Annotated in this window: 49 protein-coding genes and 3 pseudogenes (1 of these 52 running past the window's edge); 26 read left to right on the forward strand and 26 right to left on the reverse strand. The window is 58.9% G+C overall.

What is annotated here, in order from left to right; genetic code table 11:
- A pseudogene (locus tag ACVWY9_RS04965) lies at positions 1-227 on the forward strand (hypothetical protein); the annotation flags it as partial.
- A gap of 69 nt (positions 228-296) precedes the next feature.
- Complete coding sequence (ribH, locus tag ACVWY9_RS04970; protein WP_011432636.1) at positions 297-881, forward strand: 6,7-dimethyl-8-ribityllumazine synthase; 585 nt, start codon at positions 297-299, stop codon at positions 879-881.
- On the opposite strand, the gene htpG is transcribed toward ribH, so the two are convergent.
- Both htpG and ACVWY9_RS04980 read right to left on the reverse strand, forming a co-directional pair.
- A complete protein-coding gene (gene htpG, locus ACVWY9_RS04975) occupies positions 875-2,734 on the reverse strand; it encodes a molecular chaperone HtpG (protein WP_457387673.1) in 1,860 nt (619 codons plus the stop codon). The genes ribH and htpG overlap by 7 nt on opposite strands.
- 107 nt (positions 2,735-2,841) lie before the next feature.
- A complete protein-coding gene (locus ACVWY9_RS04980; RefSeq protein WP_457387674.1) occupies positions 2,842-4,311 on the reverse strand; it encodes an LCP family protein in 1,470 nt (489 codons plus the stop codon).
- Between ACVWY9_RS04980 and ACVWY9_RS04985 the strand changes: the two genes are divergently transcribed.
- The 4 genes from ACVWY9_RS04985 to ACVWY9_RS05000 all read left to right on the forward strand — a co-directional run bounded on the left by ACVWY9_RS04985 (position 4,310) and on the right by ACVWY9_RS05000 (position 9,658).
- Positions 4,310-5,047 (forward strand): 4'-phosphopantetheinyl transferase family protein, encoded by a 738-nt coding sequence (locus ACVWY9_RS04985; RefSeq protein ID WP_457387675.1) that lies wholly within the window; start codon positions 4,310-4,312, stop codon positions 5,045-5,047. The genes ACVWY9_RS04980 and ACVWY9_RS04985 overlap by 2 nt on opposite strands.
- Positions 5,048-5,282: 235 nt before the next feature.
- Complete coding sequence (locus ACVWY9_RS04990; protein WP_457387746.1) at positions 5,283-5,678, forward strand: plastocyanin/azurin family copper-binding protein; 396 nt, start codon at positions 5,283-5,285, stop codon at positions 5,676-5,678.
- 66 nt (positions 5,679-5,744) lie between these two features.
- The gene (locus tag ACVWY9_RS04995) at positions 5,745-8,237 is read left to right on the forward strand and encodes an HD family phosphohydrolase (protein WP_457387676.1); all 2,493 of its coding nucleotides are present in this window, start codon (positions 5,745-5,747) and stop codon (positions 8,235-8,237) included.
- A gap of 197 nt (positions 8,238-8,434) precedes the next feature.
- Positions 8,435-9,658 carry a glycosyltransferase gene (locus ACVWY9_RS05000; RefSeq protein WP_457387677.1) on the forward strand — a complete coding sequence of 408 codons (1,224 nt, stop codon included), beginning with the start codon at positions 8,435-8,437 and terminating at the stop codon, positions 9,656-9,658.
- 111 nt (positions 9,659-9,769) lie between these two features.
- Here the strand turns inward: ACVWY9_RS05000 and ACVWY9_RS05005 are convergent, their stop codons facing one another.
- A complete protein-coding gene (locus ACVWY9_RS05005; protein ID WP_457387678.1) occupies positions 9,770-11,515 on the reverse strand; it encodes a peptidoglycan D,D-transpeptidase FtsI family protein in 1,746 nt (581 codons plus the stop codon).
- Positions 11,464-11,610 carry a hypothetical protein gene (locus ACVWY9_RS05010; RefSeq protein WP_414356597.1) on the reverse strand — a complete coding sequence of 49 codons (147 nt, stop codon included), beginning with the start codon at positions 11,608-11,610 and terminating at the stop codon, positions 11,464-11,466. Before ACVWY9_RS05010 ends, ACVWY9_RS05005 begins: the two co-directional genes overlap by 52 nt.
- 354 nt (positions 11,611-11,964) lie before the next feature.
- Between ACVWY9_RS05010 and ACVWY9_RS05015 the strand changes: the two genes are divergently transcribed.
- On the forward strand, positions 11,965-12,834 hold the full coding sequence (locus tag ACVWY9_RS05015; RefSeq protein ID WP_457387679.1) for a hypothetical protein: 870 nt from the start codon (positions 11,965-11,967) through the stop codon (positions 12,832-12,834).
- Positions 12,835-12,903: 69 nt separating this feature from the next.
- Positions 12,904-14,490, forward strand: coding sequence for an ArnT family glycosyltransferase (locus tag ACVWY9_RS05020; RefSeq protein WP_457387680.1), 1,587 nt, complete (start codon positions 12,904-12,906; stop codon positions 14,488-14,490).
- 24 nt (positions 14,491-14,514) lie between these two features.
- On the opposite strand, the gene ACVWY9_RS05025 is transcribed toward ACVWY9_RS05020, so the two are convergent.
- The 5 genes from ACVWY9_RS05025 to ACVWY9_RS05045 form a co-directional block, all read right to left on the reverse strand.
- Positions 14,515-15,879 (reverse strand): gluconeogenesis factor YvcK family protein, encoded by a 1,365-nt coding sequence (locus ACVWY9_RS05025; RefSeq protein WP_457387681.1) that lies wholly within the window; start codon positions 15,877-15,879, stop codon positions 14,515-14,517.
- On the reverse strand, positions 15,872-16,855 hold the full coding sequence (gene rapZ, locus ACVWY9_RS05030; protein ID WP_457387682.1) for an RNase adapter RapZ: 984 nt from the start codon (positions 16,853-16,855) through the stop codon (positions 15,872-15,874). Before rapZ ends, ACVWY9_RS05025 begins: the two co-directional genes overlap by 8 nt.
- Positions 16,856-16,957: 102 nt before the next feature.
- Positions 16,958-17,662, reverse strand: a complete 705-nt coding sequence (gene nth / locus ACVWY9_RS05035) for an endonuclease III (protein ID WP_457387683.1) — start codon at positions 17,660-17,662, stop codon at positions 16,958-16,960.
- Between the two features lie 6 nt (positions 17,663-17,668).
- Positions 17,669-18,766: an RIP metalloprotease RseP gene (gene rseP, locus ACVWY9_RS05040; protein ID WP_457387684.1), complete on the reverse strand. Its 1,098-nt coding sequence runs from the start codon at positions 18,764-18,766 to the stop codon at positions 17,669-17,671.
- A gap of 132 nt (positions 18,767-18,898) precedes the next feature.
- Positions 18,899-19,141, reverse strand: a complete 243-nt coding sequence (locus tag ACVWY9_RS05045; RefSeq protein ID WP_011432622.1) for a NifU family protein — start codon at positions 19,139-19,141, stop codon at positions 18,899-18,901.
- Between the two features lie 513 nt (positions 19,142-19,654).
- Between ACVWY9_RS05045 and ACVWY9_RS05050 the strand changes: the two genes are divergently transcribed.
- The 5 genes from ACVWY9_RS05050 to sppA all read left to right on the forward strand — a co-directional run bounded on the left by ACVWY9_RS05050 (position 19,655) and on the right by sppA (position 25,193).
- Positions 19,655-20,788 carry a PIN domain-containing protein gene (locus ACVWY9_RS05050; RefSeq protein WP_457387685.1) on the forward strand — a complete coding sequence of 378 codons (1,134 nt, stop codon included), beginning with the start codon at positions 19,655-19,657 and terminating at the stop codon, positions 20,786-20,788.
- 68 nt (positions 20,789-20,856) lie between these two features.
- Positions 20,857-22,578, forward strand: a complete 1,722-nt coding sequence (locus ACVWY9_RS05055) for a sensor histidine kinase (protein ID WP_457387686.1) — start codon at positions 20,857-20,859, stop codon at positions 22,576-22,578.
- Positions 22,579-22,653: 75 nt separating this feature from the next.
- Entirely contained in the window at positions 22,654-23,502 is an 849-nt protein-coding gene (gene rsmA, locus ACVWY9_RS05060; RefSeq protein WP_457387687.1) for a 16S rRNA (adenine(1518)-N(6)/adenine(1519)-N(6))-dimethyltransferase RsmA, read from the forward strand.
- Positions 23,503-23,607: 105 nt separating this feature from the next.
- Positions 23,608-24,312, forward strand: coding sequence for a 3-oxoacyl-ACP reductase FabG (gene fabG, locus ACVWY9_RS05065; RefSeq protein ID WP_414373529.1), 705 nt, complete (start codon positions 23,608-23,610; stop codon positions 24,310-24,312).
- Between the two features lie 74 nt (positions 24,313-24,386).
- Complete coding sequence (gene sppA / locus ACVWY9_RS05070; RefSeq protein WP_457387688.1) at positions 24,387-25,193, forward strand: signal peptide peptidase SppA; 807 nt, start codon at positions 24,387-24,389, stop codon at positions 25,191-25,193.
- Positions 25,194-25,282: 89 nt separating this feature from the next.
- Here sppA and coaBC read toward each other — a convergent pair whose 3' ends face one another.
- Positions 25,283-26,521: a bifunctional phosphopantothenoylcysteine decarboxylase/phosphopantothenate--cysteine ligase CoaBC gene (coaBC, locus tag ACVWY9_RS05075; RefSeq protein WP_457387747.1), complete on the reverse strand. Its 1,239-nt coding sequence runs from the start codon at positions 26,519-26,521 to the stop codon at positions 25,283-25,285.
- Positions 26,522-26,860: 339 nt separating this feature from the next.
- On the opposite strand from coaBC, the gene ACVWY9_RS05080 reads away from it, so the two are divergent.
- Both ACVWY9_RS05080 and ACVWY9_RS05085 read left to right on the forward strand, forming a co-directional pair.
- A complete protein-coding gene (locus ACVWY9_RS05080; RefSeq protein WP_011432615.1) occupies positions 26,861-27,229 on the forward strand; it encodes an AbrB family transcriptional regulator in 369 nt (122 codons plus the stop codon).
- A 255-nt stretch (positions 27,230-27,484) separates the two neighbouring features.
- Positions 27,485-27,895 (forward strand): annotated as a pseudogene (locus ACVWY9_RS05085) (Ig-like domain-containing protein); the annotation flags it as partial.
- A 232-nt stretch (positions 27,896-28,127) separates the two neighbouring features.
- On the opposite strand, the gene ACVWY9_RS05090 reads toward ACVWY9_RS05085, so the two are convergent.
- Positions 28,128-29,351 (reverse strand): RNA-guided endonuclease InsQ/TnpB family protein, encoded by a 1,224-nt coding sequence (locus tag ACVWY9_RS05090; protein ID WP_457387689.1) that lies wholly within the window; start codon positions 29,349-29,351, stop codon positions 28,128-28,130.
- A gap of 317 nt (positions 29,352-29,668) precedes the next feature.
- On the opposite strand from ACVWY9_RS05090, the gene ACVWY9_RS05095 reads away from it, so the two are divergent.
- Positions 29,669-31,396 (forward strand): helicase HerA domain-containing protein, encoded by a 1,728-nt coding sequence (locus ACVWY9_RS05095; protein WP_457387690.1) that lies wholly within the window; start codon positions 29,669-29,671, stop codon positions 31,394-31,396.
- Here the strand turns inward: ACVWY9_RS05095 and ACVWY9_RS05100 are convergent.
- Together ACVWY9_RS05100 and ACVWY9_RS05105 are read right to left on the reverse strand one after the other, a co-directional pair.
- A complete protein-coding gene (locus ACVWY9_RS05100; protein WP_457387691.1) occupies positions 31,303-32,337 on the reverse strand; it encodes a methyltransferase domain-containing protein in 1,035 nt (344 codons plus the stop codon). The two genes, ACVWY9_RS05095 and ACVWY9_RS05100, sit on opposite strands and share 94 nt — an antisense overlap.
- A gap of 262 nt (positions 32,338-32,599) precedes the next feature.
- Positions 32,600-33,643, reverse strand: coding sequence for a glucokinase (locus tag ACVWY9_RS05105; RefSeq protein WP_414344654.1), 1,044 nt, complete (start codon positions 33,641-33,643; stop codon positions 32,600-32,602).
- 152 nt (positions 33,644-33,795) lie between these two features.
- On the opposite strand from ACVWY9_RS05105, the gene ACVWY9_RS05110 reads away from it, so the two are divergent.
- On the forward strand, positions 33,796-34,542 hold the full coding sequence (locus ACVWY9_RS05110; protein ID WP_414329009.1) for a DUF3120 domain-containing protein: 747 nt from the start codon (positions 33,796-33,798) through the stop codon (positions 34,540-34,542).
- Positions 34,543-34,567: 25 nt separating this feature from the next.
- On the opposite strand, the gene ACVWY9_RS05115 is transcribed toward ACVWY9_RS05110, so the two are convergent.
- From ACVWY9_RS05115 to ACVWY9_RS05130, 4 genes are all read right to left on the reverse strand, one after another.
- Positions 34,568-35,170: a hypothetical protein gene (locus ACVWY9_RS05115; RefSeq protein WP_457387692.1), complete on the reverse strand. Its 603-nt coding sequence runs from the start codon at positions 35,168-35,170 to the stop codon at positions 34,568-34,570.
- Between the two features lie 53 nt (positions 35,171-35,223).
- Positions 35,224-35,748 (reverse strand): acetolactate synthase small subunit, encoded by a 525-nt coding sequence (gene ilvN / locus ACVWY9_RS05120; protein WP_011432604.1) that lies wholly within the window; start codon positions 35,746-35,748, stop codon positions 35,224-35,226.
- A 164-nt stretch (positions 35,749-35,912) separates the two neighbouring features.
- Positions 35,913-38,426: a peptidase U32 family protein gene (locus ACVWY9_RS05125; protein WP_457387693.1), complete on the reverse strand. Its 2,514-nt coding sequence runs from the start codon at positions 38,424-38,426 to the stop codon at positions 35,913-35,915.
- Positions 38,427-38,571: 145 nt separating this feature from the next.
- Entirely contained in the window at positions 38,572-38,763 is a 192-nt protein-coding gene (locus ACVWY9_RS05130) for a hypothetical protein (RefSeq protein WP_457387694.1), read from the reverse strand.
- A 497-nt stretch (positions 38,764-39,260) separates the two neighbouring features.
- Between ACVWY9_RS05130 and ACVWY9_RS05135 the strand changes: the two genes are divergently transcribed.
- The 3 genes from ACVWY9_RS05135 to ACVWY9_RS05145 all read left to right on the forward strand — a co-directional run bounded on the left by ACVWY9_RS05135 (position 39,261) and on the right by ACVWY9_RS05145 (position 41,918).
- Entirely contained in the window at positions 39,261-40,115 is an 855-nt protein-coding gene (locus ACVWY9_RS05135) for a Tic22 family protein (RefSeq protein WP_414329355.1), read from the forward strand.
- A 12-nt stretch (positions 40,116-40,127) separates the two neighbouring features.
- Complete coding sequence (gene prmC, locus ACVWY9_RS05140) at positions 40,128-41,015, forward strand: peptide chain release factor N(5)-glutamine methyltransferase (protein ID WP_457387695.1); 888 nt, start codon at positions 40,128-40,130, stop codon at positions 41,013-41,015.
- 87 nt (positions 41,016-41,102) lie between these two features.
- Positions 41,103-41,918 (forward strand): sensor histidine kinase, encoded by an 816-nt coding sequence (locus tag ACVWY9_RS05145; protein ID WP_457387696.1) that lies wholly within the window; start codon positions 41,103-41,105, stop codon positions 41,916-41,918.
- A 24-nt stretch (positions 41,919-41,942) separates the two neighbouring features.
- On the opposite strand, the gene ACVWY9_RS05150 is transcribed toward ACVWY9_RS05145, so the two are convergent.
- Positions 41,943-42,446, reverse strand: a complete 504-nt coding sequence (locus tag ACVWY9_RS05150; protein WP_457387697.1) for a YHS domain-containing (seleno)protein — start codon at positions 42,444-42,446, stop codon at positions 41,943-41,945.
- 185 nt (positions 42,447-42,631) lie between these two features.
- Positions 42,632-43,033 (reverse strand): photosystem II protein Psb27, encoded by a 402-nt coding sequence (psb27, locus tag ACVWY9_RS05155; RefSeq protein ID WP_414329352.1) that lies wholly within the window; start codon positions 43,031-43,033, stop codon positions 42,632-42,634.
- Between the two features lie 65 nt (positions 43,034-43,098).
- Between psb27 and ACVWY9_RS05160 the strand changes: the two genes are divergently transcribed.
- Entirely contained in the window at positions 43,099-43,839 is a 741-nt protein-coding gene (locus ACVWY9_RS05160; protein ID WP_457387698.1) for an NnrU family protein, read from the forward strand.
- A 34-nt stretch (positions 43,840-43,873) separates the two neighbouring features.
- Complete coding sequence (locus ACVWY9_RS05165) at positions 43,874-44,266, forward strand: thioredoxin family protein (RefSeq protein WP_041437173.1); 393 nt, start codon at positions 43,874-43,876, stop codon at positions 44,264-44,266.
- On the opposite strand, the gene ACVWY9_RS05170 is transcribed toward ACVWY9_RS05165, so the two are convergent.
- The 5 genes from ACVWY9_RS05170 to ACVWY9_RS05190 form a co-directional block, all read right to left on the reverse strand.
- A complete protein-coding gene (locus ACVWY9_RS05170; protein ID WP_457387699.1) occupies positions 44,203-45,798 on the reverse strand; it encodes a hydantoinase B/oxoprolinase family protein in 1,596 nt (531 codons plus the stop codon). The genes ACVWY9_RS05165 and ACVWY9_RS05170 overlap by 64 nt on opposite strands.
- Positions 45,799-45,803: 5 nt before the next feature.
- The gene (locus ACVWY9_RS05175; RefSeq protein WP_414329349.1) at positions 45,804-46,112 is read right to left on the reverse strand and encodes a hypothetical protein; all 309 of its coding nucleotides are present in this window, start codon (positions 46,110-46,112) and stop codon (positions 45,804-45,806) included.
- A gap of 31 nt (positions 46,113-46,143) precedes the next feature.
- Positions 46,144-46,683: a PDZ domain-containing protein gene (locus ACVWY9_RS05180; protein ID WP_238376905.1), complete on the reverse strand. Its 540-nt coding sequence runs from the start codon at positions 46,681-46,683 to the stop codon at positions 46,144-46,146.
- A gap of 240 nt (positions 46,684-46,923) precedes the next feature.
- Positions 46,924-47,874, reverse strand: coding sequence for a prolyl aminopeptidase (gene pip / locus ACVWY9_RS05185; RefSeq protein ID WP_414424630.1), 951 nt, complete (start codon positions 47,872-47,874; stop codon positions 46,924-46,926).
- A gap of 27 nt (positions 47,875-47,901) precedes the next feature.
- Positions 47,902-50,109, reverse strand: a complete 2,208-nt coding sequence (locus tag ACVWY9_RS05190) for a glycoside hydrolase (RefSeq protein ID WP_457387700.1) — start codon at positions 50,107-50,109, stop codon at positions 47,902-47,904.
- Between the two features lie 167 nt (positions 50,110-50,276).
- Here ACVWY9_RS05190 and ACVWY9_RS05195 point away from each other — a divergent pair, with 167 nt between their 5' ends.
- The 4 genes and pseudogenes from ACVWY9_RS05195 (at position 50,277) to ACVWY9_RS05210 (ending at position 53,975) form a co-directional block, all read left to right on the forward strand.
- Positions 50,277-50,795, forward strand: a complete 519-nt coding sequence (locus ACVWY9_RS05195) for an HNH endonuclease (protein ID WP_414350223.1) — start codon at positions 50,277-50,279, stop codon at positions 50,793-50,795.
- A 1,138-nt stretch (positions 50,796-51,933) separates the two neighbouring features.
- Positions 51,934-52,152: a hypothetical protein gene (locus tag ACVWY9_RS05200; protein WP_457387701.1), complete on the forward strand. Its 219-nt coding sequence runs from the start codon at positions 51,934-51,936 to the stop codon at positions 52,150-52,152.
- A 43-nt stretch (positions 52,153-52,195) separates the two neighbouring features.
- Entirely contained in the window at positions 52,196-53,476 is a 1,281-nt protein-coding gene (locus ACVWY9_RS05205; protein WP_457387702.1) for an MDR family MFS transporter, read from the forward strand.
- Positions 53,477-53,607: 131 nt separating this feature from the next.
- Positions 53,608-53,975, forward strand: a pseudogene (locus ACVWY9_RS05210) (YccF domain-containing protein).
- 147 nt (positions 53,976-54,122) lie between these two features.
- Here the strand turns inward: ACVWY9_RS05210 and ACVWY9_RS05215 are convergent.
- Positions 54,123-56,477, reverse strand: coding sequence for a transglycosylase domain-containing protein (locus ACVWY9_RS05215; protein WP_457387703.1), 2,355 nt, complete (start codon positions 56,475-56,477; stop codon positions 54,123-54,125).
- 3 nt (positions 56,478-56,480) lie between these two features.
- Positions 56,481-57,065 carry the final stretch of a serine/threonine-protein kinase gene (locus ACVWY9_RS05220; protein ID WP_457387704.1) on the reverse strand. Its footprint extends 1,335 nt past the window's final position, so the window shows 585 of its 1,920 coding nt (coding positions 1,336-1,920); the start codon falls outside the window, past its right edge; it ends in the stop codon at positions 56,481-56,483.

Consider the following 57,065-nt stretch of genomic DNA (forward strand, 5'->3'; position numbering starts at 1 on the left):
TTAAGTGTGGACACTGTGGATGGGAAGGGGATGCGGATTTGAATGGTGCGAATGTGATTGCGCTTTTGGGGGCTGCTGTAAACCAGCCTAGAGGTCAAGCCTACGGCTCGCTTCGCGAACGTGGTTGGCTTGCCAACTGCAGGGCTACCGTTCGCGCCAGCGGGCCGGAGGCCTTAAGCCCGCCCTGTACTGCGAAGCAGTCAGGGTCGGGTAGTTTACTGAATTAGGATGGGAAAGCGTGGTTTTGCCGTGTCGGCCCGCTTGTTCTTCTCTTGGGTAGATCTGGAGCAGCGTAGATGGCAGTTTACGAGGGCAATTTTGTTCAGACGGAGGATCTGCGTCTAGCCATCGTCATCGGTCGGTTTAACGACCTAATCACCGGCAAATTGTTGGAAGGGTGCCAGGACGCGCTGAAGCGGCATGGTGTGGATGTCGGCCCGGAGAGCAAGCAAGTGGACTACTACTGGGTGCCCGGCAGTTTTGAGGTGCCTTTGCTGGCTCACCAACTGGCCCAATCTCGCCGTTATGATGCCATCATCTGTCTGGGGGCAGTGATTCGCGGGCAAACTCCCCACTTCGACTATGTGGCAGCGGAGGTCTCCAAGGGCATTGCGGCGGCAGGATTTCGTACCGGCGTGCCGGTCATTTTCGGGATCCTCACCGCCGATACCCTGCAGCAGGCTCTGGAGCGGGCCGGGGTCAAGAGCAACAAAGGTTGGGAATACGCCATGAGTGCCCTGGAGATGGCGACGCTGATGCGCCAAGTTGCCCCCGTGCTCCAAGGCAGCTACGGCCACAGCGGCAACGGGGCCGGATCCCGTCCGTCTCTGCCCGGTGGAGCGGAAGCCCTGCAGTCTACCCTGGACAGCGCTGCCTATTGAGGGCGGGTGAGCCGAGTCAGCACTTCGTTGGAGCGCTGCACAAAGGCCCGCACGGCTGCCGGGTCAAAGCTTTTCTGGGTGATCAAAGCCAAATCGTAGATGTGATTGCAGATGAGGTGAACCAAGTCGGGATCCCGCCCCCGATCGGCAAGAGACTGCAGGTTTTGGATGAGGGGATGGGCCGTGTTCAGAACCAGCGTGTGCTCTTCCAGAAACTCCAGCGGCTTCTGCTGGATGACGGCGTTGAGCTCCTGTAGGCGCCGCAGCGTCTCCGGCAGCAAGATCATGGCCGGAACCGACTCTGATTTAAGAGCTTCTGCTTTGATCTGCAACTTGTCTTTGCCCAGGGCTTGTCGGAAGAGATCGATCAACTTTTGGCTGCGGGTTTTTTGCGTTACCGGGTCAACAATTTCGGCGGCTTTGTCTTTATCCACCAGCGTTTCATCCAGCTCAGAATCTACCCGCTTAAATTGGATCCCTTCTTCTTTGTATTCCCGCTCCAAAAAGCTGCTGAAGTGGCTGTCGATCCAGCTATCCAGCATGATCACTTCCAGTCCTTGAGAGCGGTGGAGATCGATGTAGGCACTCTGGGCAGCCTCATCGGTGGCGTAGTAAACTCGCTTGTTTTGCTTGTCGCGGGTGCGCTCCAGGTACGCTTTCAGGGTCACATATTCGGGTTTGTCAGCACGGGATCCGGCCACTCGGAAAATGAGAATATCCTTAATCTGGGCAAAGAACTTGTCGTTGTTCATCGCCCCAAACTTCATAAAGAGGCTGATGTCGGGCCAGACCTTGACGTATTTTTCGTAATCTTCCCTGTACAGTTCATTGAGACGATCCGCCACCTTTTTGGCAACGTGATCCCCAATGCGTCTTACGGTGCGGTCATTTTGCAAGAAGCTGCGGGAGACGTTGAGAGGAATATCCGGGCTGTCGATGGCCCCCCGCAGAGGCAGGAGAAACTTGGGGATGACTTCCTCACAGTTATCTTGGACAAAGACTTGATTGCAGAACAGCTTGACTTGACCCTTGGTGGGATCAATATCTGGGCGCAACTTGGGAAAATAGAGGATCCCTTGCACGATGAAGGGATAGTCGGTGTTGATGTGCACCCAGAAATGGGGATCCTCTTGAAAGGGATAGAGGTAGCGATAAAACTCTAGGTAATCCTCATCTTTGAGTTCGGAAGGTGAGGTTCTCCACAGGGGCTTTTGCTTGTTGATCACTTCCCCGTTTAACTTGATGGGAACGGGGATGAAATCGCAGTATTTACGAACCAATTCCCGAATGCGGCTTGGCTCCAGGTATTCTTCGTTTTCGGGGGTGATGTAAAGGGTAACGGTGGTGCCGATGCTGGAGCGCTCAGAATCGGAGAGGGTAAAAGTAGTGGTGCCGTCACAAGCCCACTTTACCGGCGTGCTGCCGGGCCGATAGGAGAGGGTGTCGATCTCCACCCGCTGCGACACCATAAAAGAGGAGTAGAATCCTAGACCAAAGTGGCCAATGATTGCTTGCTCTGCGTCTTTGCCCTTGTACTTTTGAATGAACTCTTCAGCGCTGGAAAAAGCCACCTGGTTGATGTATTTTTTCACTTCCTCGGCAGTCATGCCAATGCCGTTATCGGCCACCGCTAAGGTCTTGGCCTCCTTGTTGAGGGCAATCGTAATCTCCGGCTCTGGGAGATCTGCCACTTCGCCGGCAAGGCTGGCCATCTTCAGCTTGGTGATGGCATCAGCAGCATTGGAGATCAGCTCCCGCAAGAAGATCTCTCGATCCGAGTAGAGAGACTGCTTGATGATGGGAAAGATGTTCTCGGTGTGGATGGTGATGGATCCCTGTTCCAGCACGGTCATAGGTGGCTCAGCACTCAAACAAGCTCAGTGCTAATCTACAGAGACCGAAAAGTCCCCGACAAGCAGGCTCTTTTTCGGAAATCCGCACTCGCAACCGAACCGGCTCTCTAGAGCTGAGCTGCTCCGGGCGGAGCTTGGGTTTGGCCGTTGGCGTCAGCGGCGCGGAGTGCTTCATCCAAAGCCAACTGTTGAGCCCAATCTTGGCCGACTCGAATGGTGACATCGGAGTTGAGAACGCCAGTAGATTCTACCCGCACTTCTCCCAGGCCAATGGCGGCGCGGATCTGTTTAGCCCCCTCCCGATCCCCGCTCTGGGCGAGGATCTCCGTTTGCTGCAGCACCTGGGTGCTGTCTTCCACGGCAAAAGCATGGACGTATCCTTGTCTCACCAATTCTTGCACCATACGGCGGGCCATCCCCGGCTCTCCGGTTGCGTTTTGCACGGCTATGCGCAGGCGGTGTGGAGGAATGCGGGTTACCTCTGCCTCCAGGCCAAAGTGGGAGACGGCCACCCGCCGAATCCCGGCGGGATCCGGCAGCCAGTAGCTGGTGGAGAATTCTCCCGGCTGACTGAAGCGGCCCGGCAGCAGCACCAGGTCGATGCGATCGCCCCCAGAGGTGAGGACAAACTTGGCCAAGCTCAGAACCTCTTCCCAGGTGAGGTTGGTATCGAGGTTGGTGCGGATAACCTGCAAAATCTTTGGGATCCGCGGCCAGACAGCAGGGGAGAGCAGTTCCCGGCTCAGGGCCCGCAGCAATTCCTGTTGCCGTTGCACCCGACCGATATCCCCTAATCCCAGGTGATCGCGGCGAAAGCGGGCAAAGTGGTGGGCTTGTTCTCCATTGAGGCGTTGCCAGCCGGGTTCCAGGTGGATAAACAACTGCTGGGTGTGATCCACGTATTGCATCGGTTCCGGCACGTAGATTTCCACGCCGCCCACCGCGTCGATCAGCTCTTCCAGAGCGTCGGTATTGAGGCGAATGTAGCGGTCAATCGGGATCCCACCCATCAAGTGGCTGACCACCTGGGCCGCCAGCGCCGGGCCCCCTGCCAAGTTGGCAGCATTGATCTTGGCCACACCAAAGCCAGGCAAGCGCACACGAGTGTCGCGGGGGATGGACAAAACGGTAATCCGCCGCGCGTGGGGATCAAAGCGGGCCAAGAGAATGGTGTCGCTGCGGGTGTGGAAGCGATCTCGCTCTGTGGGCAAGGGCAGGGTGGGATCCGGGTTGTCTGTGCCGAGAATGAGGATATGCAACGAGCGATCCAGAGCCGCAGCCCGTAAGGCATCGGGACGGAAGGCTTCTTGTTCTGCAGGTGTGAGGGAAGTTGGGATCACCTGACGGGGCAACATCACGGCCAAGAGGGCACCGGCAGAACCCGCCAACACAGCCGTGAACCCCAACAACAGCCAGAGGATCCCCTGACGAATAGGCTGCTGACGAGCTGCGCGGACACGGTCAGGACGGGGGGGATAGTGGAAGGAGGGCATCAGGTCAGACCAGGTCTCGCGAGCGCGTACAGGAAAGGGTGTACTGTCTGGGTGGTGTTGCCAACTCCACCAATTCAAGGCCATGTTACCCTATCCTCAGTTTTCAGAGTTGTCTGGATCCAACTTCAGCGAGGTAGCAGTCGCCACAGGGGGATCCCTGCAGCCGTTGTCGGGAAAGTCAGAGGTGCATCTTTGGCTGCAGACAGTCCCCCCGTTGGAGAAGTTGCTCCCCCAGCTCGGCCTTCTTTCCCCTGAAGAATGTCGGCGGGCAGAGCGTTTACAACTGCCGGCAGATCGGCGCCGCTTTCTGGCCGGTCGTCTTGGGTTGCGGAGCTTGCTTAGCCGCTACAGCGGCATTCCGCCCCAGGGGATCCCCCTCGACCACAGTTCTACCGGCAAACCCTACTGGCGGGATCCACCCCTGCCGCTGCAGTTTAACCTCAGCCACTCCCACGAGCGCGTCCTGATCGGCCTGAGATGGCAATACCGCATTGGAGTGGATCTGGAATGGGTTCGACCTGTGCTCCGCTGGCAGCGCATCGCCCAACGCTATTTTTCGGCTGCTGAGCAGGGCCGTTTGGCCAGGTGTCCAGCTCCAGAGCGGGATGCCCTTTTCTTTCAAATGTGGACACAAAAGGAGGCGCTCCTGAAGGGAACAGGCAGGGGTCTGGCCGGCTCTGCAGCTTTGGGCGAGGACTCCCGCTGGGTGACCTTACCGCTTCAGGTTGCCGGTGGCTACGCCGCTGCGGTAGCGCTTGAAATAAGGAAAGACGGAGAGGAAGCCCCAGCCGTGCGGCTCTACGAGGATGTGGATGGCTAGACAGGGCAGAAGGGAATCAAAACCTCTCCGCCTAGAGATGCTATCTTGAGTTTCCAGGCTACTCGCAGAGGAGTGAGAAGGGAGGAGTGAGAAGTGAGAAGGAGAAATCTCTTCTCTTTGCTCTTTTCTCTCTCCTCGTTGCTCTTTTCTCTTTGCTCTTTCCTCTCTCCTCGTTGTTGCAATGTTAAACAGGTTCTGTCATTTCCTGGTGCTGGGAATCTGGCTATCGGCCCTCATGATTGGGATCCCGCATCCGGTATGGGCGCGGGATCTCTCCAGACAAACGCCGCAGGAGAAGGTGGTTGAGTTGGGCACTGCCGACAATCAGTTGGTGTTTGCGCCCAAGGAACTGTCTTTTCGCAACGGCAGCCTCTACCGTCTTCGCCTGAGCAACCCCAGCCAATTGAAACATTATTTCAGCGCCAAAGATTTTGCCGATGCCGTTTGGACCCGTAAGTTGGACGTGGCCGGCGTGGAAATTAAGGGCCAGATCCGAGAATTGGAACTGAAGCCAGGCGCTTCGGTGGAGTGGCAATTTATTCCCCTGAAATCTGGGGTCTACGCTTTGGTTTGCACCATTCCCGGCCATGCAGAAGCAGGTATGGTGGGGCAGATTACCATCGGCGATTGAGATCCTCTTCCTGGGCTACCCGGCCAAAAGGGGATAGAAAAGAGAAAGACGCTGCCAGGCCAATCCATGAAAAACCCGCTCACGCCCAAAGCCCTTCGCGCTGCCGACGCGAACGCGGAACACTGGACTCGGCGACGCCAGGCAGCTTCCCCTCGAAAGAGCAGGCCCCCCCTTTCGGAACGGGTTGCCGGCTATGCCCTCGCGCTTCTCTCCCTCACTGCCGTCCACGGGATCCGCTACTACAACGAACCACAACTGACCGTCGGCAGCCGTTCTCCGCAGACGTTTCTTGCCCCTGCTGCGGCGGAGATTGAAGATGTGGAGGCTACCCAGGCCCGACAAGCTGAGGCGCGACGGCGGGTGGCGCAGGCCCTCAAAATCAACAGCACCGCCAACGACAGCATGCGGCAAAACCTGGAGGGTCTCCTGGCTGAGGTGGAGGCCATCCGCCAAGAGGCAGGGCCTCTGCCCTATGTTTCTGTCCAGTTGCTGTCTCTGCCAACGCAGATCTACCTGCGCCAGCTTTCCCCGGAGGAGTGGGAACCCTTCCAGGCTCGCGCCCGACAAGAGGCCATCCGCGGAGCCACCCCATCTCCTTCAGAAGAGCCCTCTTCTGGGCGACCGGAGCAGCTTCCTCCGGAGCAGCGGGCCAAGCAAGAGCTTGTCGAGGTTTGGCAGCGGGTCTGGTTGGACGGATCGGCCACCCAGATGGCGGCGACGGATCCCTATACTCAGCTAATTGCCCAGGTGGAAGCGGCGCAACGGCGCTATCAAGCGGCTTTGCCGGCTCTGGAGCAGCTCACCCCCCCTGTCCCGGCCACAGTTCTCAATTTGGCAGATGCGGATTGGCAGCATTTGCAAACCTTGAGTCGGCGGGTCTTGGAGCGTCTGCAGAAGATAGGGATCGTGGATGGCCTGCCCCGCGAAGTTCGCGCCGAAGGGATCCAAGCCCAACTGGACGATTTGATGTTTCCGGGCAATGCTGCCCAACGACAGGAGTTGCAAGGGCTGGTCTATCAGTGGCTGCAGCAGGTGCTCATTCCCAATGTGGAGGTGGATCCCCAGCGCACCGAGCAGCGCATCCGCGCCGAGCTGGAAAAAGTCGAGCCGGTTCTGATCTCGGTTGCCGAGAACCAGGTGATCGTGCGAGCAGATCAGGTCATCACTCCCGAAATTTTTCTCATCTTGGATCACTTTGGGCTTACCCAGCGCGGGATCAACGTCTGGGGCTTGGTGGGAGTGGCCGGAGTGATGGGTATGGGCCTGGCTGTCTTTGTGCCTCTGCAACAACGCTTGAGGCCGGGATTGCGCCGCCGGGATCGAGTGTTGATCCTCATGGTTTCCCTAACCGCTCCCCTGTTGGCGGCCTTGTTCAAGCTGGAGTTCAGCTCCCTGCCGGCAGTGGGGCTGTTGCTGGGCAGTTTTTACGGGGCAGGGCTGGGCTTGGTGGTGGTGGTGGGCCAGGCGTTGTTTTTGCCCTTGGTCTCCCCTGTCAACCTGCTCACCCTTGTACCCTTGCTCTCCGGCAGTGTGGTGGCCTCTGCCTTGGCCGGGCGTTCCCGCTCCCGAGAAGAGCTGGCCTTGCTGGGGGGAGGAGCGGCAGCGGTGCAGATGCTGGCCTACGGGGCGGTTAGCTTGGCCACCACCGGCGGCATCGACCTGTTGGCCATGGCTTTGGCAGGGGGAACCAGCTTGGGATGGAGCATTGTTGCCCTGGGAGCCAGCCCCTACCTGGAGCGCCTGTTTGACTTGGCCACCCCCATTCGTCTGATCGAGTTGAGCAATCCCAATCGCACGCTGCTGCGGCGGCTGGCTGCAGAGGCCCCCGGCACCTTCCAGCACACTCTGCTTGTGGCCACTTTGGCAGAACGGGCTGCCCAGAAGCTGAACCTCAACGTGGAGCTGGTGCGCACCGGCACCCTCTACCATGACATCGGCAAGATGCTGCAGGCCCGCTACTTCATCGAGAACCAGATGGGCAGCCTCAACCCCCACACCCAACTGGACGATCCCTATCGCAGTGCTCAGATTATCAAGGCCCACGTCAGCGATGGCTTGCGCCTGGCCAAGCAATATAATCTGCCTACCGCCGTCCAGGCGTTTATCCCTGAGCACCAGGGGACGATCCTGATTGCCTATTTCTACCATCAAGCCCAGATGAAAGCCGGGGGTCAGCCCGTACCCGAAGAGCCGTTCCGCTACGATGGCCCGATCCCCCAGAGCAAGGAGACGGGGGTGGTGATGATGGCCGATGCCTGTGAAGCCGCCCTGCGCAGTATGACCTTGAGCGATGGCTTCGGCCCCGATGTGGTCGAGCGGGCAAAGGCTGTTGTCCGCAAAATTGCCCAGGCCCGTTGGCAAGATGGCCAGTTGGTTGATAGTGGGCTGACGCTGGAGGATTTGGAGGTGGTGGCAGACGCTTTCGTGGAGGTCTGGCGGGAATCCAACCACGAGCGCATCCCCTACCCCAGTTTCACCCCTGCCCCCTCGCTGCCTGAGACTGCCTCTGCTCAGGCCCAGATCCCGGTGTTGATGAGCCACTCCACGGGATCCCCTTAGCCAGGTGACCTCTCCCGTTCGCGTCAGTGAGACTGAGTCCTCAGAAGCTGGGTAGGTAGAGAAAGGTCTAGCCCTGCGGCTCATCGATCAGTACGATAGGGGATCGTTCTGTGGATCCAATGTGAACTAAGGCAGTCCTAGGATTTGCAGCCCTAGGCGGAGGATTTTTGTTTTATTGTTTTTGGATGGCCTGCTGAATGCTTCATGGAGCTCCTACTTCCTCTGCCGATCCCAAAGCTTCTGCAGCTCCTTTTCAGATTCCACCTCTGTCTCAGTCCAGCCCTGTGCAACTTTCGCTGGTCATTCCCACCTACAACGAAGCCTCTAGCATTGGCAGCTTGGTCAGACAATTGTGCGCCCACCTAGACACGATTCTGCCTGGAGGCTATGAGTTGATTGTGGTGGATGACAATAGCCCCGATTACACTGCCAAAGTGGCCCAAGGATTGCAAAAAGAATTCCCTCAACTGCAAGTCATTTGTCGCCACCACGAACGAGGCCTGGCCACTGCCGTGCTGCGGGGATGGCAAGCTGCCCGCGGCGAGGTGCTGGGGGTTATGGATGGGGATTTGCAGCATCCGCCGGAGATTGTCCTCAAATTGTGGCCGCTCATCCAGAAAGGGGCAGATTTGGTGGTGGGCAGCCGCTATGCACCATCGGGAGGGGTGAGCCACTGGAGCCTGGGCCGGCGCATCGTCTCCCGCGGGGCCCAATGGATTGGGCTGGTTCTGCTGCCGGGAGTTTTCAGCCGTGTTTCCGATCCGTTGAGCGGACTGTTTCTGGTCAGACGCCAGTCTATTGCCGGGATCCCGCTCAACCCCAAGGGTTACAAGCTGCTGATCGAGGTGCTGGCGCGGGGCCGGGTGAAAACCATTGCTGAAGTCGGCTACATCTTTCAGGAGCGCCAAAACGGGGAGAGCAAAATCCAACTGCAAACTTGTCTCCAATATCTCCACCACCTGATGGTGCTGCGCTTTTCGCTAGGGCAGGTGGGATCCTTTTTGCGCTTCAGCACGGTTGGCCTATCCGGCACCTTGGTGGACATGGCTTTGCTCTATGTTTTGCACGATCCCACCAACTTAGGATGGGATCTCATAACCAGTAAGCTGGTTGCTTCGGAGGTGGCCATTCTCAATAACTTCCTCTGGAACGACCTGTGGACTTTTCGCCATGTGACCCGCTTGCAGCCGGGGCCCTGGAATCGCCTGAAGCGGTTGGCGAAGTTTAACGTTATCTGCTTAATTGGCTTGGTTCTCAACACTTCACTGGTGACCTTGCTGAGCGAGCGCTTGGGCATTCATTATTTGTTGGCCAACTTAATTGCCATCGGTATTGTTGTATTCTGGAACTTCTACCTCAACTCCAAGCTGAGCTGGAGGAGTGCAGAGGTTAAGTCGGACTCTGTGGGTGGCCAGTCTTGAGTATGGCTTTTTCCAGGAAGAGCCAATCCGGAGGTATGGGCATTTCGCTCATTTCCTCACTGTCTGGGCCCCCTTTGGCATCCACCTTCGCCCCTTGTTCCTATGGCTGCGCTAAGTAGAGTTAGGGCGGATCCCCTCTAGGGCGATGATCTCCTGGATCACCGAGCGAACAACGGGAGCAGCCGTCGTCGAGCCGAAGGCATCTTCCCCCTGCGGCTCGTCGATCACCGCCAAGATCACGTAATTCGGGCGAATGGCCGGGAAGTAGCCCACAAAACTGGTGATGCGCTTGCCGGGCAAATAGCCCCCCCGTGGCCCGGCTTTCTGGGCAGTGCCGGTTTTGCCAGCGATCTCATACCCCTCGATCTTGGCCGATTGCCCCGTGCCAAAGTCCACCACATCCCGCATTTGGATACGCACTGCCAGCGTGGCTTGCTCGGATAGTACCCGCACCGGCTGCGGCTGCGGGGATCCCCAAACTAAAGTATCCGTATCCTTCTCCACCAAGCCTCGCACCACATGGGGCTGCACTTTCAGTCCGCCGTTGGCAATGATGCAATGCATGGCAGCCAACTGTAGAGGAGTGAGGGCCAGCCCCTGGCCGAAAGCGACAGTGGCCCGCTCCACCGGCACCGTAACAAACTGTCGCAGCGGTTTCAAACGGCTGGCCGGCTCAAAGGGCAAATCCACGCCACTGCGCTCGTTGAACCCCAGCCGCACCAAGGCATTGTAGTACTGGCGGGGATCCAGCTTGCGCATCAGGTGTACCATACCCACATTGCTGGATTGCCGCAGGATATCCGTGACGCTCATCCAGCCATGGGCCCCTCGTTGGTGGTAGTCGTAATTTTGAATGGGCCACTGACCGATGAGAATCCGACCCTCGTCATAGACCCGTTCATCTGCTGTAAAGGCTCCAGCATCCAACCCAATGGCAATGTTGATGGGCTTGAAGGTGGATCCCGGCTCATACAAATCCGTTACGGCCCAGTTGCGAAAAAGACCGGGGTCATACTCAAAGTAGCGGTTAGGGTCATAGGTGGGCTCGCTCACCAGCGCCAGGATTTCCCCTGTCTGGGGCTGGAGGACAATCACCGTGCCCCGCAGGGCTCGAAACCGCTCCAGTTGCACTTTCAGGGCAGCGCGGGCAGCTCTTTGCAGGCGCATATCTAGGGTAAGTTGCAGCACCGTCTCGCGGGATTGCAGCAGCCCTTCCGGTACCTCTGCAGCCAACAGTCGTCCGTAGCCATCGCGAGGAATAGTAACAGGCTGAACAGTACGCTCCAGCAGCTCTTGCCGGGAATATTCCACTCCCGCTTGGCCCTGATGATCCAGATCCACATAGCCTACCACCTCAGCGGCCATCTCTTTTTGGGGGTAAACGCGTTGCCGCTCGCTCACCAGCTCCAGGCCATCCAGATGCAGAGCCTGAATTTGATCCGCCACCTCCTGGGATACCCAGCGCTCCACCCGCACCGCATGATTAACCGACAGCCGCTGCGTCAGTTGCTCTACTGGACGCCGCAACAGGGGAGCAAGAGCGGTGGCAATTTCCTCTGGAGTGCGTTTGCCAAAGAGGCGGGGATGGGCCCAGAGAGTATAGACGGGGCGATCTACGGCCAGCAATTCTGCCTGCTGCTTGGCAATAGAATGACGATCCACAATTGAGCGACGAGGAATGAAAGGTCTTAGCTGGGCTCGCTGCTGGGCTTCGGCTCGCTGCTGCAATAGGGGTGCCTGTTGATGTTGCAAATAAACCAGACGTGCTCCTGTCAGAAACAGGGCAATGGTCAGAGCCAGTCCGGTCATGCCGGCGCGAAAGTCAAGCTGGCGGGCCGTCGGGATCCGATCCCCCAAGAGCCATCCCAGCGCTGTTCCCCACTGCCTAGAGCTTCGCGGTGAAGGGATCCAAGAACCTCTGCGTCGGCGCCGTTGAGCAAGTTGCCGGCCATTTTGCCTTGTCTCCAGAGATTTCGGCACAGGCCGCCCTACCCTAGCCCTAGGTCTGCCTTCCATTGCAATCCTCACATGAGCACCACCGCTAGTTTGGCGCTCATCCCACTGTTATGCCACCCCACAGCTTCTGGGAAAGACCTTGTTTAAAACCTCTTCCCGGCGCCTCGTGCAGTCAGCCACTCAATTTCCGCTCCTGGTTGGAGAGAGGGGAAGTTGAATACAGCACAGCGAAAACCGGAGGACTTACTGCTTTTCATAATTTTTTAAACGCTTCGTATTCTCGGAAACAGACGACCAACAGACTAGCAAGTTATAACCTGAGCAAATCCGGCTTTCTTGGAGTTAAGTCTATGAAATGCGTGGAGGAGAGCCCCAACAAGCGCGTGTACCAAGAGTCTTCTGTAGGTTTCCTTGGGTCTCTTGCTACTTTTGTTTTTATCTGTTTCTTTGCGTTCATCCTTTTTATGGCTTTATCTTCGATCTGGTCTTCCCAGGGTGAGCGCCGTTTCACTTGTTTTCGAGTTGACCAGTCTACGGTTAATTGTGAAGTGTCTTTCCAGCCGTTTCTACCTTTGCCGAGCCAAACTACACTTCACATAGATGTAAGAGGAGCTGCAGTCAAAACTGAAATTGTGGAGGATGACGACGGAGAAAGGACTGAGCGCTACTATGTCACGCTGGAAAAGCCTACAGGGGAAACTCCAGCCTGGTTGGCCTTTGGTGAAAGTGAAGCTCAGGAATTGGCAAGGCGCGTTGATTCTTTTGTGAACAGTACAGAGAGTCGGCTCTTGATAGATATCGATAGATTTCACTTACTGGAGTTAGTGTTTGCGATCTTGTATTCTCTCCTTCCAGGTCTATTTCTGGCTCTACTTCTTTGGGTAGGAGCTCTCATGCTGAAGGTGTCTTTTTGGTGTCGCCGTCTAACGTTTGACCGCTCTAGGTACCAAATCCAAGAGGAGCACCTTACTCCTTTTGGGTCGCTAGGGCGGAAAACTTATTCCTTTGGAGATGTACAGCAGATTTTGGTTCAGGCCAAAAGGAATTTTGTTGAATTCTTTTCGGTAGAAGTGAAATTGCAATCGCGGAAACCTTTGCTGTCAGTCTGCTACACTGATAAGGAACCAGAGGCGCGGGCAGAGGCCGAGAAGCTAGGTCAACTTTTGGGGCGTCCGGTCATTTTGCTGGAGACAAAAAAATCGGATTGCTCAGATTGCTAGAGGGACGTAGACCCGGAGGGTGTTAAAGGTAAGTTAGATCTGTCGATTTGCCAAAAGGGATCCCCTCCATTGCCTAGAGCGGTTTGGCTAATCCTGGGGTTGGGCTTGTTCATGCGGGGCCTGGTGGCTGCCCTTTTGCCGCCGGGCTTTGACGAAGCCTACTACTACCTCTACACCCGCCATCTGGATTGGAGCTATTTTGACCATCCGCCGCTGGTGGCCTGGACAACGGGCTTGGGGCCTGCCTTGACCGGCCAGGTGTCGGCTTTTTCTATTCGACTGGGATCCCTGCTGCTGTATTGTGGCTCTTCCCTATTCCTCTACTACACCGGAGCGCGCCTTTTCTCTGTTCGGGCGGGACTGATCAGCTTGGCGGCCATCAGCATCGCGCCGATCCTTTGGATTGGGTTTGGGGTGCTGACCCTGCCGGATAGTCCGCTGGTCTTTTTTACGGCAGCAACCCTATGGGTGGCCAGCCAGGAGTTTTTCCCGGTGCCTTTGGGGCAGGGGAAATTGGGAGTCTATGGGGCGGCTCGCTATCGGCCAGGGCCTAGGCTAGCGCTCATAGGTCTCTTGGTGGGGCTGGCCTGCTTGGGGAAGTACCACGGCTTGGCTTTGGGGTTCGGCCTGGTACTCTTTTGTCTGCTCAGCCCAGTTCATCGCTGTGCCTTGAGGTCGGGCTGGACGGTGCTGGCGGTGCTGGGTTTTGTGCTGGCCTTCAGCCCGGTGCTGATCTGGAACGCCCAGCAGGATTGGGTCTCCTTTCGCTTTCAGGCGGGGCGGGCGGTGCCGGAGGCAGGGTATCAACTGCAAGCGCTGGGGCTGACGATCCTTTCTGAAATCTTTTACCTGTTCCCCAGCTTGGGGATCCCTTTGGGGTGGGCGAGTTTGGCAGGGACGGGTCGGGTGGCCCTGCAGATTCTCCGCGGGATGCGGCTGACGGATGAAGAGCTCAAGCACCTTTTGATCCTGGCCTGTGGATTACCGCTGGTGTTGGCCTTTACCTTGATGGGAGGCTACCGGCCCATCTTGCCCACCTGGCCCATGCCGGGGTTTTGGGTGCTGACGCTGCTGCTGGGATCCTTCTGGGAACGGTGGCCGGGAGCGAAGCGAACCTTAGTGGGGACGGCGGTGATGGTCAGCTTGGTGGTGGGGGTGGGGCTGGCCCATGTGCGCTATGGCCTGCTGCAAGAGCCGGGAGGGATGGGGCTGTGGCCGGTGGAGAGGGATCCCTCTACTCAGCTCATTGAAATTGAGCAGTTGCGGCAGCGGTTTCGGACGGATCCCCACCTGGCTCAAGCTCTTGAGGAGGCAGAGTTCGTTTTTACCAATGTCTATTTTTTGGGCGGTCAGATCGCCATGGCCCTGGCTCCGCTGACGGACAAGCCTCTGACCTGCCTGGATGCAGATTTGCGGGGCTTTGCCTTTTGGTCGCAGCCTCAGGATTGGCTGGGGCAGGATGGGCTGCTCATCACTTCCAAGCTGTTCCAGCCGAGGGCAGGGATCCCAGCCACCTATGGCGACTACTTTGCCCAAATCGAGCCTGTGGCCGAGGTTCCCCTGGTGCGGGCAGGGGCGGTGGCGCAAACCTTTCAGGTGTACCTGGCTCGACAGATGCGCAAGCCCTATCCCCGCCCTTATTCCCGCCTGCAATAACAGCAGAGGACATCCTGGGCAAAGCTAGAGGGGGCGATGTCTGTCGAACCAGCGCATCAGCATTGCAGCCAAGCGTTCGGGGTTGTGGCGCACCAAGCCGGTCTCTGGATCTTCTTGCATGACGTTAGCCAAAACGGCACGGCAGCCCAGGTAAGCCAGTTTGTCGGGATCCAGCACCACAAACTCAGAACCGCTGCGGCGGTAATGCTCCAAAGCGCGCGGGGAGGGTGGCTCCCGCTGCACCAGCACGCCGTCAAATAGGCGCACTCCTGCCACCCGATCCAGAGCCATGACGTGATCCCCAACGGTATAGCCGTCCGTCTCCCCTGGCTCGGTCATGATGTTGCAGACGTAGATGTGGGGGGCCATATTTCTGGCGATGGCCTCGACAATTTCCGGCACCAACAGGTTGGGAATGATGCTGGTGTAGAGGCTACCCGGCCCCAGCACCACAAACTCTGCCGCCTCAATAGCCTCGATGACCTCTGGCAAGGCCGGAGGGCTGGGAGGGTCACAGCCGATTCGGCAAATGCGTCCTCCGGCTTTGGCAATGTTGGACTCTCCCACCACGCGGCGGCCATCGCTCAGCTCCGCCCAGAGGGTAACATCCGCCAGGGTGGCCGGCAGCACCCGCCCCTGAATGGCCAAGACTTGCGAGGTGGCAGTGATGGCCCGAATCAAGTCGCCGCCGGTTACCGCGGTGAGGGCAGTGATGAACAAATTGCCGAAGCTGTGGCCGCTCAGCCCTTCCCCCGACTGGAAGCGATATTGAAACAGCTCGGTGAGCAGCTTTTCTTCGTTGGCCAGAGCAGTGAGGCAGTTGCGGATATCGCCGGGGGGCAAAACGCCGATCTCCCGCCGCAGACGCCCTGAGGATCCCCCGTCATCGGCCACCGTGACAATGGCTGTGATGTTGGAGCTGTAGCGCTTCAGACCCCGCAGCAGGTTGGAGAGGCCGGTGCCGCCCCCCAGTACCACAATGCGGGGACCACGGCTGAGACGCCGCCGCGACAACAGCTTATCCACCAGCGCTTCATCTCCCTCGGGGATCAGCACATCCTCGATGGAGCGCATGGCGCTGCGAAACCCCAGCACCACCATCACCAGCCCGATCCCAGTCACCAGGGGGCCACTGATGTTGTTCGGGATCCAAGTGGTAATCAGGCGCAGGGTGATGTCGATCAGCCGCTTCAGGCGAAAGATGGGGGTCAACTCCGTCCAGATGGCAATGCCCAGCACCATCAGCAGCACGCCCCCAACCGCCAGGCTCAGCCAGCGTTTAACGGCTAAACCGGGAAAGAGCCATTTCCAGCCACTTCCCGACCAAGCAGCCTTGCGGCGACGAATGCCCCAAACAGGGGACTTGTTGCTGGGCAGGGGCTTAGCCATGGGAAGGTGCAGGAACGCCGGCCAAAGGGATCCTAACCTGTTGCTGGGCAACGCCGGCTTCGCCGGGCGCCGGGCCAAAGCGGGCTTCCAGCTCCCGCTGAGAGTCGAGCAGATGGCGATGCTGAACCTGAACATTCAGGTCGGGAAGAACGTGGTTGCCGGCAGGGACAGTCCAAGGCTGCAAATCCTGGGCCAGGCGCTCCACCAGGGCCACCGAGCGGTGCTGACCGCCGGTACAGCCGATAGCCAAAGTCAGGTGGGGGCGACGCTCTGCGCGGTAGTGGGGCCAAAACGCTTTGATCAGGGACAAGATGTGCTGGTAGGTGGATTGTGTGATGGGATCCGCAAACAAGAACTCCTGCAGCAGGGGATCCTGCCCGGTAAGGCGGCGCAGATGGGGCTGAAAGAAGGGGTTGGGCAAAAAGCGCACATCAAATAGCAAGTTGGCATCGGGGGGAAGGCCGTATTTGAAACCGAAGCTGACCAGCCTTAGGTTGAGGGGCTGGGGGATCCCTTGCACCAAAGCTTGCAATTGCTGCCGCAGTTGCTGGGCATTGAGGTCGGAGGTATCCAACCAGTGGGTGCAGCGTTCCCGCACCGGGGCCAGAGCCAGCCGCTCTTGCTCAATGGCCTCCCACAAACCGGCAGCTTCCCCGTAGGGATGGGGACGGCGGTGGGCGCTGAGACGGTTGAGCAACACTGGGGAGCGGGCCTCCAAGAATAGGAAAGGGATCCCTTGCGATTGCACCCAAGCAGCCAGGGTGGGAACTTGATCGCGGTACTCCTGGGCGTGGAGATTCAAGCTGATGGCCAAAGCAGCGTGATGGGTCCGCATCGCCTCAACCAAGGGGATCACCTGGGCAGGCGGGATCCCTTCTAGGCTGGTGTACCCCAGTTGTTCCAACTGCTGGATGGCCAAAGTTTTCCCGGATCCCGTCAGGCCGGCAATGACCAAAACGGGGGTCGCGACTGACATGGGTTTATCCTGCATGGAGCTTATTCTAGGGCGAGGGGCGGCCAAAACAAGCGCCGGAAGAATGGGGGGCTCAGCCACGCGGGGCGCCTAGAAACCATCCTCTCAGGTTGGCGAGGCTTTTGTAGCTTTTTTATCCATTTTCTCGGCCGGTGCAGCCGGTCTCAGGAGGGGAGCGCTGGGGCAGAGATCCGCCAAAAAACATTGCTGGCACAGAGGCCTGCGGGCAGTGCAGATGGCCCGCCCGTGGTCGATCAGACGGATAGACCAGTTCTCCCAATCCGCCTGCGGCAACAACTGCATCAGATCCTTTTCGATGCGCACGGGATCCTCATGCTCGGTAAGGCCGAGGCGGCGGCTGAGGCGCTTGACATGGGTATCGACGGTAACCCCGGCATGGATGCCAAAAGCATGGGCCAGCACCACATTGGCCGTCTTACGGGCCACACCGGGTAGGGTGAGCAGCTCCGGCATGGTGCGGGGCACTTGACCACCGAAATCGCTCAAGATCTTGCGGCAGGCTTCCTGAATGTGTTTGGCCTTGTTGCGATAGAAGCCGGTGGAATGGATGAGAGCCTCGATCTCCTCTCGCGGCGCTGTCGCCAGGGCCTGGGCATCCGGGAAGCGACGAAACAGCTCCGGCGTCACCTGATTCACCCGCTCATCCGTACACTGAGCGGAGAGGATGGTTGCCACCAAAAGTTGCAGCGGCGTCTGGTAGTGGAGGGCACAGGTGGAGTTGGGGTAGTGGCGCTTCAGCCGAAGCAGGATCTCCAAAGCTCGCTGGCGCAGGGCCCGTTTGCTGGCCATCTTCCCCTAGCCCGACCCGGTGACAATGGCGAGGGTGTCTTTGAAGATCAGCACCACCCCCAATCCCAGTAACAACACCAAGCCCGTCTGCATCACCCGCTCCTCCAGATGCTTGGGCAGCCGTTTGCCGCGGATCGCCTCCAGGATCAAAAAGGCAATGTGTCCCCCGTCCAAGGCGGGCAAGGGCAACAGGTTGAGAAAGGCCAGATTAATGCTGATCAAAGCGGTGAAATTAAACAGGCTGGCGGCGTCATCGCGGGCCAGATCCGCCCCAATCTTGACGATCCCCACCGGGCCGGAGACCTGGGTGGCCGTACTTTGGAAATTCTGAACCAACTGCTGCAGGCCGTTCAGATTGAGCATCACCACCCGCTGGTAGGCATTTCCCGCCTCCGTGAGGATCTCGGCCACGCTCTGGGCGGGGCGCAAGGTCACCTCTTGATTGGGGGCCAAGGTCACCCCAATGGCCACCGTCTCTCCCCGCGCCTCTGGGATCACCGTCAACTGCAGGGGATCCCCTTCCCCGCGCTGCACCTCCAGGGGAATGGGCCGGTTCTCGCTGCTGCGGATCAGCACCTGAAAATCGTTCAGAGCTGCCAAGGCCGCCGTCTCGTCGGCAATCCCCCTGTAATCGCGATCGGCTGCCTGCAACACCACATCCCCTGCCTCCAGGCCGGCCCGCTCCGCCGGGCTATCGGGCATCACCTGAGGGATGAGAATGCCGGGATGGAGGCGCGTTACCGAGGGGATCCCCACCGAGGCGAACATCAACACCAGCACCAGATAGGCGAAGATCAGGTTGGCCATCACCCCTGCACTCATCACCACCAGGCGATCCAGCACGGGGCGGTTTTTCAGCAGATCCGGGTCGTCGGGGGGGTAGGGAGAATGTTCATCCTCGTCAGGAAAGCCCACGTAGCCCCCCAGCGGCAGGGCGCGAATGGCGTACTCTGTCTCCCTGCCCTGGTATCGCCACAGCACCGGCCCAAACCCCAGCGAGAAGCGGTTGACATGGATCCCTTGGAGTTTGGCTGCCGCAAAGTGCCCTGCCTCATGCACCAGGATCAGCAGGGCGAGAATGGCGATGGAGAGGAGAACAGACATGCGCTAGCTCTGAAGAAGGCACAGAAGAAAGAAGTGGGGAGCAGAGAGCCACCCGAGGCTATTTATCAAGGCACATAACCCAACACATGATAAAGAACCCTAAAGGAATCTCACAAAAACCTACAGGGCCCCTCAGAATACCTGCTCCACCTCCAAAATATCGGGAATGCTCTCCCGCAACTTGCGCTCAATGCCCATCTTCAGAGTCATGGTCGAGCTGGGGCAGGCTCCACAGGCCCCCTGCAAGCGCAGCTTGACCACCGGGCCATCGATTTCCACCAATTCCACATTGCCCCCATCGGCCATCAAGTAAGGACGCAGCTCGTTCAGGACTTTCTCGACGTTCTCGGTATTGAGTTCCAGTGCTTGTGCCATGGTTGCTTTTAGCCTCGTTGAGATTTGGATTGTAGCGGTTTCTGATACATTCACGCTGAACTCTCCTGAACATGGTTCAGGAAAGAAGCGATCGCATCCTGCCTATCTCTGTTCGCGTCAGCGGGACGGAGTCCAAACAGGAAGGCGGTATCCCGCAAAGCCCTGAGGAATACCCCCCGAGCGCTTTCCCCCTTCACTTCCCGGCAACCGTTGCGGTGGACTCAAGGATCAGGGGGAAACTTGGTCTACTATATCCCTCTCAATGACTTTTGCCAAACCGCCTAAAGCTCAGTAAATTCAGCAAAGTTCAGGGTTTTGGGGATTAGAGGCATGCTCCACAGATCCCTCAAGCTGGCAAGGGATCGCTATGATTTCAGCATAGTCTGAATCCTTCTGGGGGAGGGCTGGCTTGGTTGTCCGGATCCCTCCAACGCCAGACGACTAGAATGAGTAGGAAGCAGATTTGCCTATTCCCAGCAGCATCACCCACTCAGCAGGGCCGTCTTTTTCCTTATGCTAGACGCTTTACTGATCGCGATCTTCATGTTGGCCGGGGCTGGTCTCGGGTTTTACGGCCTGGATTTGCTCCCTCCTGCCGCCATTCAGGGGGCCAATGTGGAAGGAGCCCGTGTCGTCACCAGCGGCTTTGGCGTGCTGGCAGGACTGGCTTTGGGATCCCTGGTGCGCTGGAGCTACCGTCGCTTCGAGGCCAATGTGCGCTCCCTGCCGCCGGACGTGTTGATCAGCCGCTCGGTGGGGTTGGTGATCGGCTTGGTGATCGCCAATCTGGCCATGGCTCCTGTGTACTTGCTGCCCTTGCCTCCCCAACTCAACAGGTTCCTCGAGCCACTGGCTTCGGTCTTTTTCAGCTTGGCCTTTGCTTACCTGGGGGTCAGCCTGGCCGATACCCACGGCCCCTCGCTGCTGCGGCTGTTTAACCCCAACTATGCTTTACAAGCAGCCCTCTGGGCGGAGGGCAATGTGGTGGCTGCCACGGCCAAGGTTTTGGACACCAGCTCCATCATCGATGGCCGAGTGGCTCAGTTAATCGAGACAGGTTTTTTGGAAGGAACCCTGGTGGTTCCTCGCTTTGTGCTGACGGAATTGCAGACCATTGCCGACAAAGCCGATGCCCAAAAACGAGAGCGGGGCCGCAAAGGCTTGGATACCCTGCAGTCTTTGCGAGAGGCCTACCCCGATCGTTTCGTTATTCACGAAGCCAACTATCCAGATCTGACCACTGTCGATGAAAAGCTGGTGCGCCTCACCCAAACCGTGGGGGGAACGCTGCTTACCACCGATTACAACCTGAAGAAGGTGGCGGCTCTGCAGGGGGTCAAGGTGCTGAATGTGAATGAGTTGGCCGAGGCGCTGCGGCCCATCTATGTTGCCGGTGATAGCTTTGATATCAAGATCACCCGCGAAGGAAAAGAGCCAGGTCAAGGGGTAGGCTACTTGGAAGACGGCACTATGGTGGTGGTGGAAGAAGGGCAGCGCTCTGTGGGCAAAACCCGCTCTGTAGTTGTGACCAGCGCCATTCAAACCTCAGCAGGCCGCATGATCTTCGCCCGCCTCAACAAGGACTCTGCCCCACTAACCCGCCCGGCCTCTGATCCGGCCAGCCCGGCTTCCTCTGGAAAAACCTGAGTTTTGGCCTACGTTCCCCTAGCGCAATGATGGCTTCATCCCAAATGGGCGCCCTCCGACCCACTCCGATGTTCTACACGCAGGATCGCCAGAGGCGCTTCTGGAGTTTTTACTGGGAAGATGCCGAGAAATATGGCATCCACCCTCAGCACATCGTGAGCGGACAGCAAATCTGGGAGGTGGCCAACGCTGGAGAGTACGAAGCCAAGCTCAACCAGGTCTTTGCAAGCGGGGATCCCCTCTCCTACGAATGTCAGGTGCTCTCGCCCCGCTACAAGTTGCATCTGCATCTTTCTCTCAACCCTGTACGGGACATGGAAGGGGAGGTGGTGGCGGTTGCGGCAGTGGGCAAGTTGCTGGGGGCTACGCCTTTTGCGTTGGCCGGAGGAGCCAGCAGCCCCAACAGCCAGCCCCATGCTCTCCCGGCCGATCCGGTACAGGGGATCACGACGCAGTTGGTGCGCAACATCCGGCATTCCCTGGATATCCGGCAACTGTGCCAGCAGACCGTGGAGCAGTTGGGGCAACTGTTTGAGGTAGATCGCTGCCTGATGGCCCTCTACGAGGTGGGGCAAGACTCCCTCACGGTCAATGCCGAGTACCGCCGCCATCCTGGGGATCCCTCCCTGCTCCACCAGACCCTGAAGCTGGCAGATTACCCCCATTTGTTGCAGGCCCTCAGACAGGAAGAACCGGTGGAGGCGGGGCGACATCTGGCCATTGCCATGTCTTACCAGGGCTACGCCAACAGCCTGCTCTGGCTGGAAATGCTGGATCCGAACAGGGTTCCTGTTTGGCAGCCAAGCCACATTCAGGTACTCCAGAGCATTGCCACCTACCTGGGCGCAGCCATTGCCCACGCCATTTTGCTGGATCAAAGTCGCCAACTGGCAACCCGCTTGCAGTTAGCCAACCAAACTCTGCGTCAGAAAAATAAGGAGCTGGAGCAGGCCCGTGCCCAAGCAGAATCGGCCAACCAACTGAAAAGCCAATTCTTGGCCAACACCTCCCACGAGCTGCGCACCCCTCTCAACGGGATCATCGGCTTTATCAAGCTGGTGCTGGACGGGATGGCCGAAAACCGCGAAGAGGAGCTGGACTTTTTGCAAGAGGCCTATCGCTCTGCCCTGCACCTGCTGGCCCTGATCAACGATGTGCTGGATATCGCCAAGATCGAGGCGGGCAAAATGCAGTTGGAGTTCCAGCCCTGCGACCTGCGAGCTTTGTTTAAGGATGTGGAGGCCAAGACTAGCCTGCAGGCCAGCCAAAAGGGCCTACAACTGAGCTTCCACCTGCCCAACACCTCGGATCAGATTTTGCTCTTGGGCGATTACCAACGCCTGTTGCAGGTGATGCTCAATTTGGTGGGGAATGCCATCAAGTTTACCCCCAAAGGCTCAGTAACCGTGCGGGCGGATATCCTGCCCGGCAATCCGGGGTTGGCCCGCATCCGCGTCATCGACACCGGGATCGGGGTATCGCTGGAAAAGCAGCAGAAGCTGTTTCAGGCTTTCACGCAGGTGGATGGTTCCACCACCCGCCAATATGGGGGGACGGGCTTGGGCCTGGCCATCAGCCAACGCCTGGTGGAGGCGATGGGAGGGGAAATCAATTTCTACAGCCTGGGCGAAGGGCTGGGATCCACCGTCACCTTTACGGTGCCCCTCTACCGCAAGCCGCTCCTGAGCGGGGATCCGAACCCAGAGGCGCTCCCTGCTCAACCCGCCCGAGATAGACCTGAGGATGCGGATCCCACCTTGATTTCTGTTCCCAACTCAGTCCAGCGATGACCCACCCGGCCATTTCTCCTTCAACCGCTCTGGGTACCTCTCGGTTGCGGCGCAGCACTGCGCGAACATTCCCCCATGCCCTATCCTCGTAAACGGTTTGGTCAGCATTGGCTCAAGGATCCCGCTGTTCACGAGGCGATTGTGCGGGCTGCCCAGTTGAATGATCTAGAGGGAGACGCGGATCCCACTTGGGTGCTGGAGATCGGCCCCGGCACCGGCCAACTGACGCGGCGATTGCTGGCCCAGGGCGCCCAGGTGGTGGCGGTGGAGATCGACCGGGATCTGTGCCGACTGCTGCAAAAACGGTTCGCCGGCCAACCCCGTTTTCACCTGCTGGAGGGAGATTTTCTCCGCCTGCCGCTGCCTCCTCAACCCCGCCTGCTGGTGGCCAATATCCCCTACAACCTGACCGGCCCCATTTTGGAAAAGGTGCTCGGATCCCCAGCCCAGCCAGTTCGGCAGTTCGAGCGCATTGTCCTTCTGGTGCAAAAAGAGCTGGCCGAGCGCTTGCAGGCCGGCCCCGGCAGCAAAGCCTATGGTGCTCTGAGCCTGCGGACGCAGTATTTGGCCGATTGCGAGCTGATCTGCAGGGTGCCCCCCACCGCTTTCAAGCCCGCCCCCAAGGTGGAATCTGCTGTGATTCGCCTCACCCCCCGCCCCGCCCCCACCCCCGCCCGGGATCCCTGCTGGTTTCACCAACTCCTCCGGCAGGGGTTCTCCACCCGCCGCAAGAAGCTCGTCAATGCCCTGGGAAGCTTGGTGGAGCGAGAAGCGGTTGCAGCAGCTTTGGCTCAGCTCCGCCTCAACCCCGATGCCCGCGCCGAAGAGCTGGCCCTGCCCCACTGGCTGGCTTTGAGCGATCTGTTGCTGGAGAAAGCGCCCAAAAGGGCTGTTGTTCCTCAAGAGGAGCAGGAACCGGGGTAGGGTAAGAGAGGGAAGCTCAGTTGGATGGATCTCAAAATCCTCTGAGTTTTTTTGCACTCCCCTCCCAATTTGTTTTGGATCCCCTTCGTCAATGCAGGTGCATCCATGCAAAGCAACCAAGGCAAGCAAATCCTCTTGACCGGCGGCACAGGCGGGCTGGGTTTGGGGGTGGTTCCCGTGGTGCTGGCCAGCGGAGCAGAGCTGACCTTGACCTATCGACAAGAGAAAGATCTTGCCATTTTGCGGGAGCGCCTGCCGGCCAATGCTCTGGATCGGGTTCGCTTTGTGCAGGTGGATTTAACAGATGAGGCGGCGGTTGCCCGCGTCATTGCCGACCTACCCCGCGTGGATGGGCTGATCCACCTGGTGGGGGGCTTTGCCATGGGCCCCACCCACGAGTACAGCTTGGCGGACTGGTATCGCGACTTCGACCTCAACCTCACCACCACATTCCTGACCTGCAAGCACAGCCTGCGCAGAATGTGGCAACAGGGCTATGGGAGGATTGTAACGGTGGGATCCCGAGGAGCGGTGGAGCCGGGCCCGCAATTGGCCGCCTACTGCGCTTCCAAAGCGGGGGTGGTGGCCCTGACCCGCACCATTGCCGCCGAAACCCAAGGCACCGACATCACGGCCAACGTCATCCTGCCCAGCATCATCGACACGCCGGCCAACCGAGCTGCCATGGGATCCGAGCGAGCCAAGCTGTGGGTCAAGCCAGAGTCCATCGGGCAGGTGATCGCCTTTTTGGTCTCAGAAGCAGCGCGGGATCTGCGAGGGGCGGTGATCCCGGTGTATGGCAACGTCTAGGCAACTGGTTGACCAAGCCATGAGCCGCCATTCATGATACAGAATATGCACTTATCCCTATCCAGTTCTTTTCCATGCTGAAGCGATTATTCTTGGGTGGTTTGCGCCGGCAAATCGGTCGCATTGAGGTGGCAGGGGCCATTGATGGCAAAACTCGCGAGCGGGTTCTCAAGGCCCTGAAAGAGGTGGAAGAAAACCATATCCCTGCTGTGGTGCTGCGCATCGACAGTCCAGGCGGGACGGTGGCCGACTCCCAAGAAATCTACAATGCCCTCTTGCGTTTGCGAGAGAAAAAGGGCACCCGTATTGTCGCCAGCTTTGGCAACATTGCCGCCTCTGGGGGGGTTTATATTGCCATGGGAGCCGAAAAAATTGTTGCCAACCCAGGAACAATCACCGGTAGCATTGGTGTGATCATTCGAGGCAACAATATCGAACGCCTCCTGGATAAGGTGGGGATTTCATTTAAGGTAATTAAGTCTGGCCCCTACAAAGATATTCTCTCGTTTGATCGCGAGCTGACCCCAGAAGAGCGAAACATCCTGCAAGAATTGATCGACATCACCTACGGCCAGTTTGTGCAGACGGTTGCTGCTGCCCGCAAGTTGAGTTTGAATGTGGTCAAAACTTTTGCCGATGGCCGCATTTTCAGCGGAGAGCAGGCCCTCCACTTGGGTGTGGTGGATTGCTTGGGCACAGAAGAAGATGCCCGCCTTTGGGCGGCAGAGCTGGCGGGTTTGCCGACGGATGCGAAGTTCTACGACCTGCTCCCGCGGCGCAGAGGTTGGTCTCGATTTCTGCCGGCAGCAGAAGCCTTGGCCCGTCTGCAGTTTGAAGCGAGCACCTCGGGCTTGCCCCTGTGGCTTTACACAGGTTCTTGAGGCAGTTCGCGAACAGCTATTCCGGGAAGTTTAGCGTTCTGTACCGCACAGCCCCCACCCCCGGCCCCTCTTCCAGAGGGAGAGGGAGTTTAACTAAAGTAGCCCAACTCCAATTGCCGGGCCAGATCCAGCAGCCGGTGGGCCAGGGTTGGCTTGGTTGCCAATGGGATCCGCTCTGGACTTCCCTGCTGGGGGATCCAATAGCCTTGGTTGTGGCTGCTGCCAAAGCCGCTATCCGGTTGGTCGATGGGGTTGGCCACAATAGCATCCAGGCCCTTCTGGCGGAGCTTCTCTCTGGCCGGTGGCAAGGGATCCCCACTTTGGGCGGCAAAGCCGATGAGGCGCTGGCCAGGGCGTTTGTTGCGGGCCAGGGCTGCCACTAGGTCAGGGATCGGCTCCAACGGCAACATCTGGGGCAGTTCGGCTTTAGGCAGCTTCCCCGGATAAACCTGGGAGGGGCGCACATCCCCCACAGCAGCAGCCATCCACAAGAGATCCGCCTGGGGAAATTCCGCCTGCAAAGCCGCCTCCAGTTGGGCTGCCGTCTCCACCGGAATGGCCCGAATGGCGAAGGGCGCTGGATCAAAGGGGATCCCCAACGGCCCATGGACCAGCGTCACTGTCGCCCCCCGGCAGGCTGCCGCCACCGCCAGCGCCACTCCCATCCGACCACTGGCCGGGTTGCCGATAAAACGCACCGCGTCGATGGGCTCCCGTGTACCCCCCGCCGTCACCAACACCCGCTTGCCCTGCCAATCTTTTTTCCCCCCTGTCCAGAGCAAAGCCCGCACATACTCCTGCAGCGCCTCCGGCTCCAACATGCGCCCTTCCCCCACCGCATCACAGGCCAAGCGGCCACTGGCCGTCGGTAAGGCCCAAAAACGGGGATCCTGGTGTAGCCGCTGCCAATTCTCGGCCACCTTCTCCGCCTTCCACATCTGCGTATTCATAGCCGGTGCCACCGCCACCGGACACCGGGAAGCCAAAACCACATTGGTGAGCAAGTTATCCGCCAGCCCATGAGCCAACTTGCCCAAGGTGTTGGCCGACAAGGGTGCAATGAGGAGAGCCTCCGCCCATTCCCCCAACTCGATGTGCAGCGGTCGTCCTCGTGTTGCTTGCCAAAAGGCGGCATCCGTAAAAGCCGGCTGGCGGGACAAGGTGGCAAAAGTCAAAGGAGAAATAAAATGTTCCGCAGCTTTTGTCAAAACCACCTTGAGCTCTGCTCCCTGCTGCACCAGAGCAGACACCAAAGCTGCCGTTTTGTAAGCAGCAATCCCCCCGCTCACCCCAATGAGGAGACGCCGCCCCGACCAAAAGGGATCCATATTGAGTGACACGCAAACAGCCTTGTTTCCAGTTTCCCTGCTTTTGCTCAATTCCGGCGGCAAAGCGGGGATCCCTCGCCCAAAGATACTTTGACTTGGACGGATGACCCTGTCGAGAATAGGGCCTGAGAGCCTATCATTCCCCATTTCAGCCAAAGTCTCCCCCATGGGTTCTGGCCTTCAGAGGGAATTCCCCACTGCTGTTTTGCGCAACTAGCCCTCAGATCCCATTGCAGTCGCTCACTCATTCCCTCTAATTAAGAAGAGTTGGATCAAACTCTATTGCAATCGCTGTTTGTTTCTGGCTACACTAACAGTTGTCCCTAAAACCATCTTGATATGGCTACAACCAGTAAACCAAAACCACTCACTGGCCAAGAGCTCCTCGACAAGGTAACTTCAATGGGAAATGCGGATCGCAAGGAAAAAGCTCGCGCCTGTGGTTATGTCACCTACACCAAGAATGGTCAGGAGCGAGTGAATCTGATGCAGTTTAACAACGCCCTGTTGAAGGCCGTTGGCGTGGATCTCGGCGCTAGTGACGAAAATGGATCCCGTGGCCGCGCTCCTACCTTCCGGGTTTCGGTTCATAAGAATGGCAACCTCCTGATCGGAGCTGCCTACACCAAGAAGATGGGCCTCAAGCCCGGAGATGAGTTTGAGATCAAGCTGGGCCACCACAACATCAAGCTGGAGCGGGTCAACTGATTTGCTGTCTCCCTGGATGCTTTTCCCTGCTGGTGATCTCATCTCAGCTTGGGTAAAGCCTTTGGTATTCCTTTCGGCCTCTAGGGGCTTGGGAGCAGCGACCTCTTCCCTTCGCTCCGGTGCTCATTGTCTTTCTACTTTTCAAACAAGGGATCCTCATGATCCGCTGGGGATCCCTGGCAGTTTGTACCTCATCAATGGCTGAAGTGTGGGTAAGTTCGCTATTCTGACAACAGTTAAATTGGGTCTGCGGCAATGAACACTCCGACCGTGCCAAATGTCTTTCGCCATTGGCGGCGGTGGCGAACTTGGGCGGGGCTGTTGTTGTTGGCAGCAGCGTTCTTTGTCATCGAGTCTCATCGGCAAGTTTGGCCTCAGTCGAATGCTTCTCAAAGTCAGGCATTTTTGGAGTGGGTGTCTTCCCAGCCTACCCCCGAACAGCAGGATGTTTTTGTGGATGGAGTCATTCGGCTGCAATTCAATCGGCCACTGGATCCTAATCTACAACGTCTGGCGGTTCAGTTGGATCCGCCGGCAGCGGTTATTTTTGATGTGCAGGGAGACGAGTTGTTGCTTAAGCCTCGGGATCCCTTGCGCTTTAGCACCCGTTACACCCTCACGCTTTCTCCCCAAGAGGGGCTGCCCCTCGAGCAGGCCATTCAGCTGAGTTTTCGCACCGAACCGCAATTTACCTACGAACGGGATGTCAAACCGCTGCTAGAAGCCAGTTGTGTGGGTTGCCATCAGCCGGCAGGACGGCAGCGCACCCAGTTGCTGGACAGTTATGAGGCCACGATGGCCTATGTCAGGCCCGGGGATCCCAATAGCGAGTTGATCAATCCCCGGTGGACGAGCCGCCACGCCTACATCCTCAACGCCATTAACCGCTCCGAAAGACTTAAACAACATTGGACAAAAGTGGACTTTCGACCAGCGTTGATGCTTTCTTCCTGCTTCTACGACCCTTGCCTAGCTGGGCTTGCAACCCAACCCCGGCAGCGGGATCTCCACAGGCGTGACTTCCCCCCAAGCTGGGGGTAGTTGAGGGTAAATACACCTCAAAATACCACCCCACCAAGTTAATCGCTGCGTTGAGATCCCGGTCTTTCTCTAAACCGCAACTCTCACAACGAAACACCCGCTGGTGCAGCGGCATCTGCTGTTTATGCTGGCAACAAGAACACAGCTGGCTGGACGGATAAAACCTATCCGCCACTACCACCTGACAGCTGTAGAGCCTAGCTTTATACTCTAGCTGTCGCCTGAACTCATAGAAACTACACTCGGCTAGACTACTAGCTAACTTGTGGTTCTTGAGCATCCCCGAGACGTTCAGGTCCTCTATAATTACCACCCGATACCTCTTAGCTAGATAGGTAGTAAGCTTGTGTAGGTTGTCCCGACGAATATCAACTACTCTCTTGTGGAGTCTTGCCACCTTCTTAACTGCCTTCCGCCGGTTTTGCGACCCCTTAACTTTCCTGGACAACCGCCTTTGCAACCTCCTCAGCCGCTTCCTAGCCTTACAATAGGGCTTGGGGTTGCCAAAAGTCCCCCCGTCAGAACACGTGGCTAGATTGTTAACTCCTAGGTCAACCCCAACGACGTCCCCTTCCTTCTCCAGCTCCCCTGGCTCAGGCGCCTCATACTTGAAGGAAATAAACCAACGGTGGGCCCGCCGGCTGATAACAACATTCTTGGGCACAACCGCAGGCAAGACCTCGTAACAAGCTAACCAGCCGAAAATCGGAACCTTGATTTTGTTGCCGGAAATTCTAATCCCACCTTCTAGGTAAAAGCTGTCCAGCTTCCCCTTCTTCTTGAATACTGGAAATCTAGACTTCCCAGCACGCCACCTCTTAATTGCTCTCTCCAGATTCCTAAGAGCTTCCTGCGGGGCACACTTAGAAACCTGATAGTACCAAGGATTAGCCCTCTTCACCTCGGCTACAAGTTTCTTGTGCAGATCAACTGCCGTGGGAATCTTCCGCTTCTCTGCCACAGCTTGCTTACAAAGCTCCAGTCCCCAGTTGTAAGCGTGCCGAGCAACCCCAGCGTGCTGCGCCGCCAGTGTCCTTTGCTTGTTATTCAGTCTTAACTCCGTCTTGAATCCTAATAACAAAGTACGACCTCTAGTTCAGCACTAAACCTATTGCTGTTCCCTTTGGAGCTACAAATTGGGGCATACTGAATATATATAATGTACACTGCATTCAGTCGAGACTAGAGTTCAGCTCAACCGCCCCCAAGCTCGCGGCGACTCCCCGAAGATTGCTTACATTCAGGCCCGCGGGCTGCCCCTGTCCCGTCTGGGCTTTTGGACGCCGGAGGAAGTGGAGATCGTCCGCACCTGGATTGTGCAGGATGGCGCCCCCCGCACCAGCGCCCGCTTACAGATGGGCAACTGAATAAGGCATCTGGAACCCAACCCTCACTGCCATGACCCCTCCTCAACCTTTGGCCACCGTGATTCAGGGATCCCTGAGTCGAGGGCTGGAAGCTCGCCTCAATCCCGGTGTCTCGGTAGAAGACTTGCGGGTGGGCAAATTCGTGGTGATCCAGGGGCAGCGCAACCGCTTCTTTGGCCTGCTTACTGACGTTACCCTAGAAACCAGCAACCCCCAAATTCTGGTCAATCCCCCCCGCCCGGAAGAGACCTTGCTGCAGGAGGTGCTGGCCGGTACCGGCACCTACGGCATTATTGCCCTCACCCCGATGCTGATGTTGGTGCCGCGGCAAACGGAAGGGGAAAGGCTGTATCCCCTGGTCAATCCCGAACGGCCAGAAGCGTTGGCAGCTCCCCTCGGCCAAGAACCCCCTTCCGCTGGCGCCATGGAGCTGCTGCCCGTGAAAACAGTGCCCGCCCATTTTTCGCAAGTGTATGAGGCACGGGAACTGGACTTTCGCACCGTCTTCGGCTGGGAAGACGACCCGGAGCGGCGCAACTTTGCTATCGGCCAGCCCCTCGACATGGCTGTGCCCATCTGTTTGGACTTGGATCGCTGGGTGGAGCGCAGCAACGGCATTTTCGGCAAATCGGGCACCGGCAAGTCCTTTCTAGCCCGCCTGATCCTGGCCGGCATCATCCGCAAACGGGCAGCGGTGAACTTGATCTTTGACATGCACTCCGAGTACGGCTGGGAGGCGGCCAGCGAAGACAAACACGCCAGCACCGTCAAGGGCTTGCGGCAGCTCTTTCCCGGTCAGGTACAGATCTATACCCTGGATCCCGATTCCACCCGGCGGCGAGGGGTGCGGGATGCGCAGGAGCTCTTCATCGCCTACAACCAGATCGAGGTGGAGGATCTGGCCCTGTTGGCAGAGGAGCTGAACCTATCGGAAGCCAGCCTGGAAAACGCCATTATCCTGCGCAACGAGTTTGGCCGCGACTGGATCAGCCGCCTCTTGAGCCTTTCCAACACCGAGATTCAAGAGTTTTGCGAACAGAAAATGGGCAACAAAGCCTCGATGATGGCCCTGCAGCGCAAGCTCACCCGCCTTGACAACCTCAAGTACATCCGCAGCACCCTGCCCCACAACTACATCGGCCAGATTTTGGATGCCCTCAGCCGCGGCATTCACGTGGTTATCGAGTTTGGATCCCAGTCCAACCTGCTCTCCTACATGTTGGCGGCCAACGTCATCACCCGCCGCATTCACCAGGCCTACGTGCACCAGACGGAGCGGTACTTGCAATCCAAAAATCCCCTCGACCGGCCCCGTCAACTGTGCATCACCATCGAGGAGGCCCACCGCTTTCTAAATCCGCGGGCGGCCAAGCAGACCATCTTCGGCACCATTGCCCGCGAGATGCGCAAGTACTTTGTCACGCTGCTGGTGGTGGATCAGCGCCCTTCCCGCATCGACAGCGAGGTGATGTCGCAGTTGGGCACTCGCATCACGGCGCTGCTCAACGACGACCAAGATATCGAGGCGGTGTTCACAGGGGTGGCGGGTAGCCAGAACCTGAAAACGGTGTTGGCCAAGCTGGATTCCAAGCAACAGGCCCTCCTTCTCGGCCACGCTGTGCCTATGCCGGTGGTGGTGCAAACCCGCTCCTACGACCAAAGGTTCTACGCCGAGATCGCCGACCCCGACTGGTCGCAGGCCGAAGATGCGGAGGTGCTCCTGGCCGCCCAACAGGCTAAGTCCGAGCTGGGGCTGTGAGCACAAGCTGCCCGCACCGCTCGGAACATGCCAAAGCGACACAGCCCTGTGCCGAAAGCCAGCCGCATCAGCAAAAAGGTGGGTACCTCCCGCAAGGACTTCACCAAGCCGACCAAGCCAAACCTGAGAAAGCCCTCAGGGCGGACAACACCCTGCCAGATGGAATCCAGCCAAGAGGGAAGGGTCTCCTGAGTCCAGTCGGCGGTTTCTACCCGTCCCGCCACCAGGCCAGTAGCCTCCAACTGCTCGGCAAAGCCTTCGATGCTGGAGAAGGAAGGGTGTGACCATTGATCCAACAGTTGCCGCATCACCAGCCGTTCCCACAGGTTGAGGGGCTTTTGCCGGTCGTCCCGCTGGTTCCAGTCGGCCACCACCAGGATCCCCCCTGGCTTCAGCACCCGCAGCATCTCTTGGGCATAGCGGGCCTTGTCCGGCATGTGGGGCCCTGCCTCAATGGACCACACCACATCGAAGCTGGCATCGGGGAAGGGCAGATCAAGGGCGTCGGCCACCCGAAATTCAACTTTGAGATCGGGGGGGGTCAGCTCCTGTGCCCGCTTCACCTGCTGAGGGCTGATGGTGATGCCGGTAACGACAAAGCCGTAGTCACGGGCCAAGATGCGGCAGCTCCCACCAATGCCGCAGCCCACATCCAACACGGTCGTCCCTGCAGGCAGTCGATCCAACCCCCCCCAGCGCACCATCTCGTGGACAAAGTCGTGCTTGGCCTGCAGAAAATTTTTTCGTTGGGGAGGAGAGCCGTAGTGGCCTAGGTGAATGTGTTCGCCCCAGTAAAACTCTAGGATCCCATCCCGAGTCCACTCGTCGTAAGACTTGGCCACGGAAGCGGGAGACTCGTATTTGCGAGCGGTCAACAGATAGGCTGCCAAGCCCACGGCCAGCAGCACAGCTATGCCCAAAGCCCAAAAGATTGGATTCATCGGATCAACCATGAAGTTTCTATAAAGTCCCTCTGCGTGGTGGCAATCATTGTCGGTTGGATAGCGCAGCCCCAGGCGGAGTGCTTTCCGGTATGGGGCCAGCCAAGCAAAGGCACAATCCCATCTTGACCCATCTGCTGGCTCAAGGAAGAAGTCTGGGATCCCGGCAAAGGGCAGCTGGGCGAGATTTTCCAGCACCCATTGGGATTGCTGCGATCGCCTGCTGGGCCGGGGCGGCAACCTCAGTAGCAGCGGCTGCTCCCTACCAAAGGTTGGCGGCGTAGCGAGCAGCTCCCCTCAGCCCCACCTGCGCATTCACCACCACCTGCACCGACAGTTGCTCCAGAAGAGGACGCATCCGCCCCTTATCCAAAAACGAGGACAAAAACTCCCCTTGGTGCAGTAGGCGCAAGAGCTTGGGCGCGATCCCCCCAGCGATGAACAGGCCCCCGCGCGGCAATAGGTGTAGGGCAAAGTTCCCGACTGCAGCCCCGTACAGGCTGATGAAAAGCCGCAGACACTCCACCGCCAGAGGATCCCGTGCTTCCATGGCAGCATTGGCAATTTGGGCTGCCGGGTCAATATGCTTAGCTCCCTTTTCCCAAGCCTCAATTTGGGCCAGCAGCTGTTCTTCTCCTGAGCCCCACTGGCTATCCCGCAAAAATTGATAAATGGCAACGATCCCCTGCCCCGAGACCACCCGCTCGGTGGAGACACGTCCGTGCCGTTTTTGCAAATACCTCAAGAGCTCCCACTCCAGAGGGGTGCGCGGGGAAAAGTCCACGTGACCGCCCTCGCTAGCATGAACTTGGTAACCCCCTTCTCCCCAGGTAAGGTAAGCCTGCCCCAAACCCGTGCCTGCTCCCATCACGCCAATCGGAGCCCGCGGTTGACGCTCACCCACTTGCAAGGTGTCCAGATCCTGGTCGCCGAGGGCAAGCACGCCATACCCCACAGCGCTGAAGTCGTTGATCAAGGCTACGCGCGGGATCCCCAGCTCTGCGGCCAATTGGCTCGACTGCAGATCCCAGGGCAAGTTGGTCACTTTGGCAGTCTGTCCCTCAGACCCTGAGCCCCTTGTTTCCATGACGGGGCCGGCCACTGCAAAACAGGCGGCAGCAGGCTGTGGATCTCGCCCCAGCTCCCGCCGAGCCTGGGCCAGAAACTCTCCCACCATTGGGGCGAGGTTGGCGTAATCTTGGCTGGCATAGCGGCAGTGGTAAAGGCTGTGCTCGGGATCCTCGGCATTGACAAGGCTGAGGCTGGTTTTGGTGCCCCCGATGTCTCCTGCCAACAACAAGTCCATACAGTTTCCTCCGGCCAGCACCTCCTTCCCACCCTGACATCTCTGGAGAGAGAATGCCAGGCCCCCAAGGCTTCCCCGCTCCTGCTGGGGAGAAGAGGGAAGGGCAAAGAAGGTGCTATGTTAACTGATGTAAAGGTTTTTAATATTGCATTTTGTCTTCTACACCTTTTTTACCCCCTCTCCAAGATGAGCCTCTGCTGTCCTCTGAGCGTTTGGCCGGGCTGGATCCCCGCCCTCTCTCGGCTCAAAGGCGTTTTCGATCCCACCATGCCATTGGGGGAGTGGCAGCTCTGCTCGTGAGTCTGCCCGTTTTTGTGCAAGCGCCCCTGGTGCGGTATGCCCCTTGGGTCAGCTTGGTGATGTCTTTGGGCTGGCTGGGCCTTAGCTTGCATCTCTACTCCCAGCCCCGTACCCGCCTGTGGGGAGATTTGCTGTACGGCTTTACCCTGACTTGGCTGGCAGGATCCCTGTATTGGGGATGGCTGCGCTTTGAGCCTCTTTGGCACATGCCCATGGAAGCCTTGGGGATCCCGATTGTCTGGTGGGGGACACGGCGACGGTTTGCCCGCATCGGTACCTGGTTTTATCTCGGCTCCCTGTGGGGTACGGCGGTTACAGATCTCTACATTCACTCGGTGGGGCTGCTGCCTGAGTGGCGGCAGGCGATGCAGTTTGACCGGTTGGAGCAGGCGGTTGTCCCTTTTAGGGCGGCCCTCGACAAAATGGCTACCCCCTGGGGCCTGGGTTGGGGCATCGGCTTGGGCCTTCTGTTGCTGGGTGTTGGATTGTGGAGAGTCCAGGGATCCCGCCGCTTGCACCATTGGGCATTTGCGGGAGCAGTGCTGAATACCCTGTTGGTGGATGGGCTATTTGGCTGGGGGGCAGCTCTGCTGCGGTGAGCTGGGACATCCCCATAACTCTGCTTCAGGTGGAAGTAGAAGTATTGGTAGGGCTGGGAGCTCCATCGGACTCCGTCCTGCCAACGTCGGCGGCAGCAGGTGCAGTTGCCGGCAGTGTAGGTTCTGGCCCGGCAGGAGGCAACTCCGGTGCCGGTGCGGGCTGAGGCAGAAAGTCGATGACCTCCCAAGTCTTGGAATCCGGTGAGCTGTAGGCCAGCAGCCACCGTTCGGGCGCGGTTTCAACGCGGTCGGGCGAGCGTTGTGTAGCAACAGTTTGTGCCTTTTGGTGGGCCAGGGTGAGCTGGAAGGGATCCCCTTTGCGGCGATAGGGGCGGCGGGATCCCGGCGGCTGCACGCTCAGGGTGTAGGTGCCGCTGAGGTGATGGCCTTCCAGGGTTTCTCCTGAGGCCAACAGCAAGGGTTCACGGCGATCCTGGCGGATTTTCACATCCTGCAATTGCAGGCGGGCTGCTAGCTGGTCACTGCCCACCAAGGATCCCACCGGCCCGGACACATGAGCGATCTGATAGGCGAGGGCCTGCTGCACAATCGGTTTTGGCGGCCTGGGGCCACAGCCGACCAGCAGCCCCACCAGCACAATAGCCACAAGGCTGAGTGCACCGCGCACAACCGATCCCTGGCCCCTCCACCCCGACTTCGGCATCGCTTCCCCTGAGGCCATCAGACGGTAACTAAGGTGGGGTGTTGCTTCAGGTATTCCGTATTCACGCCGGACTCGCGGGTGAGAGCCACAAGGCCGGTACGGGCGATCTCGCGGATGCCAAAGCTGGTCAACATCTTGATGATGGCCACCATTTTGCCGGGATCCCCGGTTACCTCGAGAGTCAAAGACTCCTCTGCCACATCCACAATCCGGGCACGAAACATTTGGGCCACATCCATGATGGCGGAGCGGGTATCGGGGCTGGCGTTAACTTTGACCAGCATCAGCTCCCGTTCCACACAGGGAACATGGGTGATGTCGGTTACTTTCAGCACGTCAATGAGCTTGTAGAGCTGCTTCGTCATCTGCTCCACATCGTGTTCATCGCCCTGCACCACCATAGTGATACGAGAGATCCCCGGTCGTTCGGTGGGGCCAACGGTGAGGCTGTCGATGTTAAAGCCGCGACGGGCAAACATCCCCGCAATGCGGGTTAAAACGCCAGGCTGATCCTGCACGAGGGCGCTGAGGGTGTGTTTCACGGCAACCAGAGGATAGAGAAAAAGCTGAGAAGAGGTTGGGGAAGCACCTGGGAATAACAATACCCTGAGGAAATTTTACGCCAACTTTGCCGGAATGTTTTTCGCATTGCTCCGGTCGGAGCACAGCTGCAGAGCCGGCGCCCTAGAGAAAGACAGCGCAGCCGTTAACTCTCCAAAGACCCGCGCGTAACCCCCAATTGGCTGTGTAGCTTCAGCTCCTGCCACAGTTGGGATCCGCTGAGTTGACCTTGTAGGAGTTGCTGATAGCGGTGCAGGGTTTGTTGGATCTCGGCGGGGGATTCATGCAAAAATTCGATGCGCAGATAGCGCAGGCCCAAGGCCAATAATTTCGGCACATACTCTGCCCCCGTTTGGGCCTTGCCGTTGTAGAGGGTATTCCGACAGCCGGCATCGGCCTTCAAAATATGCTCGACATTGGCCCTGTCCCTCAGCTTCACCTCGTGTTTTTCACATGGGCGACCACAATTGGTGTAATCCGTTCCGCTGGATAAAAAGGCGCAAAAGACGCAGTGCTCCATGTGGAACAGGGGCATATGTTGATGAAGGGTAACCTCATACCTATGGGCGGGGCCGGCTTGCAGCAGGGATCCCAGTTGCTCGTGGTTGAGGTCATAGGAAGCCGTCAGGCGCTCCAGGTTGTAACGGGTTTTGAGATAGTGGGCCGTGATGGGATTGGCCACATTCAAGGAAAAATCCCCAATGCAGCGCTGCCCGGCAAAAAAACGGAGATGGTCGTAATTTCTCACCAAGTAGCCATCGGCTCCGCCGACCAACACTTGCTTTAGGATCCAGGTTTCTCCTGGCTTGGTGATGCGGGGCGGAGCGACCCACAGTTCCACCTCGGGATGGGCGGCTTTGGTTGTGCGGATCACCTCCCGATAGCGGCGGGGATCCTCAAACTCCAGATAGATCTGCCTAATACCGCTGGCTATCACCGGCGGCAGTTGCGCCGGATCCCGCACCAACACCACCAACTGCGGGGATCCCCTTTCGGGCTCCTCCTGAGAAGGCACCAGATCTTGCCAGTGAGCTTCGGGATTGAGTTGCCAGCGCGGGGGCTGAGCTCGCAGAGCTTGTAGGCGTTCCACCGCTTGTCGGCGCATCTGGTTGAGCAGGCTCACCGGCAGCATTACCTCCCCCTGCAAGGCATTGTGCAGGGATCCCAACTTGAAGGGAGTGGAGCCCAAACGGCCCAGTTGCTGTCGCAGTTTTTCGGTGGTGAGGGGTTGGCGGTGGGCAGCTTCCAGGGGCAGCGGCGAATCCACCTGCACCGTATGGCCTTGCTCATCCCGCAGGATCAGCGTCAGCGGGGATCCCACTTGGCCGTGAACCTCCATGTGGACAGGCCGCTGAAAGCGGGGGTGATCCCCGGCGTAGCTTTGGCGCAGGCGCTTTTCCAGTTCCGGGTCGCTGGTCTTCCAGAGGCGATCCCCCACCCGCAGACGTTTGAGATCAATGACCCCCTCTCCGAAGCTGAGCCAGGCCAGCCCCTGCTTCTCTTGCACCCGGTAAACTCGCCCCCCCTGCTCCGGTAACTCCGGCTGCCCCTGATCAAACACCACGCCATCCCCGGCTTTGAGGGGTGCCTCCAGCCGGATCCCCACCTGATCCTGTTGGATCCCCACCACTTGCCCCAGGTAAACCCCCCGTTTCTTGCCAAACCGCGCGTGCACCAGCTCCTGGTTGTTGATGCCCCGCAGCCAGCCTGTGTAGAGCCCACGAGAAAAGCTCATCTCCAGCTCGTAGCGTTCCTGTTGCGAGGGCTGCCACGGCTGTCCCACCCCCAGCGCATCCAAGGCCTGCCGATACACCCGCGTTACATTGGCTACATATTCTGGGGATTTCAGTCGGCCCTCAATTTTCAGACAGCGGATCCCCAGCTTCACCAGCTCCGGTAGCACCTCCAGCCCGGCCAAATCTTGAGGGCTGAGCAGATACCGCTTCTCCCCCAAGTCGCGGCGGATCCCGTCTACCACCAGCTCATAGGGCATGCGGCAGGCTTGGGCACATTCCCCCCGATTGGCCGAACGCCCCCCCAGCGCCTCGCTGGTCAGACATTGCCCCGAGTAGGCCACGCACAACGCCCCATGCACAAAGACCTCCAGAGATAGGGAGGATCCCTTCTCTTGCAGATAGGCCTGGATCTGGGCGATTTCCTGGAGGGAACATTCCCGCGCCAGCACCACCACCTCACAGCCCAGCTCAGCGGCAAACTCCGCTCCCACTCCACTGGTGATGGTCATTTGCGTGGAAGCATGGATGGGGAAATCGGGGGAAAGATGCCGGATCAGGCGGGCGATGCCAATATCCTGCACAATCACCGCATCCACCCCCGCCGCAATCATCGAGCGGATGTATCCCTCGGCTTCCGTCAGCTCCCTTGGAAAAACCAGGGTATTTAAAGTAACATAGCCCCGTACCCCCCGCCGGTGCAGCCAGGCCATCAGTTCCGGCAAATCCGCTTCCGTAAAGTTGCGGGCGCGCATCCGGGCGTTGAAGCGCTCCAGCCCAAAGTAAATGGCATCGGCTCCGTTTTCCACCGCCGCCTTGGCACACTCCCAATCCCCTGCTGGAGCCAGCAGTAGGGGCAACTTGGTGGTCAGAGGCGGCGCCTCAAAGTGATCCGTTTCCGCGAAATCTATCCCAGCAGCTTTCATCGGAAGACAGCCCCACAAAGAGAACAAGGGATCCTTTCCCATTCAAAATCAAAAAACCTGAGAGCAGGATCCCCTTGTCTCAGGTCAAGCTGCCTCTGCCGGCGGCCTCTTAACAAAAAACTCGTTCCGTCCGTAAAGGGTCTAGCTAAGAAGCCACCAGCACATTCAGGATCCCGGTGAGGACGGCGCTGAACAAAGCCAACGTTAGGTAGCGGCCAACAGCCGGGTTGTCACCCAGCAGCCGATCGGAAGCGCTGATGGTGAAAAACAAAGACCAGGCCTGAGTAGCGTTGATGGTCTCAAATTGGTTGAATTCAGCGGTGAAGATCTTAGGCATGACTCAATGCTCCCTACAGCTGTGGGTTCGCACCCCTACCTTAACAAAAGTTAACAGCAGCTGCCACGTTTGCGCGGCTACATCAGGACACCGCCGAACAAGGCTGGAATAGGCAGCGTTTTATGGGAGAGCTGGGTACACAACCCTCGGAGGGATCTGCATCTAGCGTGGATCAGTTGTATGCGACTCCGTATATAGTATTGAGTGATGCGGGATCCCCACCCAAAATAGGGGCTTTGCCCCTCGACAGAGGTCGAGCAGATGTTCTAACCTTGGCTTCTAGGGTGGCCCAAGAGCGCTCTTCAAGATAGGTGTGCCGGGGTGTTGTCAGCGATGGCCAACCGGGATCCTAAGGCTGAGAGTGTGCCGCATCGCTAGCCTAAGCCCTGTTGAGCGGGTTTAATCTAGGCAGCTTTTGATTTGCCCCAGGCTGTTGGTTAGTACTTAGGAAGCTGACCCCATAGCAACCAGAACAAGGCGCGATGCCGGGAGTTGAGATGAGAATGACGCGTTGTAATGTAGTATCGCCTGTGCGCTCCCTCTGCCGCTGTGCAGCTCAGGTGGGCGGCGTAGCCGGGATCCTGATCGGAACAGCTTGGGGGGGCTTGGCTGTAACTCCCGTTTGGGCTCAGGAGAGTGCTCTACTGGCTCAGGCAGCCGCAGGCCCCATGAGCCGGCAAGAGGTGGCGGAACGGCTGAATCTGGTGCCTGTTTTTGCCATCGTGTCTCAGAACGGCACCCCCGTTGTCGCCAATGTGGAGCGGGATGGCCGCACCATCCAAGTGGTTTCCTTCTGGCTGGATCAGGCCCAGGCCCAGCAAGTGTTGGAGCAGGTGAAAGCCAGCAACCCCGAGATAGCCAGTCAAGCCCGGGTGGTGCCTCTCTCGCTGGGGTATGCCTACGAAAAATCGGAAGAGGAGCGCGCCAAGAATAGTGACCTGTATTTTGAGGTGGTGCCTCGGGCTTCTGATGTGGAAGCAGCCAAGCAGGTGCTGAAGGAAACCGGTCAAGATGTGCCTGCAGAAGCGATTGGTGTGCCTCTGTTCTATGGCCGCTCCGGAGAGGGGCTGCTGACCATCGAGCAGGATGGCCATGAGGTGGTGCCCTTCTTCTTCGACCGCAACGATTTGCGGAGGGCCTTGGATCGGGCGGCGGCGCAGAACCCGGATGTGGTTGGGAAAACCCAGATTGAAGTGACCTCGCTGGCCATTGTGGTAGAGCGTATGCTGGCCCCCGACGCGCAGGCCGATGTGCAGAAAATTGCCTTTATCCCCTCTCGCTCGGCGCTGGAGTATATCCAATCCCTGGCCCGGCCTGCCAATCCTTCTGCAAGTCCCCAGCCTCAGCGTTAACCTAAGCCCCTGATGGGATCCCCGTCTGCTCTGGTGAAGCGGTTAACAGAGTGGCGTGCCCAAGCCCTGAGGGCGGCAAAAGCGGCTGGGATCCCTGCCGAGGAAGTGGAGATTTTGCTCAGGGAACGGCTGGGGTGGGGGCCGTTGGAGCGGCTGATGGGTCGCGCTCCGGCTGGGGAGGGGGATCCCCTGGAGGAGGTGCAGACCCTTTGGCGGCAAAGGGTGGAAGAGCGCATCCCCCTACAGTACCTGTTGGGCAAAGTTGAGTGGGCGGGCTTGAGCTTGCGGGTGACGCCGGCGGTGCTGATCCCACGCCCGGAGACCGAGCTGCTGGTGGAGCAGGCTTCCCTTTGGCTACAGGCCAATCCTCTGCCGCCGGGATCCTGTTTTGCCGACCTGGGTACAGGCAGCGGGGCGATTGCCATTGCGTTGGCCCATCAGCACCCCCAGTTGCGGCTTCTGGCCGTGGATTCTAGCCCAGAGGCATTGGCTGTTGCGGCAGACAATGTGGCAGCCCACCATCTGCAGGAGCAGGTGAAGTTGCTGCTGGGATCCTGGTTTGTACCTTTGGATCCCTGGCGAGGACGGCTGCGCGGCCTGGTTTCCAACCCTCCCTACATTCCCTCTGCCGAGCTGGCCTCGCTCATGCCAGAGGTGCGACTGCACGAGCCGCGACAGGCTCTGGATGGGGGAGAAGACGGCCTAGCCCACTTGCGGCTGTTGATTCAAGCAGCACCGGATTACCTGGCCCCGAACTCCTTTTGGGCGGTGGAAGTGATGCGAGGCCAAGCCCCTTGGGTGGCGGAGCAGTTGCGAGATAGGGGCTGTTATCGGCAGATCCAAGTTCACCGAGATCTGGCCGGGGTTGAACGGGTGGTCAGCGCCCACTTCGTCGGATAGAAAAGGGTAGGATCCCATAAGATGGGGTATCGCCGGAGCCGGAACTGTCCAAAACTTAAAGCTCCGAGCCCAGAGATCTGAGCACGGATGGGATCCCCTGTCCTTCGCCAGGAGCACTTCTTGAGGGAGCCTTCGCCTACAGCCAAACCCGACCCACCCTTACAGCAGGCCGCCCCTGCCGACGGGCAAGGGGCCGTGGATTGGCAGTTTGCTTTTGAACGCTCTGAGGTGATGCGAGCCTTTCAACAAGAGTTGCTCGTCAGCATCGGCCATGAGCTGCGCAATCCCCTCAGCAGCCAGATGGGATCCCTGCAGTTGGTGTTGTCGGATCTATGTGACTCTCCCGAAGAGGAGCGGGAATACCTTCAAAGTGCCAAAGAGGCGGTAGAGCGCCTGATCAAGCTGCTTGAGGAATACACCCGCCTGGCTCGCCATGACCTGCCCATCCAACCTCTGCGACCGGAACCGACCCGACTACGCCCCCTCCTGCAGGATGTGTACAGCCTAACTCGCCTACAGGCCCAGGATCAGGGCATTCGCTACGAATGGCCGGCCCTACAACCCACCTCGGCCTTTGAGGTGCCCCTTCTCCCCGATAGCCTCACCGTTTGGGCGGATCCCCACGGCTTGGTACAGGCGCTTCTGGGAGTATGTCGCTGGGGCATCCGCACCCTACGCTACGGTTCGATGGCTTTGCACCCCTATCCCACCGCAGAAGAAGAGGGGCGACTGTGCCTGGGGTGGAACCTTGAGGGGCGATGCCATGTGCCCATTCAAACAGAGGGCTGTGCCGTCTGGCGGGTAAGCGAGCGGCTCCTGAGAGAAATGGGAGGCGAGCTGGAACTCTGTGAAAGTGGACTCTACCGGGTTGGCATCAAGGTAACCCTGCGCCTTGCACAGTGAATCTCAGAGCAGGGGGGCTTGGGTTTAGCGGCTTCGCAGACCCGGCCAGTTGGCATCTGCCTTCTCGATCAACCCGGGGATGTCGCGCTCCCAGTTGCGCTGTACCCGCCGGTTGGCGTTCAGGTATAGCTTGTCATCAACAATTTTCCAGGCAAAGGGATCCACCGGGTAAAGGTAGTTGTGGGCCACTGCCCAGGCACAAAACCCGCCGTACTGGGGGGCAAAGCGCTCTGGGTTGTTGCGAAACCGCTCTCGATTGTCGGCGCTGGCAAACCTCCAGGTTACCCCTCCCCACTCCCATTCATACGCTGGGGATCCCTTGACGGGCTTGCCATCGATGAAATAGGCCACCGGGTCATAGCCCCGCAGGGCCAGGCCGTCCGTCGCAAAAAAAGGGCCCGGGGATCCCTCCTCGGCAGCCCCAACAACCTGTCCTTGGGCTGGGAGAGACAGGAGCCAAGCCGGATGAGAAGCAACAGCTCCAACCATCAGCAGCAGCGAGAGCAAAACCCAACGATTTTTGACCATCACGACCTCCCCAATCCTCAATCGAGATAAAAATCTCCTCCACTTCCAGAAAAGCACTGCGCCCTTCCTCTCAGATTCAAAAAGAGACCTGAGAAGACCCTGGCTTCTGCGGACTGGGAACAGTCTGGCCGCAGCGGGGAAATTTGCCTGTGATTTGGATCGGGGAGATCCAATCTAAAAAAAGCTCAACCTTCTCGGCGCAAGGCCAATTCCGCCCGATCCAGTTGCATTAGCACCCGCTCCACCTTTTCGGGGTTGAGAGGCCGGTTGGAAGTGCGGTACTGGGAGGCCAGCGTATTAAACACCGTGCGCAAAGTGGTAAAAGACTGCAGCTTGTCGTAGCGATGGCCGTGGTAGCGCCCAGAAAACTCCTGGATGGCCTGCATGGCTTCCGCTCGCGCCTCCTCTGGGTTCATCAGGGGATCCCCTTCGGAAAGGACGGTGCGCAGGGTTTGGATCAAGGTCATGCTGTCTTCGTAATACTTGCCGGTGAGACGGGCAGCCTGAGCAACTGAACTCCCTGATCCCAGCAAAAGGGCTACAGACAGGAGCAGGCTGACAAGACGCCGAAAAAAAGTTTTGAGCATGGGGAACCTAATGTAACTTATTTTTAAGCATAAGCCACAGCAACACCAGAGGAGTCATCCAAAAGATGCTGTTCACGCCCTTCAGCGACTTTCTGCAGAGGCTAGGCCAGTACGGATCCCATTGGACAATGTTAGCCCTGATCTTGGGGTTTGCCTGTGCTCACAGCGGATTAGCCTACTTGCGGCCCTGGGGGGAAAGCTGGCTGGGATCCCGTCTGTACCGCATCTTCTTTGCTCTGGTGAGCCTCAGTTTGGCACCACTGTTGCTGATCTATTTTTTTAACCATCGCTACGACGGGGTGATTCTCTGGGATCTCCAAGCCGTCCCAGGCATCCGCACCACCGTTACTCTTTTGTCTGCCCTCTCTTTTTTCTTCTTGTATCCGGCCACCTTCAACTTGCTGGAGATCGCCGCCATTCGCAAGCCGGAGATCCACCTGTTTGAGACCGGGATCATCCGCATCACCCGTCATCCGCAAATGGTGGGCCAGGTGATCTGGTGTGTGGCCCATTCCCTGTGGATTGGCTCCAGCTTTATGGTGGTGACCTCGCTTGGGCTCATTGCCTACCACCTGTTTGCCGTTTGGCATGGGGATCACCGCCTGGAGCGGAAATACGGGCAGGCCTTCCGCGATCTCAAGGCGCGCACCTCCGTGATCCCCGGCTTGGCCATTCTGCAGAAGCGACAGCAACTGCGCCCGCGAGAGTTTCTGCGCTGGGCCTATTTGGGGGTGTTCAGCTTTGTAGTGATTCTTTACGCCTTCCATCCACAAATGGTTTCTGCAGCCAGCCGAGTTGCCTGGTAGCATGATCCCAAAGAACTTCTTTAGTTTGGGAGTGATGGCCTTGCAAGTTGCTTTAGATGCTTTTAATCAAGAACTTTTGACAAGTGATGGGTTGGTTTTGGTGGATTTCGGCGCCCCTTGGTGTGGCCTGTGTCGCTTCATTCAGCCGATTACCGACCGTCTCGTAGCCGAGTGGGGAGGGGCGGTCAAAGTACTGCGGGTGAATGTAGACGACAATTTTTGGCTGCCGCGCCGCTATCGGGTGCGCTCTTTGCCAACCCTAATTTTGTTTGAGAAAGGTCAAGAAGTGCAAAGGCTGGAGCACTTCGCCAGCCGCGATGAGGTGCTTCGCCGCTGCGAGCAGTTGTTTCTTGACCACCTGCGCTACCTGGGTTCGGGAGCCTGCTCATCCTCGTTTGAGCCCCAAGCCCCGCCGCCCGGCGTGTAGAGGGTGATCACGTCGCCGGCTTTTAGGGAGCGGCTGATTTTGCCAGGCAAGGGATCCCCGTTGAGGAGGTTGATCCCCACTTGGCCTGGCCCGCCTCCCTGTTCTCCTTGGGGGGCATAATGGCGCCGGTCGGTGAGCAGGGAGAGGGTGCAATCTTGTAAAGTCTGGATGGATCGGATCAGTCCCCACCCGCCCCGCTGTTGACCATGGCCGCCGGAATCCTGGCGGAGCTCGTAGCGCAGCACCCGCAGGGGATACTCCAACTCCAGGGCTTCGATGGGGGTGTTGAGGGTATTGCTCATGCCCACGTGGACGCCATCCAAACCCGGTCGTTGCCGGCTGGCCCCCTGACCACCTCCCAGGGTTTCGTAGTAGGTGAAGTGGCGGTTGCCCAGCACACAGTTGTTCATGGTGCCCTGTCCCTGGGCGATGCTCCGCAATCCGGCCACGGGAGCCAGAGCTTTGAACACCACATCGGCAATGCGCTGCGAGGTTTCCACATTGCCCGCCACCACTGCTGCCGGAAACTGGGCATTCACCAAGCAGCCGGGCGGCGCCACGATCTCGATGGGATCCTCCAGGCCGACATTGCTGGGGGCCGTGGGATCCAACAGACAGCGCAGGGCAAACAACACCGCCGAGCGGGTGACGGCCAGGGGCGCGTTCAGGTTTCCCGCCATGGCCGGAGCAGTGCCGGTGAAGTCCACCCGCAGCTTCTCGCCCTCTACTTCCACCTGCACCCGAATCTCAAGGGGCGCGGGCGGATCCCCGTAGCCCTCCAACCAGTCCTCAGCGGTGTAGATCCCATCTGGCAGAGCCTGAATCTGCGCCCGCATCCGTCGGCGGCTGTATTCGATCACCCCCGCAATCAACTGCCAAGCTTCCTCTTCTCCAAAGCGGGCCAGCAACTCCCGAAACCGGCTCATCCCCACTGCGCTGGCCCCCACCTGGGCCTGCAGATCCCCCCGCCGCTGCTCGGCATTGCGCACATTGGCCAGGATTAGGCGCAGCAGATCCTCCTGCCAGTACAACTCTCCTTCTAGAGAGAGCCCAGCCAGCCGTACCGGCGGGATCACCAGCCCCTCTTGCCAAAGTTCTGTGGAGTCGGCGGGCATGGAGCCAGGGCGCATCCCTCCAATATCAGCGTGATGAGCACGGTTCACAGCATAGGCGCAAATCCGGTCGGGATCCCTCCAGCCGGGAATGGCCGCGACCACCGTAACGTCTGGCAGATGGGATCCCCCCTGGTAGGGATCGTTGAGGAGAAACACATCTCCGGGTCGCGGGTTGGCTGCCACCACCGCTCGCACCGCCTGCGAAAGGGCGCCCAAATGCACCGGGATGTGAGCTGCCTGGGCAATGCAAGCCCCTTGCGCGTCAAACAGAGCTGTGGAGCAATCCCGCCGCTCCTTGATGTTGGCCGAATAAGAACCGCGGATGAGGCGGGCTCCCATCTCTTCGGCAATCCCCGCCAGAGCGTTGGCCATGACCTGCAACCGGATGGGATTGGAGACAGGATAGTTGCTATCCATATCCCTCAAAGCCTACGCCCCAGCCAAACGGCCACCCTGCGGATCCCTTGCCAGAACTGCAAACGACGTTGCCAGCGGGCAAGGGTATGGCGATTCTCGCGCAGACGATCCCGCAGACGCAGCAACTCAGCCGGGGTGGGAGCCAAGGCCTGCTGAGCTGCTTCTCGCCAATCGGCCATGGCCTGCTCTGTGACTCCAAGAGCCGAGCGCAGCTTCAAAATGACAGGAATGAGAGCAACCAAGGCCAAAAACAGCAAGCCGTTGAGGCCGCAAACTGCCCAGACAGCCCATCCCGAACTCCAATTGGCATTCACAGAGAGCTCCGGGTAGGGATCCCGACAAGGCTCACTGCTGCTGCAGCATCAAGGGGCGCAACACCCGGCCATCCCCCACCACAACCACCGTTGACAGCACCTGCTCACCACGGCGGAAGGTAATCGGCACCGATTGGCCTACCGGGGTATTTTGGATGATCTGCTGCACATGTTGCACGGAGGTGACCCGCTGCCCATCCACTCCAATCAAAATATCGCCCTGGGCCAGACCGGCTCGTTGAGCAGGACCATCCTGGAGCAAGCCGACCACCTGCACCCCCTGAACTCGAAGTGCGGGGCCGAACAGACGACGGCTGATGGCGCTCTGGGCTTGCTCGCCGTTCACCGTTTCAATGGCAACTCCAATGAAGCCGTTGCCGACAGCATAGGAGGCAGGCGACCACTGAACCCCGAAGCTGTTGGCGTCGCTGCTGACCTGAACCGTGGAGCCGTGGTGGTTGTAAGCTTCACCCCCAACCGAGTCGCAGGGGTAGGCCACAACTGCATCTGCCAGCAAGAAGGAGATGGGCAGGGCTAGGGCAAGCTTGAACAGATGGGTTGGTTTCTGCATGGTTCGACCCTGGAAACGGTGAAGTAGAAATGAGCTTGAATCCGCGAAGCACTTGGGTGGATGCACCAGCCAGGTGTGGGCAGCTTGCACCGCCCCTCCCTCAGTGATAAACCCAAAATCGCCAACTGTCGATAGGCTTGGCCGTGCTTCTGGGCTGGATCCCAAGGTTTTGCCGGCCTTCCTGTAGCAATTCTTCAAGGTCTTGGGATCCCTGGCAGCACTGGGTTGGCTCGGCGGGGCTCACAAACCGGCAAAGCGATCGGTGGCTTCCAGGAGGGCGGTGCGGATTCCGGGCTCGGTGATGGAATGGCCAGCATCGGGGATCATCCGAAACTCTGCTTCTGGCCAAGCCTGATGCAGCTCCCAAGCAGAGATGGGCGGGCACACCACGTCGTAGCGCCCCTGGACGATCACCGCCGGCAGATGCCGCAGCCGCCCCACTCCCCTCAGCAACTGATCCTCGGGATCCAAAAAACCGCCGTGGACAAAGTAATGGCACTCAATGCGGGCAAAGGCCTCGGCAAACTCTCCCCGACCAAAGCGCTCGATGAGCTCTGGGCTGGGGATCAACTTGCTGGTGCTGGCCTCCCAGACGGACCAGGCGCGAGCTGCCCTCAGCCGTACCTGGGGATCTGGGTCGTTTAGGCGGCGGTGGTAGGCTGCCAGCAGGTCATCCCGCTCTTCGGGAGGGATCGGCTCCAGGTAATGTTCCCAAGCGTCGGGGAAAAAGTAGCCGGCCCCCGACTGGTAAAACCAGCGGAGCTCAAAAGGGCGCAAGAGAAAAATGCCCCGCAAGATAAACCCCAGGCAGGCTTGGGGGTGGGTTTGCCCGTAGGCCAGGGCGAGAGCGCTGCCCCAGCTCCCCCCGAACACAAACCAGCGCTCAATGCCCAGATGCTGACGCAACCTCTCGATGTCTGCCACCAGATCCCAGGTGGTGTTCTCCCGCAGCTCGGCATAGGGGCGACTTTTCCCGCAGCCCCGCTGATCGAACAGCACCACCCGCCAGCGGCTGGGATCGAAATACTGCCGGTAGATGGGATCGATCCCGCCTCCAGGCCCCCCGTGCAAAAACACCACCGGCTTGCCTGCCGGGTTGCCGCACTGCTCGTAGTACAGGGTGTGGAGGGAGGAAACCGCCAGAAAACCTTGATCGTAGGGCTCGATGGGGGGATAGAGATCGCGCGACATAACTTGAAGCTCTGCTGGTCATCACTCTCAGGGTCTGCGCAGGGCAATGGTGGCCTTGGGCGGGATCCCTTCCTGAAAGGTCTCGCCATCCGCGGCCAGGATGACAAATTGCAGCTCCTGACCCGGCTGGGCGCCCAAATTGCTCCAGGGGATGGCCACCTCCAAACAGGCATCCACCACCGCCTTCACTTGATGGCCGATGGCGTGCCAGGTGTGGTACTCCCCTGCCTGCAAGAGCTGGGCTTGCACCTCTGCCGGATGCTGGCCGGTGCCGGGAGGCGGCAGTGACAACCGCAACAGGTGGCGGTAGTGGTAGTTGAGAGGGGCTTCTGCCGGCAACCCCTGCAGGGGAATGGGGCTGTTGACGGTGACGCGGTTGGGATAGAACCACAGCACCAGCAATTGCTTGGGCCGCTGCACCACCGAGTTAAAATCCAGCCGCAGGTAGAGGTTGAAGTGATCAAACCCGTACCAGAGGCGGCGAACGGCGCTGTTGCGGTGCATGGTGCCTCGGGCCGCTCCAATCTCCACCCGCCCCGCTTGGCTCCACTCCCGTTCTGCCGGACGACCGTTGATGGCCGGGTGGATAAACCCCTGCGGCAGGCGATCCCCTAGGCCGTCATGATCCTCCAGGGGAAATTGCAGCACGGTCGGCACCGCCTCTCCCAAAGCAGTGTAGAGCGCCTGCAGGTGCTCCCGAAACAACTGGTCGAAAACGGCATCATGGGCGGAGGAGTGGCCTGCCCCAAACCACCAGAACCAATCGGATCCCTCGGCGGCCCAGAGGGCCTCCCAGGCTTGGGGATTGGCGCGGGGATGATCCTGAATCACCTGACGGGCTTGGGCCAGAAGCTCCCAAGCGCGGTTTTTGACGGGATCCCCAATCCAGGTGGTGAAGTCCGCCTCGATCCAGGAGCCACTGTGCAGCTGCTCTGCCGGCAAAAACTCAGTGGGAGGAAACTGATCCAGAAACTCGGAGACCGTCACCAAGCGCAGCGCCGGGTGCTGGCTGAGGCGGGTATAGAGGTTTTCCAAGAAGGGCCGGCCATCTTGGGGGTAGTACTCCCAGCAGTTTTCCCCATCCAGAGCGATGGTCACCAGCCAGGGCTGCTCCTGGGGCAGGCGGTTGCGGATGCTCTCCAGATGGCCAATGAGATCTTTGGCGGCAGCATCGGCGGGCATGGCGCTGTAGCTGAAGCCGATCAAATCCGAAAGGCGGTGATCCCGAAAGACGATGGCCAGATCCCCCCGCTCGGTTTCCAGGCGGTAGGGGCGGTAGAGCTTCTCCGGCTCCAGAATGTGGCCCTGCCCATCGCGGTGAAACGGTTGACCCAGGCTCCACCCCAAAACCCCTTCGTCGGAGATGATCCACTCAAAGCCCTGTTTTTGCACAATCGGCACAATGGCAGGGCTCACCGATTGCTCGGAAGGCCACAGGCCCCGCGGATCCCGGCCAAAGCGCTCCCGATAGATCTGCTTAGCCCGCTCCAGTTGGCTGTGGACATCCTGCTCCCAGTGAAAGGGGTAGCGAGGTAAGGGCAACCCTGGACGGGCCACCCGTGCCGAGCGCTCGCTCACCAACAGGGGCAAGATGGGGTGGGTATAGGGGCTGGTGGTCAGTTCCAGTTGGCCGCTGCTCTGCAGTTTGGCGTGTTGGGGCAGGATAGCGCCGAGGATCTGTTGTTGCTTGGCGTAGATCCGCTGCCGATCCGCCAGGGTAAAACCGGATCCCATTTTGATCCAGCCCTCAATCTCAGGATCCTCCTGAAAGAGAGGATCAAACCAAGACAGGTTGTGCCAGGCCAGCAGATCCCCGAAGTCCTGCGGAGTCCAGTACTGCAGACACCAGTTCACCCCCTGAGATTCCCGTTGGTTGTAGAGCTGCCGGTAACGGGGATAGGGCTCGATCATGGTGGGGTAGTGGCTGTCGAAAAAACGCTCGACCACAAAGCGCAGTTGATCGGGGCTGAGCTTTTCGACAGGGGATAAGGTCAGTTCCAGGTAAGGATCAAAAGCCGAGCCGGCTACGTACTCTTCGATTTGCACAATCAGGGAGGGCACCAAGTTGACCGTTTGGTGCAGGCGGGGATAGCGCTCCAGCAGCAAGACCAAGTCCAGGTAATCTTTGATCCCGTGTAGGCGCACCCAAGGCATGCGATATTTACCCGCCACCGGACTTTTGTAGAGGGGTTGGTGTTGGTGCCAAACCAGGGCGACGTGCAGCGGGTAGGTCATGGGCGGTACCGGATCCAACCATCACCCGGATACTAGCCCATCTGTCTGGCTGGCGATCGTAAGAAACTCTTGAATGTCTGAGCTCTGCCGGTGTCGATGGCGGTGGGGAAAAGCTTGCCATTCGGCAGATTCCTCAGGAGAATGGCGGCAAATGGAAGAGCTGAGCCATGACTGCCGCTACCCACCTTCTGGAACAGTCGATCGTTGTCTTTTCCCAAAACTATTTGCCCATCAGCCGGGTCAATATCAAGCGGGCAATCGTGCTGCTGCTAACAGGCAAAGCCGAACCGCTCTCGATGATGAATGTGCCGGTGTGGAAGGTGCGCTCCCCCAGCCAGGTCATCGAGGTGCCCGAACATATTCGCCTGACCATCAAGGGCAAAGAGCGCGCTTGGCGTGTGCCCCCTGTGAATCGGCGGGAGGTTTTGCGGCGGGATCACCACACCTGCCAGTATTGTGGCAGCACCCACAATCTGACCTTGGATCATGTCGTGCCCCTCTCCAAAGGGGGATCCCACAGTTGGGACAATGTGGTGACGGCTTGCGAACGCTGCAATCAACGCAAGGGCAACCGCACCCCTGAAGAAGCCAACATGCCCCTGCGCAGCAAACCCCGTGCCCCTCTCCACCCGACGGTGGCTTTTGCGGAGCAGTTCTGGCGCGAACACCAAAGTCGGCAAGAGTGACATCCTCCCGGCGCTCATCCTATGGACAGAGCGCGGGCCACCCTTCCCGTCAGCAGGACGGAGTCCTTACCTCGCGGTCGGGCATTCCTGCCCCACGCCACTTGTCTGGGTCTACAACCCCCGACAGAACAACTGGACAGGCGGTTCCCCTTCCCCAGCCTCCCCCCTAGGCACTGCCAGCTCGCAAAACAACCTCTAATCCACCCAGCACAGTTCCCAAGGCTGAGGCTGAGTCCTGATGCACCCGGTACCGGCATTCAGGGCACTGAGGCCCCCCGACAGCCCAGCTGTTGCTAACCATCCCCCAGCACTTGCAACCGATTTGGCCGCTTCCTTTGGGGTCAACCTTGGCAAAGTCCACCCCACCTTTCCAGCAAACCCACTCCAGAAGGCAGAGAATCTATCCCCAGGCAGCCTCGACGCAATCCTTGGGCAACATCCCCCTTGCCCAGCCCTTGGCCTTGAGGTCTTCCACAAAGATCTTCCACAAAGAAAAGATAGAGAGGGTCTGCCCTCGGTCTCAACGCCAATGGGCCCTCTGGAAATGAAACTCTTGGCAACCATTGGCAATGCCCCGCTGCATCCTGGCAACCTGCAGTGGTGCTCTCTTCCAGTGGCAAGACCCCTGCTGTTTTCTCGCCCCCCTGGGTTGCAGCCTTCTCAGCTGGCCTTGCAGGGCTTTGAAGCCCTTGGGCCGTTCCCAAAAGCGCCCTCTGAAGTCGTCAGGAATTGCTCCAAAACCAGGTCAATCCCCGTCGTCCGCCCGTGAGCTGGTTTGTTGGGAGGCATCTGGATAAGCCCAGTACTTGTAGGTTACCGCCAGCATAAGTAGGCTTTACTACAGATTTCGCTCAGGGGTATGGCGGGGATCCATGTATCCCAGTGCTCACCCTGCGGCTAGAGCATGGGACCTATTGCCCCCGCACCCCCGTTAGTTAAAATTGTTGGTACTAGAACTGTAAGGCACAGCTTCTTCTAGCTTTGTCCAGGTTTGCGGCTGAGCTACAGGTGCTCTGTTGTGGGCAAAGGGAACTTGCACCTCGGCTGCAGCAAGCAAGGTGGGGGTTGGCTTCCTGCTCAGCAGGTTTTGGGAAAGGTTGTAAGTCGGCTCAGAAGAGGACTGGGTGTTTTGGGGCAGATGAAAAGTAGCTTAGTGCAGCTCGATTATCGAGTTTATAAGTTGGCGCGGCTGTTGAGCGAATATTTGGAGTTGGGGAAATGGGTTGCCCTGTCTGCTGGCTCGCTGGGTGAAGAGCCTTCTGGCAACGAACATCAAGCCTGGCTGCACAAATTTTCAGTTTACTTGTCAGAGCAGGCTCCTTGCCCTGGCCTCAAGGATCGGGATCCCGTAAGCTAGGTAGGCCCTCCCCTGCTGCACTCAACATCCTGCTGCACTCAACATGTGGATCCCTTCTTGGTGGCCGAAGCTCAGTTTTCAGGTTTGGCTGATCTTTATCGGTCGGCTGCTTTCCCAAACTGGAACCGGCTTTACCTTGTTTTATGCCAGTCTCTTTTTTGTGAATCAGGTGGGGCTGACCGCCACCCAAGTGGGCCTGGGGCTAGGCATTATGGCTTTTGCCGGGGTGTTTGGCCGCATCCTGGGCGGCTCGATGGCCGATGGAGCTTGGGGGCGCCGTTCCACTTTGATCCTCTCTCTGGCTATTTCCACCTTGGGGTCGTTTGGGTTTGCGCTCTCCTATGACTTCTGGAGTTTTGCCCTGGCCAATATGGCTGCAGGCTTGGGGCAGGGGTTGTACTGGCCGCCTGCGGAAGCGATTGTAGCAGATCTAACCACTCGTGAGCAGCGCAACGAAGCCTACGCTCTCAACCGTCTAGGGGATAACCTGGGCCTCAGCCTTGGGGTGGCTATGGCCAGCACGCTGGTGGCTCTGACGGGGGCCTATCGGCTCTTGTTTGTAATCGACGGTGTCACTTTTCTAATCTTTCTGGCAGTACTTTGGTTTTTTATCCGGGAAACTCGGGCGACTTGTCCGGCAGCAGAGCCTGTGTTGGCAGGTTGGAAAACCGCCCTTAGAGATCGCTCCCTTTTGGTGTTTGGCCTGTCGAATATCCTGTTCACCACCTATGTGGCCCAGCTCAGCAGCAGCATGCCCCTTTACTTCCGCAATGGGGTAGGGATCCCAGAGGTGCAAATCGGCATTTTGTTTGCCTTGCATGGGGCCTTGATCGCTCTGCTGCAGATGCCGGTGGCCCGTTGGTTGAATCGCCGGACGCGCATCCAAGGGTTGCAGGGATCCGCCCTGATGTGGGGGGTGGGATTTCTTTTGGTTTGGCTTAGCGGTCTGGCGGCGGAATTGGGGGCTCCGGCCCTGGCGGTGGCAGTCTTGGCGCTGGCGGTGCTCTCTTTGGCGTTGGTGAGCTACAACCCCTCTGCCTCTGCTTTGGTGGCGGATTTGGCGCCGGATCACTTGCGGGGGGTGTATCTGTCGGTCAACTCCCTCTGCTGGGCGGCGGGGTTTGCTCTTGGCCCAATGATTGGGGGGATGGCCTTGGACTTGCCGCAACCGTGGGCAAGCGGGTTGTGGATCTTTTGGGTGATCACCGTCAGTTGGGTTTGGGGGATCCTCCGCTTTCTGAACCGCATTCTGCCCTGCAAGGTGAATAGGGCCGCAGTGCCTCCGGTGATGGAGCCCGCTCCCCTCGGTGACGCAGAACGCTAGAGCCCAGGAAAGAAGCAGATTTTGGGATCCCAGTCTTGGCCAACAGCTGGTTAGAGTATGGATGTCGAACAGGAAGGCTAGTTCTGCTCTTGTACCCTGCAATTTGGTCTCAACGGTGGAGGATCTGAATCATGAGCTTGATTGGCAACATCATCTGGCTAATCTTCGGGGGTTTGCTGACAGGTTTGGGCTACATTTAGGAGGACTGAGCCTTTGCCTGACAATCATCGGCATTCCCTTTGGCTGGCAGAGCATCAAACTGGGGTTTGCAGTGCTTGCCCCCTTCGGAAAGGAAGTGGTGGAGTATCCCGATGCCAACAGCCCGCTGCTGCTGATCTTTAACGTCATCTGGCTATTGCTGTTTGGCTGGCCGTTGGTGCTTAACCATCTCTTCTGGGCTGTGATTCTGGCAATCACCATTGTTGGGATCCCCTTTGCCAAACAACACATGAAGTTAATTATTTTGTCGTTGTTGCCCTTTGGCCGAGATCTGCGCTGAGAAAGTGGGTGAACCTAGATTGTGGGTTTATTGAGGGGTACGGCCAAACTGGTTATTAGGCATTTCTCACTTGGGATGCAGGAGAGTTTTCTGTCGGGTTGTCAGGATTTGGGGTTGCCAATTGCCAAGGCTGCTCTCGGAGTTGCTCTATTGAACCATCGTCAAACTATTGGTAATGACTTGCCTCGTGTAATTTCCCCAAGTTTGAGCAACTATGCTGCTGCTTCCTCGTGTTGGGCTGGAGTCATCATTGCCCAACCAAACGCCGGTCACCAGAGGAGGGTTGGGCGTGTAGCCGATAAAGAGCAGATCCTTGTTGGCGGTGGTGGTGCCGGTTTTACCGGCTTCTCCAATGCCGAGCCGGGCAGCAGTGCCGGTGCCGGAGCTGATCACCCCTTGCAGTACGGCTGTCATCTGTTGGGCGACGGTTTCTGGCAGGACAAGTCGCTGAGAACGGGGATCCTCCCGACCAGGGTAAATCTCGCGGCAGGTGCGAAAGTCGTTGGGGTTGGCGCAATCGCTGCTATCCAAGATGCGGCGGATGGTGTGGGGCCTTGACCAAAGGCCACGATTGGCAAAAGGAGTGAAGGCTGCTGTCAACTCCAGCAAGTTCACCTCCATGGTGCCAATCACCATAGAAGGATAGGGTTGCAATGGCGATTGGATGCCCATTTGCCGGGCCGTCGCCACCACTTGCTCTAGACCTACTTGTTGGGCCAACCGCAGGGCAATCACGTTTTCGGAGAGGATCAGGCCGCGGGCCAGATCCATAGGGGCCGATCCCGAGCGACAGCCGCGAAAGGTGAGGTTGCCCCAGGTGAGGGGCTCGCAAGACAACACTTGGGAGAGAGGGATCCCCTGGGTGAGGGCAGCCGCATAGGTGAACACTTTGAAGGTGGAGCCCGGCTGCCTTTGAGCTTGGGTAGCCCGGTTGAAGGGGCTGGCGTTGTAGTCGATCCCGCCCACCAAAGCCAGCACTTCGCCGTTGCGGCTGTCGAGACTGACCAAAGCGCCTTGGCTGAAGCCCAAGCGGGATCCGGACTCGCGCACCGTTTGGGCCAGGACTTGCTCTGCCAAACGCTGGTAGGGCAGATGCACCGTGGTTTCGATGATGAAGTTGCCCTCTGCCGAGAGGTCTTGGCCCAAAAGCTGCCGCAGCTCCTGGAAGACAGCGCTGTAAAAGTAGGGAGCAACTGTCATGGTTTGGGAGCGCAAATGGGGATTGAGGGTGAGGCGACTGCGCCGGGCCCGCCGAATCTCCTCTTCGGGGAAGACTTTCAGCTCGCTCAGGCGATCCAACACCCGATCCCGGCCCCGAACGGCGGCATCATAGTTGGCGACAGGGTTAAAGGCATTGGGCGCGGGCAAAATGGCCGCCAAGGTCGCAGCTTCGGAAAGGCTGAGCTGGCGGCTTGGGATCCCGAAATAGAACTGGGCGGCAGTTTCAAAGCCGTAGATGCCGTTGCCCAGGTAAACATTGTTGAGATAGAGAGCGAGGATTTCGTCTTTGCTGTAGCGCTGTTCCAGCTTCAGGGCGGCGACGGCCTCCCGCAGCTTGCGCCCGAAGGTGTTGCCGGAGCCGGTGTAGTCCCGCAGCACGGTGCGGGCCAGTTGTTGGCTGATGGAGCTGCCCCCCTGCTGCACTTCCCCCGAGCGCAGGTTCACCCAAAAGGCGCGGGCAATGCCCAGCAGATCCACCCCAAAGTGGGAGTAAAAGCGGTGATCTTCAGCGGCGACCACCACCTTGGGCAAAATCGGCCCAAAAGCTTCTAGGTTGGGCAGCTCCCGGTAGGTGTCCCCCTGATGGCGGCGCAGCTCCGTCTGCTGATCCCCGGCCAGGACGATCAGGGGGTTGCGATCTGCGGAGAGGGGCGGTTCCACTGAGAACTTGCTCCACTCATGGCCGATCCAAATCCTCGCCCCCAGCCCCAAGACTACCATCAGGATGAGGCAGCCACGCACCCCATACACCTGTGGTGGGGGTGGATCCAGCACTTGAATCCAGACGCTCTCCGGATCCCGAGGCGGGCCAAGGCTCAGTTGCTGGCCATGCCGCAAGATCACCCGGCGCACCCGCTCGGCGCCACCGAAGGGTTTGAGGCGGAAAACGCCGTTGGTCGAGTCTTGATCTTCTAGCTGGTAGCGACCGGCATTCCACCCCAGCCAGTAGAGAATAGGGGGCAACGGGATCCGCCAACCCAGACCGGGCAGGCACCAATCCGGGCGGGGACGGATGTGGGCGTGGAGATGGCTCACCGCAGGGGCAGGGATGCGAATGGTGGCCACCGTCTGGCTGCGACCGAGAATGTCGGATCCCTTCAGGGCAACCACCTGGGGGGGCTCTCCTGGGCAGGTAATCCGCAGGCGCACCGGGCGCTTGGGGGGAGGAGGTTCGGGGGGTTTGAGGAGAGCTGTAGGCCCGACAGGGAAAGGCCTCGCCAGAGTTTTGAAGAGGCGAGCGACGGTGCTCAACAGCGGCTTTTTGTCTTCAGAAGCAGACATGGCTCAGTCCCCCCGCAATTCGCGCGCACGGCGCAGCAGCTCCTGCATGGTCTGGCCGGGACGAGGGCCGCCTGCTGCTGAATTGAGGTTACGGGCCTTGGGAGGCCGGGCAACGGGGGCAGCCGGGGGTAGGGTGGGAGGGGAGACAGGAGAAGGGGGTGGAGCACCGCTGGGCAGCGTGGGATCCCAGAGGGCCATGTAAAGATGGCCTTGGGCGTTGCGTTCGATCCTGCCGGCCCAGGGGCCAACGCGGAATTGCACTCGCCCGGAACGTCCCTCGCGCACAGCCTGCAGTTCCCGCTGCAGTTGAGCAGGCAAGGGGGCTTGCAGCATATCCTCCAAGAGGCCTTCCACTTGCGGGGTGGGTACGCCAGCGGTGACGGTGGCTTCGGTTTGCCGCAGGGCCAGGCTGGATTCGTCGTAGGTGAGGCCCAAGTCCACCCCGCCAAAGCGGTACAGGTCGTACACAGTATCGGGCCAAGCGCCCTGCCCCTGCTGGTTGGGGGATCCCAGGCTGGCTCGTACCGTCTCGCGGGAAGTCTCCAAGGGAAAGGCGCGAAACACTGGCCCGCTCCGGGTGTAGGGTTC

The sequence above is a fragment of the Thermostichus sp. OS-CIW-31 genome, from assembly GCF_054060305.1.

Coding starts and splice junctions, on each gene's coding strand:
- ACVWY9_RS05125 (WP_457387693.1), bottom strand. CDS start 38,426: ATGAAAGCTGCTGGGATAGATTTCGCGGAAACGGATCACTTTGAGGCG.
- ACVWY9_RS05135 (WP_414329355.1), top strand. CDS start 39,261: ATGAGAATGACGCGTTGTAATGTAGTATCGCCTGTGCGCTCCCTCTGC.
- ACVWY9_RS05190 (WP_457387700.1), bottom strand. CDS start 50,109: ATGACCTACCCGCTGCACGTCGCCCTGGTTTGGCACCAACACCAACCC.
- htpG (WP_457387673.1), bottom strand. CDS start 2,734: ATGACCGTGCTGGAACAGGGATCCATCACCATCCACACCGAGAACATC.
- ACVWY9_RS05170 (WP_457387699.1), bottom strand. CDS start 45,798: ATGGATAGCAACTATCCTGTCTCCAATCCCATCCGGTTGCAGGTCATG.
- psb27 (WP_414329352.1), bottom strand. CDS start 43,033: ATGCTCAAAACTTTTTTTCGGCGTCTTGTCAGCCTGCTCCTGTCTGTA.
- ACVWY9_RS04990 (WP_457387746.1), top strand. CDS start 5,283: ATGATTGGGATCCCGCATCCGGTATGGGCGCGGGATCTCTCCAGACAA.
- ACVWY9_RS05160 (WP_457387698.1), top strand. CDS start 43,099: ATGCTGTTCACGCCCTTCAGCGACTTTCTGCAGAGGCTAGGCCAGTAC.
- ACVWY9_RS05045 (WP_011432622.1), bottom strand. CDS start 19,141: ATGGCACAAGCACTGGAACTCAATACCGAGAACGTCGAGAAAGTCCTG.
- ACVWY9_RS05105 (WP_414344654.1), bottom strand. CDS start 33,643: ATGGACTTGTTGTTGGCAGGAGACATCGGGGGCACCAAAACCAGCCTC.
- ACVWY9_RS05180 (WP_238376905.1), bottom strand. CDS start 46,683: ATGCAGAAACCAACCCATCTGTTCAAGCTTGCCCTAGCCCTGCCCATC.
- ACVWY9_RS05145 (WP_457387696.1), top strand. CDS start 41,103: ATGGGATCCCCTGTCCTTCGCCAGGAGCACTTCTTGAGGGAGCCTTCG.
- rseP (WP_457387684.1), bottom strand. CDS start 18,766: ATGTCTGTTCTCCTCTCCATCGCCATTCTCGCCCTGCTGATCCTGGTG.
- prmC (WP_457387695.1), top strand. CDS start 40,128: ATGGGATCCCCGTCTGCTCTGGTGAAGCGGTTAACAGAGTGGCGTGCC.
- ACVWY9_RS05010 (WP_414356597.1), bottom strand. CDS start 11,610: ATGGCCGGCAACTTGCTCAACGGCGCCGACGCAGAGGTTCTTGGATCC.
- ACVWY9_RS05080 (WP_011432615.1), top strand. CDS start 26,861: ATGGCTACAACCAGTAAACCAAAACCACTCACTGGCCAAGAGCTCCTC.
- ACVWY9_RS04985 (WP_457387675.1), top strand. CDS start 4,310: ATGTTACCCTATCCTCAGTTTTCAGAGTTGTCTGGATCCAACTTCAGC.
- ACVWY9_RS05095 (WP_457387690.1), top strand. CDS start 29,669: ATGACCCCTCCTCAACCTTTGGCCACCGTGATTCAGGGATCCCTGAGT.
- ACVWY9_RS05150 (WP_457387697.1), bottom strand. CDS start 42,446: ATGGTCAAAAATCGTTGGGTTTTGCTCTCGCTGCTGCTGATGGTTGGA.
- rapZ (WP_457387682.1), bottom strand. CDS start 16,855: ATGTCAGTCGCGACCCCCGTTTTGGTCATTGCCGGCCTGACGGGATCC.
- ACVWY9_RS05100 (WP_457387691.1), bottom strand. CDS start 32,337: ATGAATCCAATCTTTTGGGCTTTGGGCATAGCTGTGCTGCTGGCCGTG.
- sppA (WP_457387688.1), top strand. CDS start 24,387: ATGCTGAAGCGATTATTCTTGGGTGGTTTGCGCCGGCAAATCGGTCGC.
- ACVWY9_RS05055 (WP_457387686.1), top strand. CDS start 20,857: ATGTTCTACACGCAGGATCGCCAGAGGCGCTTCTGGAGTTTTTACTGG.
- nth (WP_457387683.1), bottom strand. CDS start 17,662: ATGGCCAGCAAACGGGCCCTGCGCCAGCGAGCTTTGGAGATCCTGCTT.
- ACVWY9_RS05015 (WP_457387679.1), top strand. CDS start 11,965: ATGAAATGCGTGGAGGAGAGCCCCAACAAGCGCGTGTACCAAGAGTCT.
- ACVWY9_RS04995 (WP_457387676.1), top strand. CDS start 5,745: ATGAAAAACCCGCTCACGCCCAAAGCCCTTCGCGCTGCCGACGCGAAC.
- ACVWY9_RS05200 (WP_457387701.1), top strand. CDS start 51,934: ATGAAAAGTAGCTTAGTGCAGCTCGATTATCGAGTTTATAAGTTGGCG.
- ACVWY9_RS05000 (WP_457387677.1), top strand. CDS start 8,435: ATGCTTCATGGAGCTCCTACTTCCTCTGCCGATCCCAAAGCTTCTGCA.
- ACVWY9_RS05215 (WP_457387703.1), bottom strand. CDS start 56,477: ATGTCTGCTTCTGAAGACAAAAAGCCGCTGTTGAGCACCGTCGCTCGC.
- pip (WP_414424630.1), bottom strand. CDS start 47,874: ATGTCGCGCGATCTCTATCCCCCCATCGAGCCCTACGATCAAGGTTTT.
- fabG (WP_414373529.1), top strand. CDS start 23,608: ATGCAAAGCAACCAAGGCAAGCAAATCCTCTTGACCGGCGGCACAGGC.
- ACVWY9_RS05025 (WP_457387681.1), bottom strand. CDS start 15,879: ATGGCTAAGCCCCTGCCCAGCAACAAGTCCCCTGTTTGGGGCATTCGT.
- rsmA (WP_457387687.1), top strand. CDS start 22,654: ATGCCCTATCCTCGTAAACGGTTTGGTCAGCATTGGCTCAAGGATCCC.
- ribH (WP_011432636.1), top strand. CDS start 297: ATGGCAGTTTACGAGGGCAATTTTGTTCAGACGGAGGATCTGCGTCTA.
- ACVWY9_RS05165 (WP_041437173.1), top strand. CDS start 43,874: ATGGCCTTGCAAGTTGCTTTAGATGCTTTTAATCAAGAACTTTTGACA.
- ACVWY9_RS05205 (WP_457387702.1), top strand. CDS start 52,196: ATGTGGATCCCTTCTTGGTGGCCGAAGCTCAGTTTTCAGGTTTGGCTG.
- ACVWY9_RS05050 (WP_457387685.1), top strand. CDS start 19,655: ATGCTAGACGCTTTACTGATCGCGATCTTCATGTTGGCCGGGGCTGGT.
- ACVWY9_RS05195 (WP_414350223.1), top strand. CDS start 50,277: ATGACTGCCGCTACCCACCTTCTGGAACAGTCGATCGTTGTCTTTTCC.
- ACVWY9_RS05130 (WP_457387694.1), bottom strand. CDS start 38,763: ATGCCTAAGATCTTCACCGCTGAATTCAACCAATTTGAGACCATCAAC.
- coaBC (WP_457387747.1), bottom strand. CDS start 26,521: ATGGATCCCTTTTGGTCGGGGCGGCGTCTCCTCATTGGGGTGAGCGGG.
- ACVWY9_RS04980 (WP_457387674.1), bottom strand. CDS start 4,311: ATGGCCTTGAATTGGTGGAGTTGGCAACACCACCCAGACAGTACACCC.